This is a genomic window from Gracilimonas tropica DSM 19535, assembly GCF_000375425.1.
Classification (GTDB): Bacteria; Bacteroidota; Rhodothermia; order Balneolales; family Balneolaceae; genus Gracilimonas; species Gracilimonas tropica.
On the sequence record NZ_AQXG01000011.1, the window covers coordinates 1 to 57,671 of the forward strand.

Consider the following 57,671-nt stretch of genomic DNA (forward strand, 5'->3'; position numbering starts at 1 on the left):
TTACAAGTAACTATACTGATTATAAGTTTTCTTTCTACTCTAAAATTTTAGACAATTCACCAGCTATCGTTTCTCCTGATCTTGTTTTTAAAAAATTTGGAGGAATAAAAAACTTTGTTGTAGCACATCGAGAGTGTAAAGGTTATTTTGGGGAAGATGATTTTAAATTCTGAGGCCTTGGCCCGAACGCTGCGAGGTCTTGAGGACGCTCGCAGGTTCTACATCTTTACTTAATTCCGCAAGCAACCTCGCAGCGTCCGAAGGTCCTGCGAGCGTTGCGAAATGATGGTTGAAATGGACTGCCCTCCATTCTACTTTGCTAAAAATTCAAACATTTAAGCACTATGGATTTAAAACTTACCGATCAGCGATTTGTAGTATGCGGAGCTTCAAGCGGTTTTGGGGAAGCTATTGCCCGGCAGCTTTTACAGGAAGGCGCTCATGTTGTTTTAGTGGCAAGGCGCGGAGATCTGCTTCGGGATAAATTTTCCCATTTCGAAAATAAAACCGAGATCATTGAAGGAAGCCTAATCTACGGTGAAACGCTGGACAAAATCGAAGAATCAGTTCTAGCCAAAGAAACGCATGGAATTGTTTTTAATGCCGGAGGGCCTCCAACGGGAACGCCTCTCGAAACAAATATGGATGACTGGGATGCAGCCTGGAAATTGGTGATGCGCTGGAAAGTGGACCTTGCAATACGTTTGGCTCCCTATTTCAGAGATAAAGCGTATGGCAGGATGTTATTTATCGAAAGTCAGTCGGTGAAGCAGCCGCTGCCTTCACTCTCACTAAGCAATAGCTTTCGGGCCGGTGTAGTTGGCTTTGCAAAATCGCTGGCACTGGAAGTTGCCAAATCCGGAGTAACGGTAAACGTACTTGCCCCCGGTTCACATGAAACTCCAGCCATTGAAAGGGTGATCGAAAAGAACAAAGCTTCGCTCAAAATCAGCTTTGAGGAAACAAAGAAAAAAATGGAAGAGAATATTCCTGTGGGCAGAATGGGCAAAGCAGAGGAGATCGCCTCACTCTCAGCTTGGTTACTTTCGCCCCATGCCGGTTATGTAACAGGACAAACCATAAGTCACGATGGAGGGAGCATCAAAGGATTGTTTGGATAAAAAAAGAGGGAGCCTCAGACTCCCCCTTTTTATTTTTTGCTACTTACTTAGCCTTTTTCATTTTTAACTCTCACTCCAGGAAAGTCACCTTTCCGGTGTCTAAATCGTAGAAAGCACCCGCAATCACAACTTCTCCGTTACGCTCTAATTCAGCGATGATCGGGCTGTTTTTACGCATTTCTGCAATTGTATTGACCACGTTGTTATTAACCACTTCGGTTACATAGTCATTATTTGCAGTTGAACGATCGCCCTGGTAACCGGCTGTCATCTCGATTGCCGGCTCAATTTTATCGAGCATGGCCGTGATGTTCCCCATTTCAACACCATCGATCGCTGCTTTTACAGCACCGCAAGCTTCGTGGCCCATAATCACTACTACTTTTGAGCCCGCTACAGCCGTTGCAAACTCAGAACTACCGAGGATATCTTCGTTCACAAAATTGCCGGCTACCCGGGCTACAAAAATATCTCCGACACCTTTGTCGAAGACATTCTCAACAGGAACGCGACTATCCACACAGGAAATGATGATCGCTTCAGGATACTGTCCTTTGGCCGTGGCCTTTACCTGTGCCTGATAATCCCGAGGAGTAAGATTGTTATTTACATATCGCTCATTACCTTCTTTTAATCCCTGAATGATTGCTTGGGGAGTTAGTGCTGCTTGATCATCCTGAGTAATAACATCAGAGGATAGATCCGTTTTATTTTGTTGTGCATCTTGTGCCACGCATGCGGTAAAGATTGCTACAGAAAAAACTAAGGTGAATAAATTTTTAATTGCTTTCATTTGTTTACATGATCTAAGATTAATTTGGTTAGATTAATGCCATCAAAAGGTCATGTGCCCTTACCTTTTTTCGATAGAAGATTAGCTTTAGGATGTAATTCGGTCTCAACAAGACGTACTTATTCCACAGACTTATTTCTTACAAAGATGACATGAATTACAGGCGGGCTTAGATCATGTCGGGCGGTGGCGTAGCTACTGACGGAACATATAGGTTCCGGGAGATCATGCAGGAATTCTTCACATTCATTGTAGGTGGTAAAAAGACAGGTTCAGAATCATCGTGCTCAATCTCGTCTTCACTGCCATGTTCTTCTATAGCATCCGGTACAGGCACCGAAGTAGTTGACGCAACGGTTTGAACCGGAGAGGGCGGAATGAGCCAATCAAATTCATGCATCACAGAAAAAGCCAAGAACAATAAAATTGCTCCTGAAACTGTGGCGATATTTTTAGGTGTTTTTTTCATGATCTCAATGATTGCCGAATTAACGGAACTTTAAGTTCGGGAGTTCCGAGTTTTTGAAAATTTTTTCTTCTTATAACCCATTGCCTTGGAACGCCTTTCCAACCTATTACTGTTGTTCTCTGCTGAATAAACAAAATTAAAATCCAATTCCGGATCATGAAGCTTCATTGGCTATTCATCTCTTTTTTATTGTTAGGAATTCAATCTTCCATTTTCGCGCAATCAACCGGAACCATTACCGGAAAAGTAACGGACGCCAAGACAGGCGAGCCGCTGATCGGTGCTACTGTCATTCTCGAAGGGACGAATCTTGGTGCTGCTACAAATAGTGAAGGCCGTTACGTCATTAACAACATTCCTACAAAAACCTATAACGTGAAAGCTTCTTTTATAGGATTTGTAGAGCAAACCAAATTCAACGTGGTTGTTCGTTCCGAAGGGAATATTGATCTAAATTTTGAACTTCAGGAGCAAATTAGCGAGTTGGACGAGATCAACATCACCCCAAACCCGTTTGCCAAAGAAGAGGTTACGCCGCTTTCCATTCAAAAATTCAGCCAGGAGGAAATCGCTGCATATCCCGGTGGAAATAACGACATCGCAAAAGTGGTACAATCGCTACCGGGGGTTTCCGGATCGGTAGGCGGGTTCAGGAATGATGTGATCATCCGCGGCGGAGCTCCTAATGAGAATGTCTACTATCTGGATGGCATACCGATCCCAAACATCAATCACTTTTCAACCCAGGGGAGTGCAGGTGGCCCCGTTGGCTTGCTCAATGTTTCCTTTTTTGAGGGCGTATCTCTCACCGCCAGCTCTTTTGACGCAGAATATGAGAATGTACTTTCCGGTGTGCTCCAATTCAATCAGCGAAACGGAAACGACCGGGAATTTACAGGAAATTTGAGAGTAAGCTCCAGCGAAGCTGCTTTAACGGTGGAAGGGCCGCTTTTTAAAGGAAATAATGAGGAATCCAATACCACTTATATCGCTTCTGTTCGTCGCTCCTATCTTCAGCTTTTGTTCCAGGTAATCGGCTTGCCTTTTTTGCCGGATTACTGGGATTATCAGTATAAAGTAAATCACCGGATCGACGATAATAATCGCATTTATATAACCGGAGTGGGTTCCATAGACGATCTTGCTATCAATGATCTAGACGAATTTGATCCCGAACAGGAAGCCATTCAAAATCAGATTCCCGTGATCCGTCAAAACAGTAACACAGTGGGTATTGGCTGGCGCCGTCAGTTCAATGATAATTCCGGATTTATGGAAACGGTTCTCAGTAATAACACGCTTGGGAATTCTTTTTACCGCTACGATGATAATGTGAATGAAACCGGGCTATTCTTCAAAAATGAATCCCGCGAAACCGAAACGCATCTGCGTTATCACGCCACAAAATTCCTTGGAAATTGGACTCTTTCCGGAGGCATGAATCTGATCAATGCAGATTATTCAAATTCAACGGAAGATCTCGTAAACAACCGAAATTTTGATACCGACTTGAATTTTTTCCGATATGGGATCTTTGCTCAATCTTCGGCGAATTTTTATAATGACCGCATCGGTATCTCTTTCGGACTCCGGGCAGATGGAAATACCTTTACGGACAGCGGTAACGAGATCTACCGAACTTTGAGTCCTCGGGCTTCCTTCTCCTACGCTTTAACTGAAAATCAAAAATGGACTTTTAACGCCTCTTTGGGGCGGTATTACAAGATATTACCCTATACAACACTTGGTTTTCAGAACAGCTCGGGAGATTTTCCCAATTCAGCTTCCGCATATATTCAAAGCGATCATGCCGTAGCCGGCATCGAATATTTGTTAAACGATCGCGCCCGAATATCTGCCGAAGGTTTTTACAAGTGGTATGATGATTACCCCATTTCTAAAACCGATAGTGTTTCATTAGCTAACAAAGGCGGCGGGTTTGAGGTTTTCGGGAGCGAGCCGATCGTGAGTTCCGGAAATGGCAGAACCTACGGTTTAGAATTGCTCTATCAACAAAAATTTACCGGAAAGTTTTATGGAGTAGCTGCTTTTACGTTCTATAAAAGTGAATTCACCAATCTTTTTGGGAACGACTACAAACCGGCTGTTTGGGATAATGGCGTATTGATCTCATTACTTGGCGGGTATAAATTCGGTGATAACTGGGAAGTAAGTTCCCGCTATCGGTTCCTTGGAAAAGCTCCTTACCCGCCGGTAGACCAAGACAAAACGCTCGAAAATTATCCGGCTGTATTTTTTGATTATGAAGAATTGGGATCAGTTCGTCTTGATCCCTTAAGCCAACTGGATATTCGCATTGATAAAAAATTTAATTTTGAAAACCTGAGCCTGGATGTGTACCTGGAAATCCAAAATGTGTTGGCACAATCTAATCCTTCCGAACCACGGTATGGTTTAGATAGAAATGAAAACGGAGAAATCGTCACCCCAAGAAGTTTGGTACGGGTAAATGCAACCGACAGTGGAGAAGTGCTGCCATCTATCGGACTTGTGCTGAATTTTTGATTAGCCAATACCACCTAATTTCTTTTTGGGATCTTGGTGCAGCCACAGGGCTTCAAGTACGTTTGATGAACTAAGGCGTCCACATTTTCAAATAAATCTATCAGACGGGATATCCCTCAGATGGATCTTTGACAAGATTTTGTATCGAAATCACATCAATTAAGCACCGTGAAATAAGCCACGGCTTTGGGTTGAAAGCTGCGAAGCTTCAGCTCATACTCATTGGCAATCAGCTCAATATCCGGTGTTACAAATCCTGTTTCATCTTCCACGATCTTGGAGTAAGGAACATAGACATCATAAGGTTGAATTTTCTCAACATTGGCATATTGCTCGATGGGAACATCAAATTTAATGGTAACTGAAGATGGGTTGTAATTCACGTTTTGTCCGCGTGGCAATCCTCTTGTTCTGATGTAAACCGTGGTCTCGCCTTCCGTAAACTCCGAAACATTGGCTTCAAAACGGATCTGCTGTTCTGACAGTTCTATAACTCCCTCCGATCCTTCCAGTTCAAGAGTAGTACTGATATCGTTTCTTATATCTGATAAACGCAGCGTGTCTTTTACTTCCCACTGTTCTATACCTGCGATCTTGGATTCAGCTCCCGTCACAGTAATGCTATCCGGACTGTAGCTGGGTTCGCCTACCAGTCCATATCGGTTCTGAAACTGCAGGTTAGTATTGATCTTAACGGGTACTTTTTTTGAGATCTTCGGTTCCAGGTTTACCGAAAGGATAAGCGGCTGAACTTTCGCGATATCAACTTCCTGCAAATAACTTAACCGCTGTCTTACCTGATCGAACATATTCACCTCAGATTCTTCAATATTGATCACAACCGTGGGCGGATCATTATAAAGATTGAGCAATTGCCAGCCATCTCCCGATATGCTGACCTGCACAAATTCAGGGAGGTCTTCGGTAAGCGCCATATCCTCCGGAATATTTCCGGGTTCAACAGGAACGTTTAAAGTAAGGTTGAAGCTTCCGCCGAGGTTAACGATAAACCACAACGATATGGCCATAATATAAGCGCCTATAAAAACGATGATCTTTTCGCGGCGCAGAAAACGTGCGTCATCTTCATCCGCTCCGGGTTTGGTTCCGGGCCGGACAAAATTTTTTATGCGTGTTATAATTTCATGTTCTTTGATCTCAGCCATGGGCGAATATAGATGCAGGATTCTGGTTAATCAACTAAATGCGCACAATGATATCAGAAATTACATCGCCTTTTACTTTATCGTTCAGGCGCTTTGCTATACTGAATCTGTTGGCGTGAATTTCAGCCCGCCACGAAGGATGTTTTACTTTCATGGCCAATTTTGTTCCTTCAAAATGCAGATCCTCTACTTCCGAAGCCATCCGTTTGCCCACTACTTCCTCAAAAGCAGACAAGATCATTCCCTGCTTTAACTTTCGCTTTTGAGGAAATTTTTCAATGAATTCCTCTAAAACTGAACTCAGTGATTTTGGGGTATCAAATCTCATTTTTCTATTTCTGTGACATGGCCTTTTTCGACCCGGTAAAAACGATTGTCGCTGCCATCAAATTCTACATAATCCTCGAAAGGAACCGGGTTGGCGGAAGTTATGAATATTTGACCTTTATGTTGTTGAAGTGCTTCCAGTAAAATCTCTGTTTTGTGCAGATCCAAATCTCCAAACACATCATCCAGCATCAGGATCGGCAGGTCGTCCAGTTCATCGGAATAATAATGCAACTGGGCCATTTTCAATGAAAGGGCAAACAGGCGATGCTGACCTTGTGACCCATATTTTCGAAGCTCAAAATCATCAAGATAAAACACAACCTCATCCCGGTGCGGGCCAACTGTGGTTATCTCACGCTCAATTTCTTTTGCCTGAACTTTTTCAAGTTCTTCGTAATATACCTGCTCGATCTCTTTTTCATTACCTGAAGGCTCACAAAAAGTCTGATATTCAAGGTTCGTGGTGAGATCCATTCCCGAGATCATGGCATAATCCTTTTCCAAATAGAATTTTAACTTCTCCAATACTTCATATCGCTTTGCAATGATCCGGGAACCTGCCTCAACCAACTGCACATTCCACGGCTCGAGGTATGCTTCTAAAACAGAGGTTGGTCCCCTGAATTCCTGCAACAGTGCATTTCTCTGCTTCCGTACTTTACGATATTCAATCAGGTCCCGAAGATATGCCGGAGAAATTTGACTGATAAAAGAATCAATAAAACTTCGGCGTTCGGCGGGGCCCTCCAGTGTCAGTTTTTTGTCGTCTGGGGTAAGCGTAACCACCGGAACCATTCCGATAAGGTCCGAAAGCCGGTCGAGAGGAGAATCGTTGACAAAGATCTTCTTTCCGTCTCCACGCGAATAGGAACATGAAACATCAAATTCAGAACGAATCTGTCCCTCAAAATGGCCTTTTATCATGAAATAACTTTCATCCTGATTCACCACATACATATCGCTGTTGGAAATAAAACTCCGGGACATGCACAAGTAATGAATCGCATCTATCAGGCTTGTTTTCCCGGAACCATTTGGCCCGGTGATCACATTTAAATGAGGCGCCCAGTCTATCTTGGTCTCAATATGGTTTCGAAAGTTAAGTAGTTCGGTGTGGGTATTTCGCATACGTTACATGGTACACATTCTGTGACTTTTAAGCAGATTCATTTCATAAAAAAGAGCCGGCTCCCCTTAAAAACCGGCTCTGAAAAAAGCTACTATGTGTAGAGTTAGAGCGTTCCCAAACCAATTCCTTACAAAATAATTTCAGAAAGTTTTTGGAAGCCTATAAAATCGCCTTTCATTCCGGGTTAGGTGACAACGCAGAGCGTATGTCACCAGGGTTGAGAGAATGATTTTTATTCTACTCTCGCTAAAAACGATCAGCGATGTTTTTACAACCCCTAAATATAACTCCTCGTTACGCACGCTCTGCGTCGAAGCGAATGAACTCACTCCAAAACCTTAACCAGCAAAAGTAAATCCCAATAAAAAAAAGCCCCTGAAAATTCAGAGGCTTTTTGAAACTTAATATGAAATTGAGCTCATACTTAGAGTCCAAAAGCATCGCGGCCCAGGAAGAGCGCAGAATCTCCCAGTTGTTCTTCAATACGAATCAATTGATTGTATTTAGCAATACGATCCGTTCGGCTCATGGAACCGGTTTTGATCTGTCCGGCATTGGTAGCCACAGCCAGGTCTGTAATGGTCACATCCTCGGTTTCACCTGAACGGTGAGAGATCACTGCGGTATACCCATTTTTGTGCGCCATTTCGATAGCATCCAGGGTTTCAGTGATCGTTCCGATCTGATTCACTTTAATGAGGATGGAATTGGCAATACCAAGCTCAATTCCGGTAGCTAAACGCTCGGTATTGGTCACAAACAAGTCGTCTCCTACCAACTGTACTTTATCGCCAATGGCACCGGTTAGTTTTTTCCAGGCATCCCAGTCGTCTTCAGCCAAGCCATCTTCAATAGATATGATCGGATATTTTTCTACCCAGTTGCTCCAGAATTCCACCATGGCATCGGTGTCTTTCCTGGAGCCATCACTCCACTTAAATTCATACAAACCTGACTCGGTATTGTAGAATTCTGACGCAGCAGGATCTAATGCGATCAACACATCTTCTTCAGGCGTATAACCTGCTTTTTCGATGGCTTTCAAAATAACTTCAACTGCTTCTTCATTGGACTTCAGGTTTGGAGCAAACCCACCCTCATCGCCTACGGCTGTACTGTATCCTTTATCAGAAAGTACTTTTTTCAGATTATGAAAAACTTCTGCCCCAATTTGAAGTGCTTTACTGAATGAATCTGCCCCTGCCGGCATGATCATAAATTCCTGAAGATCCACGCTGTTATCGGCATGAGAGCCACCATTGATGATGTTCATCATTGGAAGCGGCATTACTTTCGCATTCACACCTCCAACATATCTCCAAAGCGGCATGCCCAGCTCTTCAGCGGCAGCCTTGGCAACGGCCATTGAAACACCCAGAATTGCATTAGCACCCAATTTGGCTTTATTAGGAGTTCCGTCCAGTTCAATCAACAGGTCATCAAGATCAACCTGATTGAAGACAGATAATCCTCTTAATTCTTCCGCAATGGTCGTATTCACGTTCTCAACAGCTTTAAGTACGCTTTTACCGAGATAATAATTTTTATCACCGTCACGTAATTCAACAGCCTCATGCTCTCCGGTTGAAGCTCCGGATGGAACCGCTGCCCGGCCCATTGTACCCGTTTCCAAAGTTACGTCCACTTCTACTGTGGGATTTCCGCGCGAGTCAATAACCTGCCTTGCGTGAATATCTTCAATAAAACTCATTCTCATTTCTCCGATTAGTTAAGTGATTAAGAGCCTAAAGGTACCACGATTTAACATGTACTTAAAGCCATTTCGTTTGAAGTTTGTTAACTTGTTTGAAGATTTCATTAATACTTCTGAAACTTCAGATTTGTCAACTCAAAAACTCTATTCATCTTGCAACAAGAGCAACAGCACCCCTGGGTCATTCTTTTTGATATCGACGGAACACTTTTAACCGTAAACAGCAAATACAACCGCAGCCATCTTCGCCGGATACTTGATGAGCTTGGGATCAACTACCCGAATATGGAAACCGATTCCTTTTCGGGGCGAACCGATCACGATATTTTCACTTCTTTTTTGGTGAATCATAAGTTTGATGAGAGCTTGTACAAGGAATTCAAGACCCGGTACCTTGATTATTTGGGGAATGTACTGTTGACTAAAACAGAACAAGTAAAGCGCCACAAACATATTGATGAAGCATTGGATTACTTTTTTAGCGGGAATTTCATCTGTGGATTATTGACCGGAAATTATCCGCAAGCAGCCCACATCAAACTAAAAGCCGCAAACATTCATCGGGATTTTTCTTTTGGAGCATTTGGAGAATTTGAAAAGGATAGGAACAAATTACCCCGATTAGCCCTTCAGGAAGTTGAGCAGAAATATAATTTCTCCCCGACAGCTTCCCGTTTTCTTATTTTAGGAGATACTCCAAGAGACATTGAATGCGCCAAAAGCGCCGGCATGAAATGCGTTGCAGTTACCACCGGCAAATATGAAAGGGAAGAACTGGAAGCTCACGGGCCCGACCTTGTTATTGACGATCTTAGCGAACCTGAAAAGTGGTTCAACGAAATCACAAAGAATGGAAAAGCTTAGTCTTTCTTGAACCGGAACCCACAACACGAATCCCGGAACTTTTTCTTACCACATCCATCCAAAAATGAAGGAGATCTGTGCTGATCCGAAATATTTGCGTGGGTCGTTTGCTTTTTCGAGTGGAGCAAAAGCGTTTTCGCCAACCTGTACCACATCAGACGATCCTACCCCGCATGGATTTATGGGTGCCTGGTTGATGCGTGTCAGGTCAGGTGCACAGGGTTCAAGCACCTGGATACCTTTGCTGAAATAATTCATGGTATATCCAAACTGAACACTGGAGAGGTTATTGAATTTTTCTCCGAAATCAATACCTATCACAAACTCTCCTCCAAAACCCCAGTGACTGTCAGCTTGCTTCCATCCGGTAAAAACATCATTTACCTGTTCGGAAAATCCATAGATCAGCCGGTCATTTTCTCTAAAACCATTGTCATTCAGGTCATTGAAATAGGGATAAGAAAACGCATATGTCGGGCCTGCACTGAGTGAAGAATAAACCCTGAAGTTATCAGAAATGTCCTCAGCAAAGAAACGCTTCTTCAGTCCTACATAAAGAGGAAACGACAAGATTCGTTTGTATTTCTCCGGAACCGTTCTGAATCCGAAATAGTAGTCGATAAAAGTCTGTTCGGTAGGGTCTTTCAGGGCTGAAATTTTCAACGTTGCTATAGCCTCTGTGTATGGATTTAATCCAAAGCGAAATTGACCTCCGGCACCAACACCAAAATCATTCAGAGAGAAATTAAATCCAAAGCCAGTACGATATCCTTCATCAAAAAGGTTTCTGGGTTTTTCTTTTTCAAGCACTTCAGGCTCCCCAAATTGTGCATAAGCATTAAAACCCCCGGCAGTGAAAGCAAATAAAAGTGTAAAAAAGATAAGTTTTTTCATCAAAAAAGTGTGTTAAATGAGGTTCTGAGTGCTTTTATCATAATTGGAACGAAAAATTCAATAAAATCTTATTGTGTTAATACAATATCCTTTTATTTTCAGCACAAATTTTGATACTAAACAAAGCTATAAAATAATTAATTCAAGCTATAAAGCATGAATTCACATACAACTTATTTTGTATTTGGGCCAACTGCAACGCTTCGCAGAATGTCTTCTAAAATGTTTAAAGAACATCCGCCCAAATTTTTATATGAATATTCTCCTGAAGGCTCTAAAGAAACCATTTATGTAGCCGTTTACGAAGAATACGAGAAACAGATCAACTCCAGTGTTACACTTACCTGTATTGTGGAGAGCCTTGGAAAGCATAACAAGATCGTGCTCAAAAAAACCGGTGGACGCATGGGTTTTAGAGGCAGTTCTCTTTCCGAAGAACGAAATGTAGAATCAAATGTAATTGATTTCATTCTCGACTTCTCTAAACGTCATGGCCTTACCCTTCAGGAAGAGCAACCTCCGGCCCCAGCAGAGGAAGATTAATTCATGCCTGAAGTTCCTTCCGTTTGGACGGTGCTTGGGATGCTTGAATGGGCCACAGAATATTTTGAGGAAAGAGGCGTAAAATCTCCACGCTTTAGCATCGAATGGCTCCTTGCTGATGCACTGTCTATCAAGAGATTAGATTTGTACCTGGAATACGACCGCCCACTTTCTTCAGAGGAATTGGACATAATACGTCCAATGGTCAAACGTCGTGCCCGGCATGAACCTCTCCAATATATTACCGGCGAAACGGATTTTCACCGTGTTACTTTAAAAGTAAAACCCGGTGTACTAATTCCCAGGCAGGAAACCGAGGAACTGGTCGACTGGATCCTGAAATCCTATCCGAGTGATTCAAAATTAACCGTATTGGATATAGGTACCGGCTCTGGCTGCATTCCCATTGCTTTGAAAAATGAGCGACCAGACTGGGAGGTCTATGCTACCGATATCTCTCCGGAAGCCCTTGACATTGCCAAAGAGAATGCAGCGCTGAACAACGTAGAAATATATTTTGAGCAGGACGACCTGTTTACAAACACTGCTTTTCCTGACGTCTCTTTTGATCTAGTCATATCAAACCCGCCTTACATCCTGAGAGAGGAAGAGTCTGCCTTAGACAAAGAAGTGAAAGACTATGAACCTGCGCTCGCATTATTCTGTGAATCAACCGATAACATGTACCGGGCTATAGAACAACTTTGCAGCCAAAAACTAACAAAAGATGGCTCCCTTTTTTTAGAAATCCATGAGAATCATTCCGATGAAGTGCTTGAGCTTTTTCTGAACCGTAATTGGAACGGTTTCATAAAAAAAGACTATAGCGATAAGCCTCGTTTTTTTAAGGGTAAAAAAACTAAAAATTCAGGTTGAAATTCATTCTTTTTTTAAAGGACATTTACTTAACATTGAAATGTGGATAACTTGTGGAAAAAAATTTCCTGCTAATTTACCCCCCATTACAAAAAGGTTATTTCCGTGTTACGCCAATATTAAGGGCTGTCAAGAGCTATTTGATGATTTTTTATAAAAACTCTTATTCAACTGCAGCGCAATGACTTACGTGCTTAATTAAAATGTGGATAACTTTTCTGTAATCGTGAATCTTGCGTTTGACAAGTGCCCGATAAATCACCATTTTCTCAGCTGTACAAAGTCAGCTACACTTTTGCGGTCTGTGGATAACTGACTTTGGTTTGATCTAAGAAACATTAAGCTACACCTTGAAGGGGGATTAGGAAAATTGCACGAGCTATCGGTTGAATCGGCATGGGATAAATGCCTTGAGATTATAAAAGACAATATCAGCTACCAAAAGTATAAATCTTGGTTCGAACCCATTAAACCGGTAACCCTAAAAGACGGAACGCTCACCATTCAGGTTCCCAGTCAGTTTTGGTATGAATGGCTGGAAGAGCATTACTATAATATGTTGCGTTCCACGCTCGCAAAAGTTCTGGGCCCGGAAGGCAAACTGGAGTATTCCATCGTAATGGAAAAATCTGACCAATTCGAAAACAACCGCTCTGTTCGTATGCCTCAACGGCCCATGGGACCTGTTCAGCCTCAGGAGTCTAATGGCTTTCCGGAGTATCACCCTGAGCGCATTGAAAACCCATTTGTAATACCCGGTATTCGAAAAACCAAGATCGATTCCAATCTCAACAACAACTATGTCTTCGAACGCTTTATAGAGGGTGATTGCAACCGATTAGCCAGGTCTGCAGCCATGGCCATTGCAGATAATCCGGGAAGCAACTCCTTCAATCCGTTTTTTGTGTACGGCCCTACCGGTTTAGGAAAAACACATTTGGTGCAAAGCATCGGAAATAAGATCAAAGAAAAATACGGAGACGAAAAGTCGGTTCTTTATATTTCTTCTGAAGCCTTCACTAATGAATTTGTGCATGCCATCCGGAATAATCGTGCCAGTGAGTTTTCCATGTTCTACCGCAATATTGATGTATTAATGGTAGATGACATCCAGTTCTTTAGCGGTAAAGAGAAAACTCAGGAAGAATTCTTCCACATTTTCAACGCCCTTCACCAGGATGGAAAACAGATCATCCTAAGCAGTGACCGTGCACCAAAAGATGTCCCTGATATTGAAGAACGCCTGATTTCCCGCTTCAGCTGGGGTTTGAGTGCCGACCTTAAAATGCCGGAATACGAAACGCGCTATGCCATCCTGGAACGAAAAGCCCACGACAATGGAATTGAGATCGATCCTCAAATCATTGAATTCATAGCACACAACTTCAAATCGAATGTTCGGGATCTGGAAGGAGCCATCATCAAATTATTGGCCCATGCGTCGCTTCAGAATATTGATGATATCGATCTTGCGATGGCCAAGCGTGTCCTTAAAGACATGGTAAAAGAATCCAATACACAGATCTCCATTGAACAGATCCAAAATTATGTTTGTGATTACTTTGGTATCGACACCAATAAAGTGCGCGAGAAAACCCGTAAGCAGGAAATTGTAGAAGCCCGGCAGATCGCCATGTTTCTTTCCAAAAAGTTTACAAAATCCAGCTTGAAAACTATTGGACTTCATTTTGGCGGACGCGACCACTCCACGGTGATTCATGCTATTTCTACTGTTGAGGAACGTATTTCTACCAGTCCTAAGCACAAACGAATGGTTGAAGAACTTCATCAGCGCATTGAAGTAGCCAGCCTCTGACCGCATGGATACCCTCACCATCAAAGGGATGAAATTTCGCGGACTTCACGGAGTTCACGATTTTGAAAAAAAAGAGGGGAATGATTTTGAGGTAGACGTCATCTTTCAGGCAGATCTTTCCAGCGCCGGCAAATCAGATGCACTCTCCGATGCCATCGACTACACCAATGTTCATGCAATCGCCCAGAAAATAATGACCGGATCATCAAAAGATCTTATCGAGCACTTGTGTTTTGAGATCGGAACGGGTATTACAGAAGCCTTTCCGGGTCAACCCAATTTTACCGTTGCTGTGCGGAAATTAAATCCCCCGCTGGATTCTGAAACAGAGTACACCGAAGTAAGGATGTCATGGCCGAGGTAGTTATTGCGCTCGGCTCAAACTTGAACGATCCTTACCGTCAGCTGCAAACGGCAGCTACTTTTTTAGAGGAGATTTCTTCCGTAAGAATTATCAAATCTCCCATTTACAGATCTGAGCCGGTCGGCCCTTCCGAACAAGACTTTTTGAATGCCGTTGCCGTAATTCAAACCAACGATCAACCGGAACAACTTTTTCAGAAACTTAAAGAGCAGGAGCGGGCCCAAGGCCGACCTTCGCGCTATCCGAAATGGACCGCCCGCACATTAGACTTAGATATAATTGCCTGGGATGACTTGGTCATTGAAACAGATAGCCTTATCATACCTCATCAGGAATATTCCCGGCGTTTATTTGTTCTGTTGCCTTTAAAGGACCTTTTTCCTGATTGGAAAGACCCTGTTTCCGCTCAACCGATCGATGAGATGATTGAGCATGCGCCGGAACTAGATATTGACCAAACAATGCTGAACTGGTAGCTGATGCCAAACCCATATGATTTTATTGCGATAGAAGGTGTAATTGGAGCGGGTAAAACTTCGCTCGCCTCTCTTTTAGCCGAACGTCAAAATGCACGGCTCGTTTTAGAAGAATTTGAAGACAACCCTTTTCTTCCCAAATTTTATGAAGACCGGGAACGCTATGCTTTTCAAACGCAATTGGCTTTTTTAGCCAGTCGTTTTAAGCAGCAGCAAAACATGATGAGTCAGGATCTTTTTCATCAGCTTACAATCTCGGATTATATTTTTGATAAAGACCGCATTTTCGCACGGCTCAATTTAGATCAGGATGAACTGGCTTTGTATGATAATATTTTTAGCATTATGACCGGTATTGCGGCTCAACCCGATCTCATTATTTACATTCAATCATCCGTTGAGCGGCTGATGGAGAATATTGAAAATAGGGGACGTGATTATGAGCGAAATATTACCCCGGAATACCTTAAAGAATTGAATGATGCTTATAATCACTTTTTCCACCATTACAACCGGGCTCCGCTTATTATTCTGAATGCTACAGAGATAGATTTTGTGAATAATAAAGAGCACCTTGATTACATTGAACAACAAATATTCGATCAGCCGGTTCGAACCAATACCCACATTCACATTGCCCCATAAGCACCATGCTTAAGTTTATATTTTTTAGCATCGTATTTTTCTTTTTAGTACGATATATAAATCGATTGTTCTTACCTTCCAATAAGCGCCAGCAACAATTTGATCCGTTTAGAGGCGGATCTCGCTCCGGCTTCAGGCGCAAAAAGCATTTTGATGAAATTGAAGAAGCCGAATACGAAGACCTTTCTAACAAAGACAACTAAAGATCACTCATGAACTTCGAAGAGAAACTGAACAAAGGATATGAACTTCTGCAAGAAAAGGATATTGACTATGCCCTTGATGTAGCCCGTGAACTTCAAAAAGAATTTCCGGATTCACACGAGGCCTGGTACCTGGAAGCATTGGTGATGCAGCAACTGAATCAATGGGATCATAGCCAAAAAGCTATTGAGAAGGCGATTTCCCTTTCGGATGAGCATGCTGCTTACTTCAATCTGCGCGGGAATGTTCGTATGCAGCTCGAGAAGCTGGATGAAGCGGAAAAGGATTTTGACAAAGCGATTGAGATCAACGACAGTTCAGCGGCTCACCGAAATAAAGTAATGCTGATGCTGATGACCGACCGCGGTCAAGAAGCGATTCCCTATCTTATACAGCGCATCAAAAACGACCCGAAGGATGCCGAAAACTGGATCCTGATGGGCGACATGATCAACAAAGGCGGACAGCCTGACAAAGCACGTACGTATTACGAGCAGGCACTGAAGATCGATCCTGATAACGAGTATGCACAACGACAACTCGAAGAAGAATAGAACATCCAACAAGGAACATCGAAAGTTTTGAACGCTGAAGTATCATTGGCAAAACTATTCTACTGACTTACCTGTCTCGCTCCTACGCTCTGAGTTGGAGCGAATACCCCGATAGAACTATTGGCTTGGGCCATTCGTCTCATTATTGAAAAAGAGCAATTCGCCTAAGCCTGTGAGCTATCTGAACGGATATTCACAGCAAGAACCCATTCAATAAATTTGGATGGGTTTTTTTATTTAAACGAATTGAATTTTGGAAGGTAAAAGTGCTATCTTTGTCGCCCTTCCCAAATCTACTTTTGCTCACGTGGCGGAACTGGTAGACGCGTGCGCTTGAGGGGCGTATGGCCTAACGGCCGTGGAGGTTCGATTCCTCTCGTGAGCACTTTTAAAAGCCTGTTTCTATTTTTAGAGACAGGCTTTTTTTGTTTCCCTTACCTGTTTGACTTTCAAGTATTTATATAGTAATTACTACTTAATTAGTATTTACAAGCACTATCATAATGGCTTCAATAAAAACTGTATCGTTACTCATCCTTCTTTCAGGAATTTTCGGGTGTACAAAGACAGAAAAGTCAGAGATCACCAAAACGCAGGAGGTTTATATTGACTCTCTCTATACTTTTGCAGATTTCGAAAGTCATGATATAGCCAACCCCACCGAAATAGAAATTACCGCTGATGATCTGATTGCTATTGCAGATTACGGAACACAAGAAATCACTTTGTTAACTCCCGATGGAAAGATCGTTTCTACTTTTGGAAGGCAAGGAAGGGGACCTGGGGATTTCCTAAACATTCGCCATATGTATGATCTGGGAGATAAATTAGCTGTTTTTGATAGTCATGCCAACCGGGTTACTCATTTCGATTATGAAGGGAATCTTTTAACCACTTATGACCTCCCTTCCGAAGCAATGAACAAGGACTTCACACTGGTCAATGATTCTTTGTATGTAGTTAACAGAGAAGGAATTGAAGGATATTTGTTTAAACTTCAAAGTTTAAACAATAATACTTTACAAACATTTGGAAAACCAAATGTAAGATGGGAAGATCGGGGCACCTTAGCAGATAGTTACTACGAACTGACATCTGGAAATACACCAGAGCGACAAAAGAACAGAGCCAAACTACAATCAGATGGAAAGTACTTATATGTCTTCTTCGAGGCCCTAAGTGCAATGCAAAAGTATGATCTGGAGGGAAACTTACTTTGGCACTCGAATATTAATCTGCCCCACAATAAGGAGATCTTTGAAAGTAAAGTTCAAAGTGCTAAAAAGTATAGCTCAACAAAAAGTGTAGCTATTTTAGATTATGCTACAGAATTTCAAGTGATTCAAGATCATATCTATATTCTAACGAGAAGACCTCCCGGTGGAAAACAGGTTTTAGTAAAACTGAACGAAAGACAAGGAATAGAAACCATTTATCATTTTCCTGAAGGACATGAATTTTGTTTTGATTTCGACATTCAACCCAGAACAAATATGCTGTACTTAACTAACTGCCTTTCTTCAACTGTAAAACGAGCTGTTTTACCAACATTAGATCACTAAACCTCTTTCAATAAACAAAGCTACCTTTATGAGATTTCGATCTGTTTCAATTGTTCTGTTACTAACTTCTTGTTTACTGAACGCCTGCAAAACCGAAGATGAGAGGAATCAAAATTCCACTGAAACCATCTCGAGAGTCAGTATCGACACCCTCCAAACCTTCACCGATTTCGAAACACATGACATTGCCCAGCCGGTTACTTTGCTCATGCTTCATAACGGAAATATTGCCATCACCGACTTCGCCCAAAAGCGAATTAATATTGTTTCCCCTGAAGGAGAACTCACCGCTACTTTTGGGAGAGAAGGCCGTGGTCCTGGTGAATTTCTTCGGCCCGATAAAATCATAGAAACGGATGTTATTAGTGTCATTGATTCAGATCTGCATATGATCTCTCAATTTGATCATGAAGGTAATCTACTTGATGCTTATCCTTTTGCATCAGACGGTATATTTTCTGAAGCTGTCCTTTTAGCAGACAGCATTATCGTTACAAGCACCGGAGGAAAAGAAGACGCTCTTCTTTCCATCACAAACATCGAAGAAGATTCTACCTTATGGTTTGGTGAACCTAAAGGAAAAAGCTTTGAAGTAGTAGATTTTCAGGAAAGTATAAGTCAATTAAAGAGTGGAGAAATTCCTGATCTGTATAAGAATCAGGTTAAGTTACAATCTACTGAAAATCACATCTATGCATACTTGAATCCGTACAGTGAGCTTCATAAATATGATGCCTCAGGTAATTTAATGTGGAAAAAGAAACTTGAGTTTCCCTATAACGAAGACCTTTTTGAAAAAGTAGTAGAACTTACCAAGAAATCTCCCGGTGGGCTTCCGGCTATTAACTACATCAGCGAATTCAAGGTCATAGATAATGAAATTTACTTTTTAACCATACGAAGGAATAAAGAGGACCCACAACTCTTGGTTCAGGTTTCTGATCAAGGTGATATTACCCGCATCTGTACCCTTCCCACTGGCTTTGGTTATTTCTCTGATTTTGAGCTCTCCCCTGAAACAAATAAGCTCTACATCGCTTCTTCCAATGATGGAATCGTGTATAAAACGGAACCTCCTTTTTAAAGGGCTGACTCAAAACAACCGCGCCAAGCTCACCCCAAAATAAAAGCCGGGATTGTCGACACGAAAGGCTACATCAGCACGGAACAGGTTGAAGATATTGCTTAGGGAAAGTCCAGCTTCGATGTGAAGATCTTCGGTAATAGAGGGATCAAAACCATAGCGGGTGTTGAATTCGTCAATTTGTGCTTGCTTCACCCAGGTTTTCCCAATCCCCCCAAAAGCAATGATACTTAAACCGGTTTTGGAAGCATCTCGCCAGCCCAGCATTTCCAAGGGGACACTTTTAAAATTATGCTCGGCGTTCAAAGCAAAATAGCTTGCACCCTCGTACGGAATAAACCGCTTGGCACGGAAGGCCCCAAAAGGGGTAAATAGTCCGGGAGCCACATCCAGTACTTCATTTTTTTGGATAGGAAGGTCACCCAGGTACGTTCCGGCATTCAGTCGCATATTCAAGGTATTCGGGAAAAAACGGCGTTGGTAGAATGTCTGAAATTCGCGATAGAGATCTATTTTAAACCGTGTGTAGTTCCAGCTGCTCCCCATGAACGTGGCAGACTGCTCCACCGTAAATTGGAAATCATTGGCACCCACGGCTCCAAAGGCCTTTTTATTCTCACCGTCTTCCCAAGTAAAACGAAGGGCGCTTAAATTTCCTTCATCCACATAGCTGTTGGGGCGCTGAACCTCATCCCTGCCTAAAATATCATAGTCGGTTTTATAGGATATGCTTTGGTGATCTTCATAAAGATAGCTTAACCGAAGAGTCCCAGGAAGTTCTCTCAGCATATAAGCACCGCCAACTTCAATTCCTTCGTTCCGGAAATAGTCAAAATAATCCGGATAGCCCAATAAGGAAACAACCGATGTAAGGTATGGATTGAACATATCGGAATTATACCGGGTGTCATTTTTTGCTCGGTATTCCGTAAAAACAGCAAACCTTCGGCTTTCTTTTAATGGCCACCAGGCTACCCGGGCTCCGTATGAAAATGATTCCATCCCTTCCCCATATCCAGTACTGTACCCTGCAAAAACCCTCGACATCAAACGGTTATCCACATAACGGCGCTCATGCTTAAGTCCGCCATAGAACGCATCTACCCGATTGAATTTTACCTGAGGAGTCAGGTTTTGAGTCAGCTTAGAAAAGAAACCATTTCCCGAACCGCCTCCGGATGAATTAGCCGAACCGCCACCCTGAGATGAGCCGGAATCTCCCTCTTCATCCCAATCAATAAAACGAGTAAGGAAACCTTCCGGACGAAACGCTTTTTCGAGGGAAGCCGTACTATCCACAGTTTCATATGCGATTTCCTCTTCCGTATCTAAGGGAATGATCTCAATTTCATTCACAAAGAGAGAATCGCCGGAATTTATAGTGGTAGAATCTACCATAAGCTGATCCCGGCTTTTAAAGATCGTATCCGGAAGGGAGATATTTACTTCATAATCGCTGATTCGTGCAACCTGTTTAAAACCAATGGGCGGAAACCGAAGTCCTACCAGACCTACTTCCACTAATCCTTCGATTCGTACATCTACCGGCAGCCAGAAGTCCCCTCCAAAATTACTGAACTGCTGCTTATAGGAAAGGTCAAAATCCTGAACAGGAGGAGGAAACTGCACCACCGAATTCGGCTTTAAATCCATTTCAAGTACCGCATATTCCTCTCCCAATACAAATATGGTTCCCTCGAAAAGAGGCTGAAGCTTTCGCTTGGAATCAACCTTTAGCTCGTACACCACCTGTCCGTCCAGCGACTGAATGTCTTCCAGGCTGAAGTCATAAAACTTCAACGCATCCGGATGGGTAACCCCTACCACATCAAAGCCGGCGATATCCAGGTTGTCATCGTAGAAATTCGGGAGATAACTGACCCCTGCAAAGTTATCGGCAGCATCAATATTAGCGGTTTGCCGTTTTGATTTCAGGATCTCACGCGAGCCTTTTTCTTTATCCCAATATGCTTCGGAAATACTTTCGGTAATGGAGATGATAGTGGTATCATTTCTAAGCTGCTGACGGGTGTAGGCTTCTGCTTTATACGTCTCAAGGTTAGCCCTCCATTGCTGCTTACGCCGGATCACCTCCCGCATAATTGCTATAGCCGGATCTTCGCCCGTTACTACGATCTCCCCCATTTCAGCTACGGATGGCTTCAATAAAAAATCTATGGGCCCGGTGTTTTCTGTAACCGTTTGCTCCTGACTTTCAAACCCGATAAAACGAACCATGATCGTCACCGGAAGTTCTGAGACCAAGAGGCTGAACTCCCCATCCTGATTTGAGATCGTTCCCTTGTAGGTATCCTTGATGATCACATGTGCGGCAGGAAGAGGTTCTCCGGTTTCTGCATCCACAATTTTACCGGTGACTCTATGCTGATGCTGAGCAAATACTAAAAAACTGCTCATCATGAGCGATGGAAAGAGAATTAAAAAAAAGACCCATTTTTGCATTTGGAAACGCAGGTTAAATTAAAACATAAGAACAACAGACCGCTTTTACTCATAAACAGCTGATTAGTTACATGAACCTACGTATCTTTTACAAGAACATTGCCTTTAACATTGACCCTGTAGTTCAATCGGATAGAATAGGGACCTCCTAAGTCCTAGATCTGGGTTCGATTCCCGGCGGGGTCACATAGTTATTTTACTAAAAAAATTAATATCAGTTACTTAACACGTATTATTTACTTTATTAGTACAGTAATTGGTACAGGTACAGGCTTATAAATGCCGGATTAGCCGGGTTTTAATGTACAGAAAAATTTTTGCCGGTTACTCTCTTTTTGTGCGTAAATCATGGGCAGGGGGGAATATGGGAAATATGCCAAAAAACGGCCTTCATATTTTAATTGTGAGGCCTCACCTCTTCCATCTTAATGATGTAACATTCAGAATAAACCCACTCATATGAAGAATATTCAATCTCTGGACTTACCTAAACAAGAGCTTTTAAAACTTAACAAAGCTTGTGGGCTTTATGCTGCCAATTCCAATATCACTTTCAAAGTTCTCAATCAATCTAAAAACGAATTGATTATTGCAGTACGCCAAAGCAAAAACGTGAAAGGCAAATATCTGGAAGCAAAAGAACTCATCAATCGCACAAAGGATCTATTTAAAGAATTTTTCCCTAATCACTCTATTCACGTACGACCGATACCATATACCAACTAACTAAGAAAACGCTTCTTTTCCCTCATCCACTCTCAAAATCAGGCAAAATTCGCAAAAATATTTTTTTGGCCTGATTTACCGGCTTCCTATTTGGAAATAATTGTAGCCCTCCAGCCCTTGAAATTACCTGGTAGGAAATCGCGCCTCTTTTTCTTACTAACTTTTGCTCAAAAATTCCTAATAGGAAAGTTTTTAGCTATAAAATGGGCAATTTATGAATAATAGGTAATCACTTAATTATATTGCATTTACTTGTTTTTAATTTTCAGCATATATAAACTGAAAAGAGTTAAACAAAAAAATGAAAGCAGGCCAGTTTTTGAGGACATGACCTGCTTTCTGTAAACATAACGAGGTATAAAAATGACTAAATCAGAAGATGGAAACAAGCGGTTCAAAATAGAAGCCCAGAAAATGCGAATGGAAGAAGAACAGAGGGTAAAGAATAACGCGCTTCAAGCTGTCATCAATCGCACCAACCGCCAAATTGAGAAGGAGTGTTTCAGTGATAATGGGCAGAACTCTTCAACCCTAATTCCTGCATAAAATGGAAACTGAAAAATCTATCGACATAGAAAAAGCCGCCAAAGCTCTCGAAACCCTTGGTGCAGAACTAAAAAAGGCCATCAAAAAACATTCTTATGATGATGTTGCTGGAGCCTTTAGAAAAAAATACCCTTTCAAGCTTCACCAACTGGAAGAGTTTGAAATTATTGATACCATTTTTGCCATCACTAAGCCAAGCGTTGATACCCACACGCTCAGCACAGATGGAGCCATGTATTATATGAAATCGGATGCCCTTATTGAGTTGCTGGAGTTAGGAGACTGCGCAACCTCCCTCAGGTCAAAACTTCCAGAGCAATCCCTAAAAAATGAAGCCCTAAACGCTGTTATCGTTGATTGCGAATCTATCGGTAATGATGCCAGAACTCATTTATTGGAACGCCTGAGTGAGTATGAATTTGATATAAAGGATTTAACCCAAACACTTAACCAAAGGAATAATGGACAAAATTAAACTGAATCCAGGTATAAAGAAAAAAGCAGATGAATTATTTGAGCTTATTGAGAAGGAAGTCAAAGAGAAGCATGAAGATGATGTTGCTGAAGCTATGGCAGCAGAATGGGGCGACTACCTCAAAAACTCGAAAGGATTTGACATGCTCAATTATGGAATGATCTTAACTCTTACAGAGTCAGAACACGCAAAATATAGCCTTGAAGAATCATTCCGCTATATGAGTGATGAAGCCGCTTATACAGTGAGCTATCTTGCTCATTATGCATTGAGGGCTGCAAAAAAATGGAGTGATGTTTTAGCAGATATCAAAGAGGCAAAAAGCTTTCAAATTGATAGCTTGCATACGCTGGATATTTTTATTCGAGAACTCAAAAGCCTTGCCCATGAAGTAGAAAAAGAAACAGCTACTCTGTGGATTTATAGAGCTAAAGGATACCGGGAAGAACTCGAAAAGATAAAGAATGCCAGTTAAGCAGATCACCAATAACCGGCACTTATTTTAGCGGCCGTTATCCGGTAAAAAAATTAAAGTCCGTTCATCCCCTGGAGAGCGTTCAATCTTTGGGGGATGTTCCGGGTCGTAAATTATCACTTGGGCGGTTTGCTGATCCACTTTTTTCTTTTCGGCTTGATAGTCAGTTATCAGCTTTTCAATTCGCATAGCTTCGGGATTGAAGGTTAAATTTATGCATTAGATAGGCTTCAAAGATGAACGGCGTTTTATAGCGCTGCAATTCTTTAGGCCATGCCGGTTCCTGATTGTGGGAAATAATTACTTCCCGGATTGGCTTCCTGATATTGTTTTCATTCTCAAAGGCTTGCAACCTGTGGAACAGATCCAGATAGCGCCGGGCTTGGGCTTCTGTGAGTGTTTCCAGATCGGAAAAATCCCATCCCGATTGTTCCCGGTACTCTATCAAAAAAACCTTTTGGGCTTTGAGTGTGCTGTATTTCTCCGGGGTGATCTCATTGGTTTGGGATAGCAGTTCATCTATTCGCATGGTCGGAAATTTTGAAGGATTGGAGTTTTGAAATAATGGTTTCGGCTTCAGCTTGGCCAATGTGGTTGATTAGAAGAGCTTCCATCCAGTCCAGGAATAGCTTCAAATCTTCGGCCGGGATAAGCCTTTCCTGTTCTAACAGGATCTTTTGGCTCCGCTGTTTACAGTGTACCAAGCGTTCAATGATCCGGGAAATAGTGTCCAGATCGTGAAGATCGGAAAGGTTGTTCTCCAGCGCTTTGGCTGAAATAATTAGCGCCTGCATCAATTTGATTTCATTATCCGGGTTGATAAGTTCCTCACTGGATGTCTCTTCCAATTCATCCAGCACGGATTTTAAAGAGCTGCCTGCGTGTTTGCTGTATAGGCCGTGTTTGTATCGCTTGCTTTGGGTGCCCTTCAAACTTTTTCCACCATGTAAATGGCACTTTGTGGAACCGGGCACCGGCGCTTTTTGGCACGGCTTACCGGTTGCTTTGGTTCGGGCACCACAAATATTGTTTTCCTGCTTTTCCATAGGGTATCCAGTTAAAAAGGGGTGTTCATGGGGTATTCAAAAAAAGTGCTGTTAAGCTACTTCTTTCGCTTTGTGTTCTTTTTCCCTGGAGCGTTTCAAATCTGCTTTTTCTGCCAGTGAAGCAATCGGGGTTTTTAAGTCCAGTTTATACTTAGTTCCTGAAGGGGATGTATCCCGGTAAAACCGATAAGATAGAAAGAAGTCCGTTCGGGCGGCTTCAGTGGAAATACCGGCTTCAGCTTCCACTTGCTGAATGAAAGTTTTCCTTTCGGCTTCGGCCTCACTGTCATTGTCTGTTTTGGTAGTGGTCTTAAAGCCGGGTGCTACCTTATCGGCGGTTTGCATAAAGGTTTCGGCGGCCTGCTTCCATTTCATTTTTTCATCGAAAACAGCCAGCAGTTTTTCGTAAAGTTCGTTATCCAGTTCTTTCACTTTCTCCAGATAGTTGCATTTAGCATCTTCGGCCTGCTTTGCCAGTTCTACACACGTTTGAAAATGGTTTTTCCGGGCGGCTTTAGCTTCAGCCTGGATAAGCTGCTGCTGCAACTCTTCCAAATGTTCCCGGCGCTCTTCGAGGGCTTCGGTTACTATTTGCCTGTGGGAAATAAGGTTCTGTATTTCCTTTTCCCCTTCATTGGAAAGAATGGCCTTAGCATCCTTTTTCTTTTGGAACAGCTTTTCTTCCAGTTCGGAATATTTGGCTTCCAGATCCTTTATTTCGGTTTCAACTTGGGTGATGTTCTTTTTAATTTTTTCGGGTGTGTTCATCAGTCTGTTTTTTGTCTGTTGGTGATTTGTTTAATTCGTTTTTAAACCGGCTGCTTTTCGGTTTTTTTCGAGAGCTTTCTTCAAATAATCGCCGGAATTGGCTTCTTTCTTTTGGGCTTCCTGGAGCTGAATTTGGAGTGATTCAAGTTTTTCTCGCTTCTCTTCAATCGCTTCTTTAATGATTTCACGGGATGATTTTATCTTTTTGATTTTCTCTTGCCCTTCATCACTGATAAGATCTTCATGGTCGTTTTTAATCTCATACAGTTCCCGCTCCAGCTTAGTGTTACGCTTTTCCAGTTCACCAACTTCCTTTTCGGTTCGGTTAATCTGATTAGTTATCTTTTCTGAGTTCATTTTTTCGTGGTTTTATTGGTTTGGTAAAAATTAAAATTCTTGGGGTTTATCTGTAGTATTTCCTGTACTACTATTTTAATTCATTATTAAATAACAGCTACTTAAAGCCTGTATTTGCAATCCTGACAGGAATAATGCTGCTATTTTTGGCTATCATTATCAGTTGTTTAGAACGGCGTTTCATCTTCGACCGGATATCCTTCCAGTCTTGCCATTTCTTTGTTAAAAAGTTGCTGTTCTATTGCTTCAGTTGCTTCAGTTCCTTCAGTATTGCCATTTACAGGCGTTAAAGCTTGTTTTTGTCCTGAAGCTTTACTGAATGTTGCTTCATATTCCTTCAGTGTTCCTTCAGTATCTAAACCGTTGTTTTTATACGTTTCTGAATCTTCTGAAGCTTCTGAAGCTTTCAACGGGCTTTTTTTAATGAAATATTCGTTTCCGTTTTCAGTGTGTACTCTATCCCAAGTAATACCGATCTGTCTAAGTGCTGGAGATAGTCGAGTTAGACGGCTTTTTAGTGTCCGGGTGGTGGGCAAATACCGTTCATTTGTTTCGGGTGAAACTTCTTTGATCTTCTCAATTAAATGTGTGGCTGTGTTTCTGTATTCAGAAGTGTTAGCAACTATTTTCCGGATGGCACTTGCTAAGATGTCGCTATCCAGTCCGGTTTCAACGGCATTGTTTCTGTTATTGAAATAAAGGCTTACAACATCATTCCAATCATACGCTTTCGTGGCTGCCTGTACCCATCGGGCAAAATCTGCCATGCGTGGCAATCGGTTTAATTTAATTTCGTCCTGATATTTCAGGCCGTGGCAAAGTCCAACTAAAAGCGCTCCAAAAATTCCGGGCTTAGCTTGTTCAAATTCATTCCAGAACGTGCTTTCATCCTTCCTTTTATCCTGTGGTATGGCTGGAAGGCTTAAGACGATGGCACGGTCTAATAGGTCGCCCCTGGTTGCAATGTCATCAATACCATTCAAGATAATCGGTCGCCTGATCTGAAATATTTTTTCCTCACTATCAGTGTATAGTTTCCGTGCAGAAAAGCCGCCGCCGGTGCAAATTCTACAAAGTGCATCTGAAAGCCATGATTTCACCCCGGATAAGTTGTCTAAACAAATAACCCGTGCATTTTCACCCTGAATAATAAGTTCCCGTTCATCCCTTGGGGCTGTTCTTATTGGCGCTGTATTTGGGTCTGTAAGCGCTCGAATGATTTTTGATGTAGTTGACTTAGCAGAACCCTGTTCGCCTTGCAGAATCAAGATAGGGCATGCAATATCGGGATTAAGTGCAGCTAACATCCAAGCTATCAAAAGTTTGAAGTCGCCTTCACTTTCATAATTTAAAAAACGCTTTAGATCTTCAATTTCCCCTTGTTCGGGAATGGGTAGGGCTTCGAGTCCTGAAGGTCTGTGAAAATAAGTAGCTTCAGTGGTTAGATTGTTATATCCGCCCTTTGTTACTTCAGCAATGGTTTTATCTTCATCCCCTAAATCAATAAAGATTTTTCCGTCCTGAAAGGCGTTTCTTACATGAACCTTTTTTGTAAATCTACCTTCAAAAAGTGCTTTGCCTTCAGCTTGCTCAATAGCTTCCTGTACGGCTTGTGTATGTGGTGCTTTTCCTTCGAGATGATAAAATTTACGTTGAATATGCCGCCTAAATGTTGTACTTCTTACCGGGTGGCATTCCCCATTTATACGTGCCCAAGCTAATCCGGCCGGGTCTCGAAATAAAACGGCGGAATAGTCGATAATATCCAGTAGTATTTCGCCGGTTGTAAGTTTTTCTTTCTTACTCACGCTTACCCTCTGTTATTGTCCAAAACCCTATCTAAGTCAGTGCGGGTGTATCGGATGGATCCGTTAATTTTCCGAAAAGGAACAGTTCCATCATTCCGCCAGCGCTGCAAGGTTGAACGCGAAACACCCAAATATTTCATTGCCTCACTGGTATTTAATACTTCTTTTTCCGGCGCGGGCTTGGTGGGCTTTGATGCTGCCAGCGCTTTAGTGATTTCATCCGCTACAATCCGGCGGAGTTCCGTTTGCGGTGTTACTACTATCTCATTACTCATAGCCATTTAATTTGCGTTAAAATTGTTGAAATCAAATAACGCAAATTAAATTAGTGTGGTTAATTTAAAACCCACACAATCAAGTCTATAAACTAAAGGCAGGCAATGGTTTAGGGGTGTGGTATTTTATAAAAACCACACAATTCAGAATGAACCTGTATGGGTTGTGCTATTTTGGTTTATTCCAATCCAGTGATTGGCGAATTTGGCCTTCTGAAAGGCACTGTTTTTTACTAATTCCTAACTTGTTAATGATATGGGGAATTATTTTATCTACTACAAACGGCTTTTGGCTGCCATTATATTCCTTCTTCCAAACACCCCGGTTTTTTGATAGATACTTTTGGGCAATTTCCTTTTGTTCATCTGACTTATGCTTCTTTCTTTTGTCTTTTTTTGATGCTTCATCTTCCAGAAGATATTCAATTCTTTTTTGCTCTTTTAAAATGGCTTCCTCAAAGGCCTTATCCCATTCTGTTAATTCATCACCTGCCAATAATTTACTATTTCTTTGTGTGGTAGCTTTAGAAAGGCAATCATTAATAATAGCCCGCTGTTCTTTTAATGGCATAGCAGAAATGGAATGAATAAAGCTTTTAAAATGATAGGACTGCATTTTCTTCAAGTGCTGCCTATGTTTATTGATATAAGCCTGTAGTTTTGGAACTGAAGGAAAATCCAGTAACTCAAATAAAGGATTGTTTCGATTAGGTTCTAAAATATCAGCATGAACAGGTATTTTATATTCACCAATATTAACAGCCTCTTTGTGGGTGGGGTTTTTGCTCCCCTTCGGCGGTAATTGAGAAAGTTTCATTCTTTCCTTTAGATCTTTGAAATTTGCCTTTATATCCTCTTTATCCAGTTTTTGGAAATACCGGCTTTGTTTCTTTTTTGAATCCATGAATATGATGCTTTGGTGCAATTTGTATAATTAAAATTCTTCATATACGCTTTGCACTTTCTTATCGGTTGTTTCATTATCTAAAGCTTTCAGATAACTTTCGGTTGTCTTTAGGGATGCATGTCCTAAACTGTTTGAAATGGCATGTAAATCAGTGCCCTTTTTCCGGGCAATATCCGCGTAACTATGCCGGGCTGTATGGAATGAAACGCGCTTATTAATTGCGGCTTTCTTTCTAAGGTTATTCAGCTCTTTATTTACATAGGCGTTTTTACTGCCTAACTCATTAACTAAGGTTTCCCGGTTGTCTAAATTCCGCTTGGTATTCAGCAAAGGAAAGACATAATCATTAGGGGATGGATTGTCTTTATACTTATCCAGTATTGCCCGCGCCGGTGGAAATACTTTAACGCTATGGGCTTCACTTGTCTTTCGCATTTCGTACCGGATGAAGTCGCCTTCAATGTTTTTCCATTTGAGCTGTGAAACATCACTGTATCTCATTCCATAGGTAAAGAATGAAAACAGAAACATGTCTAAGGCTATTTGCTGTACCGGATTATCATTCGTTTCTACACTTGCCAGCGCTTTAATTTCATCCGCCGATAACTTAACCCGGCTAACCTTGGGCTGTGTTAATTTGAACTTAAAAAACGGATTCTTTTCCTGTGGAAACTGGCTTTCCCTAATGGCTTCATAAAGTATTGCCCGGATGCACTTTAAATTGGAGTGTATCGTATTTGGTGAATTATCCTTTTCATCTGCCAGCCATGCGGAAAACTCTTTTAGCCATGTTACCGTAACATCTTTAAACTGCAATTTGCCGCCGGTGTATTCCTCTATTTTGGATAAAACAGCATCGTATCTTTTCCCGGTTCGCACATTAACCCGGCGCTTTTGTTTGGCAAAGGTCTTTCCATACTCAATGAATGAACCCCGGTATTCCTTAGATTTTGCCTTTTTCTTTAGAATATCCGCGTTAACATTTTGGTTATCCGCCTGCAATTGATAGGCTTCATCCCTAATGGCTTTCACCTTATCGGAAATAATCTTATTCAAGTGTGCAGCATCAATAAAATCATTTTCCCGCACTTCTCTTTTGTTTTCATTCCATAACCCCGGTTTCACCTTAAGCCCGGTTGATACATAGCGGGTTTTACCGGCATCTGCTATGCGAATATAAATAGGCTTTTGCCCTTCCTTATCTTTAGGCGGTCTTAATACGGCTTTGATTGTTGGCATAACCTCAAACTTTGAACCTGTACCAAGTACAGTATTTAGTACAGGTAAATTGCGATTTATTTAAAGTTACGTTGTTTCAATGTGATTCAAAAATGCTTATAATGGTTCGTGAAGGGCTTTATTTGAACCTATTTCGATTCACCAAGTTTTATATTTGCAATCCCGGCGGGGTCACTCAAATATCGAATATTGAACATTCAATATTAAACACTGAATGTTCTTAGTTTTCTTTTATCGCCAAAAGATCTTCCAGCTGTCCCACCGACAAGCCTTCGAAATCATCTATTACCAAGGCGCAGGTACTCATTTCTTTGTGTGAATGCGTGGTAGCAACGCCAACAACAACCGCTCCGGCATTCTTTCCCGATTGCACCCCTGAGATGGAATCCTCAAATACGATACAGTTTTCAGGATTCACCCCAACCGCCCGGGCTGCTTTCAGGTAGGGCTCCGGATCGGGTTTACTTTTGGTTACATGAGATGAATTCAATACCGCATCAAACCGGTCGGTGATACCAAGCTCCTCCAGAATGAGATCGGCATTTTCGGCAGGTGCGGAGGTAGCCACCACTTTCTTGATCCCGGCTGCGTCCAACCGGTCCAGAAACTCAATGAAGCCCGGTACGATATGCTCTTTCGGCTTAAAAACATCCCGAAACATTTGCTCCTTTTCATCAGTGTAGGCGTTGATGGTTTCTTGAGAAACTTTACCAAAAACATTGGGAATCCAGTCTTGATTGGTGCGTCCGTATACTTTTTCCCGGAGTTTTTTCTCGGTAAGGGTGACTCCCTTCTGCTCACAAAATTTGATCAGGATCTCTTTATGAATGGGATTGCTGTGAACAATTACCCCATCCATATCAAAAAGTATGGCTTCAATTTCCTGCATAGTTATTTATTCCTTGATGAATGTATGTTTAGATCAACAGAAGAGATCACTTTGGCCTCTGAATTTAATGACTCGTTCCCAGCTCTTTATTCACCCACTTCAAAGCCCAGCATCATCCCTGCATCCAGATGTTCGCCAATGTGACAGTGCATCATCCACTTACCTGGGTTCGACATATCTATCAGCAGATCTACCGTAGCCCCCACCGGGATGATGGACGTATCTTTCCAAACCATATTGGGGTTTTCGGCTCCGTCAATGTTTAATACCAGATGACGCTGCCCGTGAATATGAAAAGGGTGGTTCATAGGATGAAAGGTATCCGGATCATTGAATATTCTGAGTTTTACGACATCTCCTTTCTTAAAATCCCAGTTGATATCCATGTTATTCTTGCCGGTAGCCGGATCGTGCAGTATCCACTCTACCTGTTTGCCGGTAGACAGCCAGTTCATCATTGGCATGGTATCGTTCCATTCCAGGTGTGGCACATAGGCCGTATCCAACTCCATGGATTGCATGATGGGAATCGGCAGGTTCTGAACCTCAACCTTCAGCTCTAATTTTTTATCGACAGGCTTATCAAAGTAGGGCTCATATTCCGCTATGTCTTTTTTTACATCCTCGTTGACCCTAAGTGAGTTAAAAGCCTCGGTGTAAGATTCCTCAACTTCATGCTCAGATACAGTAACCATTCCAAGGGTATCCTGATGCGGATAGAATTCTCCCCTAAAATGATTAATGGCTTGTATAGAATTCAATATCGGGTAGGTGCCCGGCTCTTCATATAAGACCTCTACGATATATCGCTCCGCTACAGCAATAGGAATGTTTTCAGTATATACTTCCTCTTCGAACTTGCTGATATCAGAGCCTACTACTTTTACTTTGGCTCCTTCAAAAACCATGTTAAAAGTTCGTGTGTTGGCCACGTTGGTTATGTAGAACCGAAGCACTTCATTTTTGTCTACATTCAACTGATAATCTGTTTTACCATTTACCAGCATCACATTTCCAAACCGTCCCATAAGGGCATGCGTTGGGTTTGATTTCCCCCATGGAATCAGACCTTGCTCATCAATTAAAATATCATCCAGAATTACTATCTCCTCTCTGTTCACAGGATTGTAATAATCATCTTCTGGTGGCTCTACCAACATATTCCCGTACAGTCCAAGATCCTGTTGAATATATTCCAGCACATGGGGATGATACCAATACACCCCTGCATCTCTGAAATAAAGCTCATAGGTAAATGATTCGCCTATTAGTACGGGGTCCTGGGCAAATAACGTCCCGTCAAAACGATAATCGTGGCGGAGGCCGTGCCAATGAACGGTCGTTGGAAATTCGATCTGATTATTGAATTCTACCACAACAGTACTGTTCTGCGGAGCCTTAAGCAGTGGCCCCGGATATTGACCGTTATAGCCATACATCACATAATCCTTACCCTCTAAACTTCTCCGGACAATAGAAGCTTGTAGCTCAACCGTATCACCGTCTGCCAGTTCCAGGATTTCACGGGGTTTTGCAAAAGGTATATCTTCTTTTTGCAGTCCCATTCCGGCAAGAAATGGCTCCACAGGTGGAAGCTCATTATGCATTCCGGGTAGCATGGGCATTTCCATATTCATGGGCGGCATGCGCCATACCGCCTGGGTTGTATCCATGTCCATACCATGACCGGACATGTTATGATGTTCATGCTGCGCTTGAAGAGATTGGGAACATCCTGCTATAATGAGTAGCAGGAAAAAAGTATTCGGGTAAAACTTCTGCATTAATAATATCCGTATTTAGCACATGGTTCCTGGGCAAAAGGACCATGACCAGCCATGGTATGCATGAGTCCGCTTCTGGACAATCCCCGGAAAGCAATAGGGCCGGACCACATGCGAGCATTTTCATCCGGGACTTCCTTTTCAAGTGTGATAACTACAATGTATTTATTCCACTCTACCGTGCCACTAACCTCGAATTCTTTATTCAATGAACCGATCATTTTCACTTTGTCCAATTCAGGAGTGGTTACCCAGGCAACGAATTTTCCCTCCCCAGGTTTTTTAGCTTTGCTAATTTGAATTTCTAATCGATGGAGATACGATCCATCTTTCGATATTGATATACCAAAGGGATTGGGGTTGAATTTCATTACAGCTTTGCCTGAAGCCATACCTGTTCCGGGTATGTTTTTGGTTGTCACCAGGTCAATAGTGTAATACTCAGAGCCTTTTTCGGCACATTGCAACGAAGCGGGTAAATCAGGACTTGCCATGGCTTTCGGTAATACACCAAAAGCCATAACAAATAATCCCAGTATTAATGATAATGTCGTTTTCTTAAGCATCATCAATAGACCTGCTTGTTAAATAGTTTAGTTTCCCGTTGGACCTTCATCCCAGTTTTGAGCACTGGAAATATTCGGGAAACCCCAGCCGCGGCCATTCCATCCCTGAAAATCTTCCAAACGGAATGCCCAGAAACCGGTTCCCATGTCACTGACCACAATAAGGCCGTCTTCATTTCTTACATCTACACCAAAAGCACCATTGCAGGTATTATCTCCACACATGCCGGACTGATGTTTACCTAAAAAAGTATCGTAGTAAGCAATAGTCTTTGGCTCGTCAGGGCTAAATAAATCGACTACCAACAAGCCATCTTCATAACCGGATACGAACAAATATGGCCACCGTACCTCATGGTTATGGACCAGATTCTCATAATCAAAATTCCAGGAGCTTATCGGTTCACGAATATTTTGAACTTCGCCATCCAGTGCAGGCTGCAGATCAAAAATACGTAATGGGGCATGCATGTATTCTGTTTCACCCACGATGTAGCGACCATCCGGAGAAGGTGTTACGGTATGTCCCCATACAACGCCGCTAACTCCTGTTACAGAAGCAAGCAAGCTAACTGAATCCATCTCTGTCACATCAAATACAAAATATCCTCCGGCTCCACCGCCATAAAACCGATCTTGCTGGCTATCCGGGTGATAACCAACATAGAAGTCATGATAACCTAATGAAGCACCGGCTAACCGGGCAGGTGTATCAGGGTTTGGAATAGTACCGGCAAGAATATCTTCTTCTCCTTCAACAAACTTGCCCAAATCATACACGTAGGCATCATCTCCGGAAGTAGTGGCAAATAATAACGGCCGGCCATCGGAGTGTTTGTACATAAATATGTTGTGGAAGCCACCGGGGTGATCAGCATTTCGAACATACCCAACCGTTTTCACTTTGCTCACATCCGGTAATCCGGTCACGTCTACCACTACCGCGCCGGCATCTGTATTAGGTCCGCCCTGGAAAAATTGCAACGACTGAACCACATAATACCGATCGTTATGTTTGAAGTATTTAGGGTCCATACCACCGAGTCCCACATGTAATTCCTCATTTGGCATTCTCCATCGATAGATCACTTCCGCATGTTCCGGATCAGAAAGATCAATGATGTCAAAACCTTTTTCCGCCTGCATCCTTCCTACATAAGCGTATGGTCGACTCAATTCCTGTTCAACAACTATATCTGTTACACTCAACGGAGCACCCAAAGGCACATGAGAAAGGACCTCTAAATTGTCACTTCGTTTTGGCAGCTCGTCATTTTGCTGAGCCATGACAGTAATACTGCCCACATTTAGAAAAAGAATGATCAGATAAATAAACAACTTATACATATATCCCGATTTAAGTATTAATATGAGGGCTTTAGTTACGAAATACCTGCGGAAAATGGAAGTCGTTTAACCAATCTTATTATTCTAAAAGCCGGGAAATTTTATTTCAGCTGTTTTTTGCCGCGCAGGAGAGCTCCCAAAATTGCCGTAAACAATGCGGCTCCTATTATTGACCAAACCACCGGAAAAGGACTGCCGCTTACCTCAATGGTCCAAAGTTCGGGCAGGCCCAGCTCGGTTGCTATCCATTTACCGATGATGGCTCCAATAAATCCTACTCCTGACGATACCAGGCATCCGCCAAAACTGTACCCGCTTATACTTTGACCGATTCCGCCACAAATAGCAGCGATGAGCAATAGCAATAGAAATCCAAAAAATGACATAATGATCTATTTAAGATTAGAAGATGCTTTCTGTTCTAATACTACGGCAGGCTCCAGAGGTTTCACAATAACCGGTTCGTTTACATCAAAAATAAGTCGGTTATCGGTGTGGACTATGTATTTATCGCCTTTAAAAAGGACGTGATAAGTAATGTCATGCCCGCGAAATTCGCGGCCCGTAATAATGCCGCTTTCCGCTCCATTAGGTTTGCACCGCTCTATGGTCAAATGTTCCGGACGTAAAGAACACAGAATAAAACCTTCAGCTTCCCGGTTAATTTTGACAGGCCCTAAGCGAGTTTCTACATTATCTGAGCCATCAGCATGTGCCCGAAATAAATTTGTGCGCCCTAAAAACTGCGCTACAAACTGTGTTTTGGGATGATAGTAGACTTCTTCAGGCGTTCCGATTTGTTCGATCTGCCCATTGTTCATCACCGCAATGCGATCGGCAAAAGACAGTGCTTCTTCCTGGTCGTGCGTAACAAGAATGGCACTCATTCCTGATTTTTTTAGGATAGTGCGCACTTCTTTTCGGGTGGCATCGCGAAGCATGGCATCGAGGCCGGAAAAAGGCTCGTCCATCAACACCAATTTTGGCTTGGGCGCAATAGCCCGGGCAAGTGCCACACGCTGCTGCTGCCCGCCCGAAAGTTCATCCGGCATTCGGTGTTTGTACTTTTCCATACCGGTACGACACAAAACTTCTTCAGCAAGTACCGGGCGTTTCTTACGCTCAACATCTTTCAATCCAAAAGCTACATTTTCGAGTGCATTCATGTGGGGAAAAAGCGCATAATCCTGAAAGACAAAACCTACTTTTCGCTTCTGGGGAGAAAGATGGGTATCAGGGGCTTCCACCAACTCCCCTTCAATGAAAATTTTGCCATCATCGCAATGCTCAAACCCCGCGATCAGACGCAGTGTGGTGGTCTTTCCGCATCCACTGGGGCCAAGCAGTGCAAATATTTCATCTTTTTCTATGTCAAAACTGACCTTATTTACGACCGGGCCGCTTTGATCAAAAGATTTTGTTAAGCCGGATATGTTGAGTAATGATTCTTTCATGGGGGTTCCTGAACCAAAAAATCTTCATTTAGATTCAGTCTACATAAGATACGTACTATTTACTTACATACGAAAGTTTTGATACGTGAATATTTGTGAAACAGGAAGGGATAATGTAAGTTTAATTCATTGTGAGAGATACAGCTTACAGACAACATTCACACAACTAATACTCTTATGAAAAATTCAGGTATCTATTCTTTGTTGCTCGTAATGCTACTTATGGCGGTACAAGCATGTGGCCCAAGTGAAGAGGAACGCAGAGCTGCGGAACAAGCACGTTTAGACTCACTACGCCAGGTTGAAGAACAACGTATAGCCGAAATGATGCAGGCACGGCAAGACAGTATTGACCGCGCTGAAGAGCAAAAAAGGCTTGAAGAAGAAGCAAAACCTCAATTCGCTGAAGATGGTACTTATGCGGTTCAGGTAGGAGCGTTTCGGTCTGAAGAATCAGCTATGAAATATAAAAATCAGATCGCTGATCGCGAGTACCCGCATACTTATGTTGTGAAAGTAGGCGAGGAAGCGACCGGTGATATCTGGTTCCGCCTTAGAGTTGGTTTTTTTGCTGAAAAAGCAGAAGCAGAGCAGTTAGGTAAAGAACTTGGTGCGGAATTGAATACCGGATACTGGGTTTCTAAAGTAGAGCGTACCGCCGGGTCATAGGTCTTACAACATTAAATAATTTATAGTTGTATCTCTCCCAAGCATTTGCTTAATTACGTACGCGCTCAAGTAGCGTCTCTCTTGATGAATAGTCAGCCCCTCGCATTAGATAAATGTGAGGGGCTATTTTTTTGTATCTTTTTCAAATACTACCCGTAACGTTCCACCCTTAAACACTTTCCTAATTCTAAGGTTTACGTTATTATGCAGTTTCAACATCCCCAACAAACTTCAATTGAATTGGAATGAAAAATTTCAGTATTGCTACACGCCAAAAACAAAACGTAAGTATACTGGATATCAAAGGAGAGCTTGACGCGCATACCGCCTCGCAATTAGAAAATGCACTTAAGTCATTAATTGATGAACAAAACTACGCCATTGTAGTAAACTGTTCTGGGCTGGATTATATAGCCAGTGCCGGTTTGGGTGTTTTTATGGCTTATATAGAAGATGTAAGAAGTTTAGGCGGTGATATTAAGCTCACCAATATGAATGAGCGCGTATATAACGTATTCGACCTGCTGGGCTTCCCATCCCTTTATGATATCCTTGAAGATGAAAGAGAAGCACTTGAAAGCTTTGAGAACTAAATAAAAGAGAACGCGCGTGGCCGGAACAAAAGAAATACAAACCTTAACCGTGGACGCTTCTACAAAGCACTTGGCCAAAGTACGTGATTTTGTTGCCGCCCATGCTGAGCAAATTGGGCTCGACCCTAAAGATATTTCTGAGATCAGACTGGCCGTTGATGAGGCTTACACCAATATCATCAAACACGCCTACAAGAATAATCCGAACAAGAAAGTAAACATTGAGATAGGATCTGACGGGGAGCAGTTGTGGATCTCTCTGATGGATGAAGGATCCAGTTTTGACCCAAGCACCTACAACGAACCGGACCTGATGCAGCGCATAAAAGAAAAGAAACGTGGCGGGATGGGCGTATATCTTATTCGCAAGCTCATGGATCAGGTTCAATACAACCGCAAAGGCCAAACGAACGAAATACGAATGGTCAAAAACCTTTGAACCATCGTGAAAACAAGTAACTCAGCTCTTCAAAATTCTGACGACCGGCAAAGCCGCTTTGAGCTTCGTACACTCCTCGAAACAAGCCGGATGCTCATCGAATCGCAGGAACCTGATTTTGTATTAAACAACCTGCTGCTGATCACTATGGGAAAACTACTGGTTCCCAAAGGTATGATCCTGATCAACCAGGATTCAGACCACATGTATCAGATCAGCAAGATCAAAGGCCGCAATGCCCTGGAAGAGGGAGAAGTGATCAAGGTTGAGTTCCCGGTCGATCAGCTCGATTGTTCAGTGCTTCATGGGAATGAACTTCCTGAGATCACTAAGAAATTGGGATTGGGAGAAGATAGCGTCTTTTTTAATCTGAGAACCACCAATCATCACCTTGGTTTTTTATGCCTCGGCCCCAAAGGCACCAAAAAACCCTTAACAGATGGGGAACTTGAATTCATCGAAAGCCTGACCATTATTTCGTCAGTAGCTATTGCCAACTCCCGAATGTTCCAGGAATTGCGGCTCATCAACCGAAAACTGGACCGCAAAGTGCATGACCTGAATACACTGCTGGAACTCAGTAAAGATTTTAATATGATGGTTGACCGGGATGAAATAGCCCGAACGTTCAAGTTCGCCATGTTGGGCCAGATGCTCATCCGTACCTTCTTTTTTGTGCTTGATGAGAACGGAGAAAAATCGATGGTAGCCGATAGCGGCTTGAAAGCAAAGCCCTCGCAAAAAGAACTTCAACAGATGTTTGAGCTTGATGATGTATTTTTTTGTGAAGATGATCACGACTGCTCATTTTTAGAAAAAAATGACATCAAGCTATTGATAGGGCTTCGCTTTCAAAATGAAAAAATTGCGGTTGTAGGGGTGGGAGCCCCCGCTAATAAACAACCATACAATAACGAGCAGGTTAATTTTCTACAGTCTTTGGGCAACCTCGCTTTACTTACCATTCAGAAAACTTACTTACTGGAAGAGCGCATTGAGAAGCAACGCATGGAAGAAGATCTCAACCTTGCCAAAACTATACAGCAAGGCTTACTTCCCTCTCCCATTCCCACCATCGAAGGATTTGATCTGGCTGCAACCAATGTATCATCGTACCAGGTTGGAGGGGATTATTTTGACATCGTGAACACCCCCGATGGCGGTCATTTACTGGCTATTGCAGATGTAACCGGCAAAGGCGTTTCAGCCTCCCTTCTCATGGCCAATCTTCAGTCTATGTTACATGCGCTGGCTCCTATTGATATTTCACTCTCCGGGGCAACCGACAGTATCAATGATATCATCCATGAAAATACCCCACCTGATAAATTCATTACCTTCTTTTGGGGTAAACTCTCATCAGATGGCAAACGATTCGAATACGTTAATGCCGGCCACAACAATCCTCTTTTATTCAGAAAAGGCACAGAAGAACCACAAGAACTGGAGGAAGGCGGACTTATTTTGGGCGCCATGTCTACTATAATGCCTTACGAATCATCTACACTGGAAGTACAACAAGGAGATATCCTTGTATTTTATACTGACGGAGTTACAGAGGCCATGAATCCCGAACAAACCGAAGAATATGAAACCGAAAGACTGACCCGATGCCTTAAAGAAAATCTCCACAGGTCATCAGAAGAGATTATGAATGCCGTGATCGATGATATCATGGAATTTTCGGATGGAGTTCAATACGATGACATCACGCTGATGGTGCTGAAAGTTAATTAAGTGTCTGTAAACCCAATACTCCCGGCGCTGATCTTGATTTACTCTCGTTATAAGCTAAAATAGTTTGATAGGTATTATACCGGTTCATAATCTCGTTTACATAACGCACCGTTTCAATTCCCCTTGTAAATCCGTAACGCGCGTGCTGGTAATATTTACGCTGCATTAATTTCAGTAAAGACTCAGAAACATTTTCCCACTTGTTGGGATTTTTATTTTGATCTATAACCAAACGCCTTGCATCCGCAACATGCCCCATCCCGGCATTATATGTCGCTAAAGCAAAAGCCCACTGATTGGTTGAATCCATATAGGAGTAGTGCTCAAGGTGAGAAGATAAGATCTTGGCCCCCTCCCTGATATTTACTTCCGGGATATAGAGCGAATCAGAAGAGATCTCGGAAAAACGAGGCATCACCTGCATAATCCCCACAGCTCCCGCCCAGCTCACAGAAGTAGGGTTGAACTTCGATTCCTGTGCAGCTATAGCCGTCAACATAACCCAATCCAGATCATACTCATCGGCAACTTGTTTGATCATTTCATCATATGGCGAAATGACCCCAAATTGCTCACCCCTTAGATTGGGACTGAAATATTCCGCAATTTGATCACCGGACCTGAAATACTTCTTTCGCAAAACGTTTAGAAAAGCAGAGCGCTTGGGGATCCCATTTTCATCGAACCTGAAATGCTTATAAAGAAACTGATTTAATTTATGTTCCAGATCAGGGGCGTTTTTACGGACAGCCCAGGCAATGGTATCATTTTCAGCAATTAAAGGACCTTTAACCAATCCATTCATGTATTTATCGGCTGCGTTGAAGATATTGTCATCCGCCACGGTAGCCTCGTATGTTCCATCGGCAACCTGAAAAAGAACACTTTCGGTATCCATATCGTCCGGAATGATCTGAATACTGACCGGAAACCCTTCGTTTTGCAGTTCTTTAAGACGAACGTAATATGAACTATTTCTTCTCACACTGATCGTAATACCTTCCATTTCAGAGATACTTTCAGGTGTTCTACCGAGCTCCTCCGACACTATAACAAGCTGATCCACCAAATTATAGGGACGGGTGAAATTGACCACCTGCTTTCGTTCCGGCGTGATGGTATAGTTGGCAGCAATAATGTCACCCCGGCCGCTATTCAGCAAATCATACGGACTTTCATCGGTGCCCGTAATCACTACTTCCAGTGCAAGGTCATTTTCTTCCGTAAATGCTTTCAAAAGCTCGTACTCGAACCCTACCTGCACTCCTTTGTATAGAAAATAAGAGCCGGAACTGTAGCTGGTAATCATACGCAGTACGCCATTCCGTTTTATTTCTGCAAAATCCTTTTTAACGGGCTTTGTTACAGAGACAGACAAGTCTTCAGGGTGGGCATCTTTTTGTGTTGATTCAGTATTGCAGCTTGTAAACATCATGAGGCTGCAGCCACTCAACAACAAATATTTGGATACCCCTGTAATATTATCAGTTTGAAAAAGCATGAATTGGTGTTATTTGCATTATTATTGAAATAATAATTCTACAATTCCTTCTTCCGGATGCATAATACGCTAATTAGTTGGAAATTTCCGCTTCTTTAGTAATGTCTAATTTATTCGCACTCTTTAACGCATCAATGATGAATAAGGTTCATACCTTACCTATCAAACTGTTTAATAAGCATATAAATACCCTAAAACCATTGCTCAAACCTTTTTCATCGCCCCTCATATTTTTTATCTGTGCTGATATAGAAAGGCTTTTTTGACCGTTAATTATTTTTTTAATGCTTCCCCGGGTTTCTTTTTCCATGTTAAAGTCACCCCAACTAATGTGATGGCGATTGCCAGAAATGACAGAGCATGGGGTAACTCTCCCAATATAAAAAAGGCAAGTACGGTAGCAAACACAGGTTCCGTTAAGATCAATGTGGATAGCAAGGTGGGTGAGACAAACTTAACAGCATAGTTCAGTGACCCGTGTCCCATTAGTTGAGGGCCAAGAGCAAGACCAATTCCCACCCAAATCAAAACCGGATCAATGGATGAAGAAGGGATTCCTTCCACTGCCAACAGGATCACAACACAAGTAGCCGCAGCATATCCATATACAGGAAATACATATCCCAACCAAGACCTGTTTTGACGTACTTTTTGTCCGATCAAAAAATAAACGGCAAAGATAGCTGCTGCTGCAAAAGCCATTCCGTTCCCCAGAACAGGATTCAAAAATGCACTTTCGTTATTATAGTCTGATATGCCCAAAAGTACCGACCCGCCAAAGGCTACAAAAACACCGATCCAAACGGTTACGGGAAACTTCATCTTATACAAGGCACGTTCAGCTACAATAAGCATAATAGGATGTATTGTAACCAAAACAGATGCGGAGGCGACCGATGTGTAATATAATGAGCTTATCCAGAGTGTAAAATGCAGCCCCAACGCAATTCCGGCCAAAGCCATCCACTTTGTCTCATTTCCGACCGGTTTCAGATCATATTTATTGCTTTTCTTTTGGTAGATGTAAAATGGAATGAGCATCAAAAAAGCTCCAACCGTACGAATAGCAACTAAAAGCAAGGCTGAATGCGCTGTTGCAAACTTCACCAATATTGGGGCAAAACCAAAGGTAGTCAACCCAATGGCCAACACTATAAATATCTTAAATCTGGAATACGCCTGACTCAAAACTACCTACCGAATTCTGTCCATAGACCGGACGAGTTCTTCATCTTTTCGGATGAAGCGGAGGGCAAGTATCTGAAATATCAGCCCAATAAACACCAGTCCGGTACCGAGAGCTTCATCCCATAAATACGTCCCAATTCCGCCTAAAGAGAATAATACCCCTACGCAAAAGCCGAAAGCCACAACCTGCAGCAAAGCAGATCTTTTTACCCAAATAATTTGGTTTTTGCGGTTTTTATAAAGAAACACACAAACCACATTAAGTATCATGGGAATTACCAAAGAAATAGCCAATCCATAACCGATCCATAACTGAGGGTCGGCCATAGCCTTTTCATAGATAGGGGTGAAATAAGCTCCCAGATTCAATAAAGAAGCGAGTACTAAAAAAACAGTTTGAAGACGTTGTATCACGGAGATTTTCTTTTGCTTTAATTTTGGTCAAAGATAAAAGTTTTAATCAATAAAAAGCCGGATATATCTTCCGGAAATCTGACATCGTGCAGATCATTTAAAAGGCGTTCCCAAGGATGATTTCTATCAATAAGCGGTTCGGTTTAAAGTCAAAATCACCGTACCTTTGGCCTCACTAAAAATCTGAGACGGTGATCCGCAAATATCTAATTGACCTCAGCCTTATTCTTGTTGCCATCATTTGGGCGCTCAATTTCAGCATCGTAAAGGTCTCCCTTCGCGAGATGGATCCCTACAGTTTTAATGCGCTCCGGTTCATTTTTGCTACCATTTTGCTCACATATGCAGCGTACAAGCGTGGATTTTCCCTCAAAGTTAAAAGAGAACATTTTTGGAGACTGGTGGCCATCGGTATTTTGGGGAATGTATTTTATCAACTCTTTTTCATCATTGGCGTGAATTATACCTATGCTGCCAATGCGGCCGTCATGCTTGGTACCATTCCTATCTGGGTCGCCCTTCTGTCTCAATTTTTCACGGACGAAAAATTAACTTTTTTAACGGCAAGCGGAGTCTTTTTTGCATTCCTCGGTGTTACCCTTATCATCATGGGCGGAGAAGGAACCCTTTCTTTTGAATCAGAAACCTTTACGGGGAATTTAATCACTTTACTGGCTGCACTTTGCTGGGCCACATTCACTATTCTCTCCAGAAAATATCTACGGGTTTACAGTCCGCTGCAATATTCTGCATTTATGTCGGTTGTGGGACTGGCAGGACTGCTGCTAATTGGTATTCCCTTTTTGATCAAATTAGACTGGACACAGATAAGCGCCATAGGATATGGAGGAATATTTTACAGTGGAGCCCTTTCGGTGGGTTTGGCCTATATTATCTGGAATAATGGGATCAAGAAGATAGGGGCTGTTCGCACCGCAGCCTACCAAAATCTGGTACCCGTATTAGGATTGGTATTTGGACTCGTTTTATTAGGTGAAGAACTCTCGGTTCTTCAATATATTGGAGCGGCTTTGGTGATTGCCGGTATTGTACTTGCACGCCTTAAATTAAATCGAATTTTAAAGAACAAAGAATGAAGCTTATTAAATTACTCACTCTTGCTGCAACATTTGTTTTATTTGTTGGAACACAATTACATGCACAAAGCAATGGAGAAGAAGCAACCGCCCAAAGCCCATTCGATTTTGACCTAAACTCTTCTTTTGGGGGATTATTTTTTCAAGACCAAATTGGGCTTCAGATTGCACGTAGTGGTGTTAATATAGAAGGAGTCATTGATAAAGATAAATACCGCCTTGGATCAAATGACCTAATTTCCATAGATATAAAAGGTTCTCAACCGGTTCAAATGCGAGGTATTGTAGTTAACCCTCAAGGTGAAATTGTTATTCCAGTAGGTGGAATTATAAATGTAAGTGGCAAAACCATCACCGAAGCTCAGAACGAAATTAAAAAACGGATATCTGAAACATTTAAAGACCCCAAAGTTGAAATTTCTCTGGATAAACCCAAGCCGGTAACAGTTCACATAAATGGTGAGGTTCCACATCCGGGTAAATATATTTTACCCGCGCAGTCCCGTGTTGATTTTGCCATTTATCAGTCAATTACTGACGGTCAGCGCTCCCCGAATGCTGAAGCAGTTTATTCAGCATCAGACCTTTTAAACCAAAGCTATAGCTTTAGGAATATTGTAATTTCACATAAAGACGGAACCAAAGATACAGCCGATCTAATTTCCTACTACAATACTGGTCAATTTGATAAAAATCCATTTGTAAGAGATGGCGATGCAATTACAATTTACCAAGCACAAACTAATGATGATCGTGTAAGTGTATCCGGAGCGGTAAGAAGCCCTTTTGAAGTCCACTTTTTGAAAACCGACACTCCCTACTCATTATTACAAATTGCCGGTGGCTTTAATAATGATGCTGATACATCTGCGCTTATTATTTTAAGAAGGTCGAATGGATCCATTAACCAAATTAAGCTGTCACCAAATAAATGGAAGAATTTCAAGCTTGAACCGAATGATCGAATAATCGTTCAAAAAAAGGAGCGTACAAAAGAGGCTGCTTCAGCTTGGATTTCGGGTGAAGTAACAATGCCCGGTAATTTTCCAATTATAAATGGCTCAACCACAGCCTATGAATTGCTAAAATGGGCCGGCAACTTCACCAATCAAGCATTACCTCATGCTGGATATCTGATTCGTTCCGGCTCTATTGAAAACGAATTGCCTAACAAATTCAATGCTGATCTAATGAAACGTACATCTGATCAGCTTGTACAGGGATTAGAATATTTAGAAGTTGAAAATCAATTAAGCCAAAACCGTGTCCATGTGGATTTAACGGATAATGAACAGCTTCAACAAGTTAAACTTTTTGATGGTGACCGGCTTTTTGTTCCAAGAGATGAAAATACCGTTTTTGTTTTCGGCCAGGTTAACAACCCCGGGTATTTTCCTTATGATGATGGAAGAAATTCAGTAACAAACTACATCTTACGCGCCGGTGGATTTTCTTTGGCAGCCGACCAGAAGCGTGTTTATATCATTAAAGCTGGAAATAAAGCATGGTATAAACCTGCAAATACAACTCTGCAATCAGGAGATATGATATTTGTTGACAGAGAACCTTATGATGAATTAAACGCGAAACGTTCATATCAGGTACAAAGAGAACAGTTAAAAAATACCCGAATTCAACTCATTATGACAGCCTTAACTACTATAACCAGCATTGTTACAACACTGGTTGCAATAGATGTAATTAGAAAATAATGACAAATCCTGAATACAAATCGCCATCCTGGCCCGACATATTTCGATATCTCTATAAACATAAAATTGCCATTTTAGGCATTTCATTTACTGTTGCTGTAATTGTTGCAATCATAACCTTATTTATACCAAATAGGTATACATCAACAGCCAACCTGTTGCCCAGTCAACGTCCGTCTTTAGGATTTGATTTATTCTCAGAAGAAGGAGGGCTTTCAAGTATTGCAAGCTCAGTGTTAGGGAATGGAGTTAGTGAAGAATCTAACCGATATATTGTTTTATTAAGCAGTTACACCACAAGTAAAAGGGTGGTTGAAAAATTTAATCTCATAGAAAAATATGAGTTATCTGAAAGCCAAGCCCCAATGAAGTATGCCATTGACATCCTGAGTGATAGAACCACTTTTGAAAGTCAAGAGGAAGGTAATTTCATAATTTCTGTAGAAGATGAAGACCCAGAGTTAGCAAAAGATATGGCTGAATTCTACATAACCGTTCTTAATGAAATCAATACTCGAATAGTCACCAAAGATGCCCGTCAGTATAGGGAATTCATCGAAAAAAGATATCAGAAAGCCCTAACAGATGCTGATAGCTTGAAACAAGAAATTATCCGATTTCAAAATAAATATGGAGTCATAGAACTGCCCGAACAGGTTAAAGCTTACTTTAGTCTCATTGGCGGATTAACAGCACGACAAATTGAATCCGAGCTAAAATTAAAAGTACTTTCTGAAACTGTAAAAGAGAATAGCGATAGTTATAGAAATGCCCAAATTGAGTATAAATCTATATCAAGAGCTTTAAATGAAGCATACTCAGATTCAAATAGGTTTAATATTTTATTAAATTTTAATGAGTTGCCCTACATTTCTACAACTTATTATGAGCTTACCCTGCAGGCGGAAATTCAAGGTGAGATTCAAAAATTCCTACTTCCCGTTTATGAACAAGCAAAGATGGAAGAAGCCAAATCACTTCCAATAGTAAGTGTTGTTGACGAGCCAATTGTTCCAAAGTTAAAAAGTTACCCAAAACGCTCTCTTATCGTAATTGCAGCAGGCTTTTCAGCCTTTATTCTTATTCTTTTATATTTCATTTTGAAATTAAGTATTACGAAAAACAAAGAATACTTCGCGTATTTCAAAAATTGATATGACCTATTCGGAAAGTTTGTCTAAATATCTTGAGTATGCGGTGATTATATCTGCTACTTCTTTGATATTTGCTGTTATAAGCTTCAAAGGAGGTACTTACTCTCCTATAATCATTTTTTCTACAGGAGCAATTCTGTTGTCAATCTATTTACTCAGTAAAATAGAAGGTGCTTTTTTTCTATCTTCCCTTCTATTTGCTATTCCGATATTAGAAGGAACCGAAGGTATCAGTACTTTGGAAGCGCCATTTTATATTTTCTCTCTTATTATAGCTGCTTATATCGGCTTAGAGATGATAAGAGGAAATATAATCACGGAAACTACTCACGATAAACTTTACCTATTCCTGCTGCTTCTTTTACCAGTAGCTTCACTTTTGGGTATTTTTAGTGGTGCATCGAAAATTTCAGCCATTGGTGAAATTACTTATTTTTTAGGTTTATTGTTTTATTTCCCTGTTAGAAGACATTTAGGAAATAAAACTTTCCAACACATATTGATGGGCATTGTTCTCATTTTTCTTGGGTATGTATTAATTCGGAATATAATCAATTACCGGGCTATTATTGTTCAAGCAGTTTTACCCTGGCAAGCTGAAAAAGCACGGGTAGCTGCCAACGAGTTTATTTTGTTAATGGGTTGTTGTTTGTTTATGAGTGCAGCAGCGGTCACAAAGTCATTTATTCGGCAAATAATTTTCACCCTTTTGTTTTGTAGTTTTTTGGGAGGGCTTATTTTGACTCAGAGCCGAGGATATTGGGGAGCATTTTTCTTCGGGGCGATATTTATTTTTTACATCATCAATCGTCAAGGTAAGCGTCGCATACTGTCCACATTAGTAGTATTAGGAGTGGGATTATTTTTATTCGCTTCAGTTTTTTTTGGAGGACTTTTGGATACAGTTATGGAAGGACTGGTTACAAGGTTACAAAGCATCGGTTCAGGAGGATTAGATGTTTCTCTAAAAGACAGACTATATGAATCCCAAACCGTTTTAGGATTGATCCTGCAAAACCCGATAACCGGTTATGGATTAGGTTATATGTTTACAAGGCATGCCCTGTTTTTGGACGTTTTTATACAAACAAGCTTTGTCCATAATGGATATTTAGCTACTTGGTTTAAACTTGGACTTCCGGGACTCATTACTATTATTACTATTTGGATTCTAAATATCCGCTATAGTATTGAACTCTATAATCAAACCGACCAATTTATCCACAAAACATTAGCATTAGGCATTTCCGGAACTATGTTTGGTCTTTTGTTCGTAAACAATACAAGTGCTCAGGTTTTACTATTTGAAAGTGTACTCTTTGTTTCTTTATTCAGTGCGTATTTAAATCATTTTTTGAATAGGGAAAAAACATGAGGCCACTGGTAAGTATAATAACCGTAAACTATTATTCTGAAAAGGAAATTCTGGCATGCTTTAGCTCTATTGAAAAATTTAATTCAGTAAATTATGAGTTTATAGTTGTATCTAATTCTACTTTAAAGCCTGAGTTTAAACAACAGTTTGACTCTGCTAAGAACTTAGTTTTTCATCAAAATGATTCCAACCTTGGTTTTGCTAAAGCCTGTAATACCGGCGCTAAATTAGCGAAAGGAGAATATCTCTTTTTTCTAAATCCAGATACCCGATTTTTAAATGATGTAATTCATCAGCTGATTTCATGCTATCAATCATTTAAGAAACCCGGCTTAATTGGACCAGCAACAGTAAATATCAAAAAAAAAGCTGTACCAACCGCAAAAAACCACATTTCTAAAAAATACTTCCTTTCGCTACTCTTTCCTTTTCTTAATTTTCTGCTTCCCTCAACAGCTAAATCAGGACACTTTTCTCCTCCTTCTACCCAAAAAGTACCTGTAATAAATGGCCACGCTTTGTTTATACGGCATGAAAATTTTAAAAACTTAGGAGGCATGGAAGAAGATTTTTTTATGTACTGGGAGGAAAATGATCTTTGCCTCCGCTTACAACAGTCCGGCCAGAAGGTTATTTATTGTTCAGAAGCTAAGATTCTACACAAATCAGGTACTTCCACGAGTCCTTACTTCACTTTGATGGAAATTGAAAAACACCGCTCCCAGAAAAAATTTGTTCTAAAGCATTATCCCCATTGGAATATTTATAACAGAGTTACAGGAGTTCTGGCTTATTTTTGGCGCACTCTTGCCAGCATATTAATTTTCAGAAGAAGAAAAGCAAAACAGTTTTGGAATATCTTTGTTTGGTATTGCTTTAAGTATAATTGATACTGATTTTGATGAACATTTTACAGATTACACCGCGGTTACCTTTCCCTCCAAATGATGGAGGTGCCGTATATATTTATTACACCACCAAATATTTATCCCGACTTGGCCACAACGTCACCTTAGCCTCTTTAATTTCAAATAAACATGAACAAGAGGCCAAAGCATTAAAAAAATGGGCTACTGTCCATGCCGTTGATGGTCAGTTTAAGCCTTACTCTTTCTTTTCCGCTGCTAAATCATTGTTGAGTCGCTCTCCCATAACTATCCAACACAGGATGAAGCCAGAGCTTATGAGAACTGCTCTGCATGCGGTAAATGATACTCCTGATGTCGTTTTACTTGAAGGGCTACATACCGCAGCTTTCATTGATGATATTGAGAATATCTTCCCAGACTCTCCGGTTGTACTGCGCCAATCCAATGTGGAATATTTATTGCTTAAAAGAAATGCAGCTACTACCGGTAACCCTTTCCTTAAGGCATTTTATTACGACCAGTATAAGCTAATGAAAAAATATGAGGTCAAAGCTATGAGTAGTGTAGATGCAGTTACAGCTATCACAAGATTCGACAAAGAGCTATACCTTGAACACCTTCCTGACCTTACATGTCATGTTAGCCCGGCGGGGGCTGAAATTCCCAAACCACTTGGCATTAAGAGAGAAAAAAATAAGATTCTTGCCATTTCTAACTGGAGATGGAAACCTAACTATGATGGCTTAAAGTGGTTTTTAGAAAAAATATGGCCAGACCTTATAGCTCTAAAACCAGACCTGAAGTTATTTGTAGCCGGTGAAGGACTGAACAATAGATTTCAAAGAAAATTCGCCCATTCCAGCATTCAATTCCTCGGGTTTGTAGATAACCTCGAACCACTGAGACAATCATCCTCATTATTTATCGCCCCATTATTTAGCGGGTCTGGAATGAAACTGAAAGTTATTGAAGGTATGGCAAGTGGATTACCTATTATCACAACAAAAATAGGCGCAGAAGGCATTGAAATAAAAAATGGAACGCATTATGTAGAGGCTAATTCAAAAAAAGACTTTCTAAATGCAATTTTATTTTTGTTGGATAATCCTGAAAAAAGGGAACAGATTTCAAGATCAGCTAAACAAATCGTCAAAGAAAAATATAGCTGGGAATCAATTACAGGTGATCTCGTTGATTTTCTAAAAACGGTTCGTAAAAGTTAAACCCATTATCAAGAATCCAATAAAGCTTTTTTAAGCTTTCCTGTTATCTTAAAAAGATATTTGTGATACGTAATAAGATATATAGTTAATGCTATTGCTGATGTCATGTAGAACATTACTAATTCCAGAAAAGGAAGGCTTAATAAAATCAATGCCCCAAAAATCATTGGCCATACAATCTTTTTCAACATTTCTGATTTTTGCTCTAATAGATTGAAAGCAGCAAACAATAACAAAAGAGTATCCAGAGCTGTAATCCCTAAACTAACAAATGCCACTATATTAATATCTCCGGTTCTGGCAGCAAAATACAAACCAGTCACGAATACTATAATTTCAAATAAATGAAATTTGGCGGGTAAATCCGGTCTATTCAAACCAGGTAAATAGGTTGCTGGGATATATGCAATACCTCTCAGGAAGAATACGACACAAAAAATTTGAGCCACAAATGTGCTTTTCTCTACAAATTCGGCGCCTACCCAAACTTTGAGTCCATAATCAGCAAAAGTTGAGATGATTAAAATAGTAGGGAACAGTAATAACATCACTCCCTTTGATGACTCTAAATAGAGTTTTTCTCTTCGTTCATGAGATTTCGAAGCAAGTGTTGAAAAGGCTGGAAATAACACCGTTATAAAAGCCATTGGAACCATCATTAGCTTAGTCAGCACTTCTAGCGGAGTGGTATAAAAAGTAACCGCTGAAACCGATATTACAGCTGCTATAAAATAGCGGTCAAGTTGGCTGATTAGCGGACCAACTACATTGGATATGGTAACCCATTTTCCGAAGTGGAACATCTTACTCAAATAGACTTTGTTGAAATGAGTTCCTGACCTTAAAGAAGGTTCTGAAATGAGGCCCGAAACTGCAAAAGCAAAAAAAGCGACTATTTTTAGAATGAGAAGTGCAATTACAATTTCAATAAATTCAAATCCAAAAAAATAGAGCAGTAGCAAAGGAAGCAGGTAATTCAATATAGAATTAATGCTTTGAATAACACTTATCGCAAAGAAATTCTGCTCAGCCATAAGCACAGCTCTAAACCCTGTTGTGGCAACTATAAAGGGGACCGCAAAAGATGTGTATAAAAGAGCATCTACGGCAACTTGATTCGTTGTATCAAAAGCCCGGTTCAGAATCAATTCCCCTGTCACGTATAGAATCAACCCGCCTAAAATACCCATTAAAAAAATAGAAATAATCCCTGTCCAGGCTGCTACAGGAATTTCTTCGTACTCATTCGCCCCTATTAGATCAGATACTTCTTTCACTACAGCTCTCCCTATACCTAAATCAAACATGGAAAAATAGCTTATGATCAACCAGATAATAGCCAGCATGCCAAACTTTTCCTCTCCCAGTTCTGAAATAAGATAGGGTAGCGCAAATATACCGACCACTAATGGAAATACCTTGGCCAAAATAGTTATCAAGGTGTTTTGAGCCAGTACTTTATTGCTGGTAAGTCCTGAATATTTAGATCTTTCTTTTTCCTTCACTTGATCAAATTTGAAACCAGGTGCCTGAGATTTGTACTCCAATTATCAATCAGAGAAGTAGTACTCATGCTTTTTCTTCGAACATGTTCTTTTTTTGTAAGAACCAAGAGACCTTTCTTGGTTTTATATCTTTTACATTCAAAACTGTTCGGGTAAAGGCTAAGCCAATTTTTAACTATTTTCATTTCGTCTAGACGGGAAGCATCATCCAAAAAAAATTTCCCTCCTTTCCTTACTTTATCATAAACCTGATACATACAAAACTCTCTGCCTCTTCTCGTCCAATAAGGCGGGCCATCGATAAGTACCGCATCTAAATCATCAGGTAATTCAACTTTTGAGTATGACTTGTACAACCTGCCATCAAGTTTTTGCCATTGCAGAGGTGCATGAATAATCTTCAGATTATCAGTGGCAAGATAATTCTCTTTAAGCTCTCTGGTTTTTCCAGCATATTCTTCATCATGTTCAACTGAATAAATATCTGCATTTTCAAATGCTTGACTTAACCGAACGGAAGAACTTCCCGAGCCGAACTCAACAAATCTTTTTACTTCTTTCTCTTTCAGTTCATCTATTACAACTTCAAAAACTTCTTCACCAAGAGCCCAGGGACCGTCCAGATTTAAAGTATCCTTATTTTTCATGTTATTTATTTACCTGCTACTTCTTGTACAACTTTCTTGATTTCATTTCCCCAAACCTGCCAGTTAAATTTTTCTTCATACGATTGACGTGCATTTAAGCTAAGTTCCTGATAATGACCCGGGTCATGTATGATTCGCTCAATTCTATCCGCGTAGTTTTCACCACTGTCAGAGAGTTCAAAAAGATACCCATTTTTACCTTGTTCAATGATGGTTGATACACCTCCTGTGTTTGTGCCGAGGCATGGCAAGCCAGCGGCAAATGCTTCCACGAATGAAACTCCAAAATTTTCATACCGGGTTGGTAAGATAAAAAAACTAGCCTTGCTGTATAACCATTTAAGTTTTTGAGCTTCTTCCGGTTTTCTTTTATCCAAAAACCCATGAATATGAATCCCATCTTCTTGCACTGGTTCAGGTGGTTGGCAACCACAAATATCAATCGTTGCATTGTACCCGCGTTTCCGAAGCTCCCGAACCGCTTCAATAGCTATTGGAACGCCTTTCCCTTCCCATCGAATACCCACTAAAAGTAATCTGATTTCTTTTGAATCAAGACGTTTAGGCTCCGAAATCTCAAAGTCAACATTTGCTCCATAGGGAATCACATGTACTTTACCCTTTTTGGCTCCATAATCTTTTTTTGCGGAATTGGCGGCCCAAAATGTTGGATATATTAAAGCCGAGGACTTTTCAATAGCAGCCTGCTCTATACAGTTGGCATTTTTAATTGAAAATAAAAGAACATTAGAGAAAGACTCGTAGTAATCTTCAAGCAATGTAACCGTTCCACCTGATAGATAAATAATGGGAATTTTGATATCATCTAAAAAAGCAATTTCTGTGGAAGCATTCGCAGCGAAAATCACATCCGGTTGAATGGTTTTCAAACTTTTCCCAAAAACCTGCCCGTACTTTTTTGAGAGTATTAGAGAATGTTCCGGTAAATAACGTTTCCTTAAAAAAACTCTGCTTATAAGTCCAAATATCCGCAAAAACCAGGTCATATTCAGATGAACAGGCCCCAACGCCACAACCTCAAAGCCCTGCTTCTTTAAACCCTGATACATATTGTAGTGAATACCCGACCAGGATTTTTTATCCTTTGGATCCTGATGGGTCAAATATGCAATCTTAATACTCACTACTTTTTGTTATTTTGAGATTTAAAAATAAATCAAGCTGCATTCGCGCCTGTTCCATTTGTAACAACAGTGAAGGTAATAGTCTTTTTACTGCTAAAGAAATGATGGCTTTAGATAATTTTTATTCAACCTATCAACACTACTCTATTTATCCTTAATGAGCAAATACGCTGAATTTCACGGACATTTTGTTTTTGGTAAANCCCCGCCAGTCCAACCTGAAGGCTGGGAAAAAGAAGCTATAAATGGATCTACACTCACCTTTCATTTTTCGTCAGAGTTTATACCTGTTTACTATAAGAAAACCCGGGTCGGGTTTGTGCTCGGTTACATTTTAGATATCGATGAAATCCTGGAAGACAGAATCTTAATTTTAAGCTCTGATGAATTTTCAACTTTTGAAAATGCCCTCTTTTCCCTTGCCGGGCGTTTTGTTGGATACATCAAACTCCAGAATCAGGAGCGGTTTTATCAAGACCCTTCCGGAGGCATGCCGGCCATTTATTCTAAACAACTTCAACTAATAGCCTCTGTTCCAACTTTATTGTTTGACGATGAAATAGGAAATATCCCACCCCCATTATTTAATGAATTAGACCTACTGAGACGTTACCTATGGTTTCCGGGCCAACTCACCCCATTCAAAAATATACTAAGACTTCTTCCTAATCATTTTTTAGAATTGAATACCTGGGAAACACAAAGGCATTGGCCAACTAATGAAAATTTAAACAAAAGCTCCTCCCCGAAAGAACTTGTTAAGGACATTGGAGTGAAAGTCGCACAGATAATACATTATGCAGCAAAACAAAACGATTTATGGTTAAGCCTTACAGCTGGAAGAGATTCACGGATGTTATTAGCTTGCGCAAGAAATCACCTTGACTCTATTCGATTTTTTACTTTTTCAGGAAAACAAGAAACTATCGATGCTTATACTGCCCGTCAAATTTCAAAAGAGCTTAAGCTTGATTGGGAATTATTACTCACTGAAAGTGCAACGGATGAACAGCTAAATAACTGGCTGAATAAAACAGGATATGCTCTCGCCGATTCTATCACTAAAATACACCCCACACTTAGAAAACTAAATCATTCAGGGATCATAGCACCAGGAATGGCGGGAGAGGTAGGACGTGCATTTTACTGGAAAAGGAATGACACGATGAAAACCCAATTAACTCCAAAATCTCTTTTAACACGATTACAGTTGCCACATCATCCTGCTTTTATTAATTCTGTGGAACACTGGTTGTCTTCAGTAAAAGACTTTGATACATTCACAAAGCTTGATTTGGCTTATATCGAATTACGGCTTGGCTGCTGGGGCATGCCACAAACTTACGGACACCTGCATTTAGCCCAGCATTTGTATCCATTTTCACATCGGGATGTTTTTTTGAATATGCTTAATCTTCCAAATGGTTTCAGAAAGAAACAGCTATTATTTAAGGAATTAATCAACCAACAATGGCCCAAATTACTGGATTATCCCATCAACTCTTATTCAGGATTAAGAAGAATTTGGGGATTTTATCAAAAAACAACTCGGATTCCTGCCTACCTTAAAAAAAAATATAAGCTCTGATGACTTCTCTATTTTACGTCATTTCCATAGCCTAAAATATCTATTAACTTTCTAAGCGTCAGGCTTATAACCAATCAGTTTTGAATTCCTTAATCTCTTTACCAACCTTTAATTCTAAATAATATCTTACGAAGTATCTGATATAGAAACCCACTAAAATGCCCCACTTGCATCACTAAAACACTAAAAAGAGTATTACACCAAAGTAATAGGAATCCCGGACTTTTTTGGTTGCTCGTCCAATTCTCCTTTTGAAAAGATTTCCTGTTTTTTAATACTGTTCGAAAGCTTTCTAATACCACAACAGCTCCGAGGAAAATAGCTACATGGGTAAAGAATAGATTTTGGGGAATCAACAAATCTACTGTCAAATAGATCAACAAAGAACACATAAACAAAAACGGCGTCAACCCACGAATAGGTGAACTCTTAGGGTGCAGCACCTTAGTCAAAAATCGGCCGCGACCGTACCTGAAGTATTGCTTGAACAGTTTTACATAAGAATCCCGCGGATAGTACCAGCTTTTGATCTTGGGGCTTACAAATACACTTTCACCAAAATTCTCTATCAATCGAAGGTTCAACTCCGAATCCTGATTGGTGATATTCTTGGTGTTGAAGCCCCCGATCTCTCGAAGATCTTTGGTCCAGAAACATCCTAAGAAAACAGTATCTGCATATCCTTCGTAGGTTTCATCCATGTACTTGGCGCCACCGTTTCCGAGGAAGCTTTTAACTGCCAGTGCAGTTCCTGCCTGAACCGAGTTGGCTGCTACATAACGTTGGGCTCCTCCCACATTTTTGGCGCCGGTTTCCAGGAATACTTCCACATTCTTTTTCAGATAATCTTCCTGGTAGAGACAATGTCCGTCGGCTCGCAGAAAAATTTCTCCCTTTGCCTGATCAATCATTCGGTTCAACGCAAACGACTGAAATTTGTCGGGGTTATCAATCAGTTTGATCCTGTCGTCCTTTTCAGAAAGCGTATTTACGATTTCCCGGGTTCGGTCGGTACTGCCCCCGTCAGCAACCAGGATCTCCACCAAATTTGGGTATTCAGTATTCAAAAAACCTGATATAACTCTCTCAATATGATCTTCTTCATTTAATGTGGGTATACCGACTGTTACCCCCGGGAAATGCTCAATATCTGGAGACTGGCTTGTAATAAGTGTAGGTGATTTTTCTTGTTTAACTGAAATCAAAACTACGGATTTATCTGCTTAATATAATGTACCTGTCTAAAAAAATACTATACACGATTTCCACCGCTTAGTAAATACAATATAGCCATTCTAACGGCTACCCCGTTTGTCACCTGATCTAAAATGACGGCCCGGTCGCTGTCTGCAACTTCGCTTTCCATTTCTACCCCCCGATTTATTGGGCCGGGATGCATGATCCTGAAATCCGGATATTTGTCGAGGTGATGGAGTTTTATTCCAAATCGTTCGTGATATTCTCTGAGGGAAGGAAAAAACTCGGTGCCGGATTCTTGTCGCTCGAGCTGAATACGCAAAGCCATAGCAATATCACACCAAGCCAGCGTTTCTTCCAAATTGTAAGAAACCTCAACACCCATTTCATGCACAAACACAGGCATCAGTGTTTTTGGACCACATAAGATCACTTCAGCTCCCAGTTTTTTCAACCCAATGATATTCGAGCGAACCACACGGCTGTGGGCAATATCTCCAATGATGGCAATTTTTTTACCGGTAAGATCCGCATGTAGCGTTTGCATGGTGAACATATCCAGCAGGGCTTGGGTGGGGTGTTCGTGCGCGCCATCGCCGGCATTAAGGATCGCCGCATCCACACACTTGGTCAAAAAATGGGGTACTCCCGGACTTTCGTGCCGCACCACTACCATATCAATTTTCATGGAGCTGATATTGCGGATAGTATCCTTGAGTGATTCTCCTTTTTTGGTACTGGATGAACTGGTGGAGAAATTGACTACATCGGCTCCCATGCGTTTTTGAGCCAATTCAAAGGAAAGCCGTGTTCGGGTACTGTTTTCGTAAAAAAGATTGACAATGGTCTTATCCCGAAGGGTAGGCACTTTGGGAACCGGCCGGTCTAAAATCTCCCGGAAATATTTAGCTTGTTCCAACACATAAAGGATGTCTTCACGAGAGTAGTCGGCAAGCCCAAGCAGATGCTTTTGGCTGAAGGGATATTCACCGGATGATTGCTTGTTACTCATCATTGCCCTCCTCTATTTCAACAACATAAACGGCATCTTCACCATCTAGTTCTTTCACTTTCAAACGGACTTCCTCATTTTCGTAGGTTGGAATATATTGACCCATATAATCTGCTGATACCGGCAATTCCCGGTGCCCACGGTCTACCATACAGCAAAACCTGATGCTTCTTGGCCTTCCGTACGACATCAACGCTTCCATAGCAGAGCGTACCGTTCGGCCGGTGTACAATACGTCATCAACCAGCACGATGTCCCGGTCATATAAATCAAAGGGTATTTCGGTGACTTTAACTTCGGGCATTTTGAACTTGGAACGGTAATCATCACGATAAAAAGCGACATCTAGCA

The 57,671-nt window shown here is 41.2% G+C and carries 58 protein-coding genes and 2 tRNA genes (1 of these 60 running past the window's edge); 29 read left to right on the top strand and 31 right to left on the bottom strand.

The window, feature by feature from the left end; translation table 11 throughout:
- Positions 1 to 344: 344 nt before the first annotated feature.
- A complete protein-coding gene (locus B151_RS0114065; RefSeq protein WP_020404292.1) occupies positions 345 to 1,121 on the top strand; it encodes an SDR family oxidoreductase in 777 nt (258 codons plus the stop codon).
- A gap of 70 nt (positions 1,122 to 1,191) precedes the next feature.
- Here B151_RS0114065 and B151_RS0114070 read toward each other — a convergent pair whose 3' ends face one another.
- Together B151_RS0114070 and B151_RS0114075 are read right to left on the bottom strand one after the other, a co-directional pair.
- Positions 1,192 to 1,914: a carbonic anhydrase family protein gene (locus tag B151_RS0114070; protein WP_020404293.1), complete on the bottom strand. Its 723-nt coding sequence runs from the start codon at positions 1,912 to 1,914 to the stop codon at positions 1,192 to 1,194.
- Positions 1,915 to 2,083: 169 nt separating this feature from the next.
- Complete coding sequence (locus B151_RS0114075; RefSeq protein WP_020404294.1) at positions 2,084 to 2,383, bottom strand: hypothetical protein; 300 nt, start codon at positions 2,381 to 2,383, stop codon at positions 2,084 to 2,086.
- A 156-nt stretch (positions 2,384 to 2,539) separates the two neighbouring features.
- Between B151_RS0114075 and B151_RS0114085 the strand changes: the two genes are divergently transcribed.
- On the top strand, positions 2,540 to 4,909 hold the full coding sequence (locus B151_RS0114085) for a TonB-dependent receptor (RefSeq protein ID WP_020404296.1): 2,370 nt from the start codon (positions 2,540 to 2,542) through the stop codon (positions 4,907 to 4,909).
- A gap of 155 nt (positions 4,910 to 5,064) precedes the next feature.
- On the opposite strand, the gene B151_RS0114090 is transcribed toward B151_RS0114085, so the two are convergent.
- The 4 genes from B151_RS0114090 to eno all read right to left on the bottom strand — a co-directional run bounded on the left by B151_RS0114090 (position 5,065) and on the right by eno (position 9,245).
- Positions 5,065 to 6,075, bottom strand: a complete 1,011-nt coding sequence (locus tag B151_RS0114090; RefSeq protein ID WP_020404297.1) for a CdaR family protein — start codon at positions 6,073 to 6,075, stop codon at positions 5,065 to 5,067.
- 34 nt (positions 6,076 to 6,109) lie between these two features.
- The gene (locus tag B151_RS0114095) at positions 6,110 to 6,403 is read right to left on the bottom strand and encodes a DciA family protein (RefSeq protein WP_020404298.1); all 294 of its coding nucleotides are present in this window, start codon (positions 6,401 to 6,403) and stop codon (positions 6,110 to 6,112) included.
- Positions 6,400 to 7,533, bottom strand: coding sequence for a DNA replication/repair protein RecF (gene recF, locus B151_RS0114100; protein ID WP_020404299.1), 1,134 nt, complete (start codon positions 7,531 to 7,533; stop codon positions 6,400 to 6,402). The genes B151_RS0114095 and recF overlap by 4 nt, the downstream gene beginning before the upstream one ends.
- 425 nt (positions 7,534 to 7,958) lie before the next feature.
- Complete coding sequence (gene eno / locus B151_RS0114105; RefSeq protein ID WP_020404300.1) at positions 7,959 to 9,245, bottom strand: phosphopyruvate hydratase; 1,287 nt, start codon at positions 9,243 to 9,245, stop codon at positions 7,959 to 7,961.
- Positions 9,246 to 9,401: 156 nt separating this feature from the next.
- On the opposite strand from eno, the gene B151_RS0114110 reads away from it, so the two are divergent.
- Positions 9,402 to 10,112 (top strand): HAD family hydrolase, encoded by a 711-nt coding sequence (locus tag B151_RS0114110; protein WP_020404301.1) that lies wholly within the window; start codon positions 9,402 to 9,404, stop codon positions 10,110 to 10,112.
- A 45-nt stretch (positions 10,113 to 10,157) separates the two neighbouring features.
- Here the strand turns inward: B151_RS0114110 and B151_RS0114115 are convergent, their stop codons facing one another.
- Positions 10,158 to 11,006 (bottom strand): hypothetical protein, encoded by an 849-nt coding sequence (locus tag B151_RS0114115; protein ID WP_020404302.1) that lies wholly within the window; start codon positions 11,004 to 11,006, stop codon positions 10,158 to 10,160.
- Between the two features lie 156 nt (positions 11,007 to 11,162).
- Between B151_RS0114115 and B151_RS0114120 the strand changes: the two genes are divergently transcribed.
- From B151_RS0114120 to B151_RS0114170, 11 genes are all read left to right on the top strand, one after another.
- Positions 11,163 to 11,549 (top strand): hypothetical protein, encoded by a 387-nt coding sequence (locus B151_RS0114120; RefSeq protein WP_020404303.1) that lies wholly within the window; start codon positions 11,163 to 11,165, stop codon positions 11,547 to 11,549.
- A gap of 3 nt (positions 11,550 to 11,552) precedes the next feature.
- The gene (prmC, locus tag B151_RS0114125) at positions 11,553 to 12,425 is read left to right on the top strand and encodes a peptide chain release factor N(5)-glutamine methyltransferase (RefSeq protein WP_020404304.1); all 873 of its coding nucleotides are present in this window, start codon (positions 11,553 to 11,555) and stop codon (positions 12,423 to 12,425) included.
- Positions 12,426 to 12,795: 370 nt separating this feature from the next.
- Positions 12,796 to 14,241, top strand: a complete 1,446-nt coding sequence (gene dnaA, locus B151_RS0114130; protein ID WP_020404305.1) for a chromosomal replication initiator protein DnaA — start codon at positions 12,796 to 12,798, stop codon at positions 14,239 to 14,241.
- Positions 14,242 to 14,245: 4 nt separating this feature from the next.
- Positions 14,246 to 14,605: a dihydroneopterin aldolase gene (gene folB / locus B151_RS19695; RefSeq protein WP_020404306.1), complete on the top strand. Its 360-nt coding sequence runs from the start codon at positions 14,246 to 14,248 to the stop codon at positions 14,603 to 14,605.
- On the top strand, positions 14,593 to 15,081 hold the full coding sequence (gene folK / locus B151_RS18875; RefSeq protein WP_020404307.1) for a 2-amino-4-hydroxy-6-hydroxymethyldihydropteridine diphosphokinase: 489 nt from the start codon (positions 14,593 to 14,595) through the stop codon (positions 15,079 to 15,081). The genes folB and folK overlap by 13 nt, the downstream gene beginning before the upstream one ends.
- A 3-nt stretch (positions 15,082 to 15,084) precedes the next feature.
- On the top strand, positions 15,085 to 15,726 hold the full coding sequence (locus B151_RS0114145) for a deoxynucleoside kinase (protein WP_020404308.1): 642 nt from the start codon (positions 15,085 to 15,087) through the stop codon (positions 15,724 to 15,726).
- A 5-nt stretch (positions 15,727 to 15,731) separates the two neighbouring features.
- Positions 15,732 to 15,929, top strand: coding sequence for a hypothetical protein (locus tag B151_RS0114150; protein ID WP_020404309.1), 198 nt, complete (start codon positions 15,732 to 15,734; stop codon positions 15,927 to 15,929).
- Positions 15,930 to 15,938: 9 nt separating this feature from the next.
- The gene (locus B151_RS0114155; protein WP_020404310.1) at positions 15,939 to 16,484 is read left to right on the top strand and encodes a tetratricopeptide repeat protein; all 546 of its coding nucleotides are present in this window, start codon (positions 15,939 to 15,941) and stop codon (positions 16,482 to 16,484) included.
- 301 nt (positions 16,485 to 16,785) lie between these two features.
- Positions 16,786 to 16,869, top strand: a tRNA-Leu gene (locus B151_RS0114160).
- A gap of 118 nt (positions 16,870 to 16,987) precedes the next feature.
- Complete coding sequence (locus B151_RS0114165; RefSeq protein ID WP_020404311.1) at positions 16,988 to 18,046, top strand: 6-bladed beta-propeller; 1,059 nt, start codon at positions 16,988 to 16,990, stop codon at positions 18,044 to 18,046.
- Between the two features lie 28 nt (positions 18,047 to 18,074).
- Complete coding sequence (locus tag B151_RS0114170) at positions 18,075 to 19,130, top strand: 6-bladed beta-propeller (protein WP_020404312.1); 1,056 nt, start codon at positions 18,075 to 18,077, stop codon at positions 19,128 to 19,130.
- A 9-nt stretch (positions 19,131 to 19,139) separates the two neighbouring features.
- Here B151_RS0114170 and B151_RS0114175 read toward each other — a convergent pair whose 3' ends face one another.
- On the bottom strand, positions 19,140 to 21,551 hold the full coding sequence (locus tag B151_RS0114175; protein WP_020404313.1) for a DUF5686 and carboxypeptidase-like regulatory domain-containing protein: 2,412 nt from the start codon (positions 21,549 to 21,551) through the stop codon (positions 19,140 to 19,142).
- 155 nt (positions 21,552 to 21,706) lie between these two features.
- On the opposite strand from B151_RS0114175, the gene B151_RS0114180 reads away from it, so the two are divergent.
- The 5 genes from B151_RS0114180 to B151_RS0114200 all read left to right on the top strand — a co-directional run bounded on the left by B151_RS0114180 (position 21,707) and on the right by B151_RS0114200 (position 23,815).
- Positions 21,707 to 21,779 (top strand) — tRNA-Arg (locus B151_RS0114180).
- Between the two features lie 273 nt (positions 21,780 to 22,052).
- The gene (locus tag B151_RS0114185) at positions 22,053 to 22,319 is read left to right on the top strand and encodes a hypothetical protein (protein WP_020404314.1); all 267 of its coding nucleotides are present in this window, start codon (positions 22,053 to 22,055) and stop codon (positions 22,317 to 22,319) included.
- A gap of 363 nt (positions 22,320 to 22,682) precedes the next feature.
- On the top strand, positions 22,683 to 22,865 hold the full coding sequence (locus B151_RS0114190; RefSeq protein WP_020404315.1) for a hypothetical protein: 183 nt from the start codon (positions 22,683 to 22,685) through the stop codon (positions 22,863 to 22,865).
- Position 22,866: 1 nt separating this feature from the next.
- Entirely contained in the window at positions 22,867 to 23,340 is a 474-nt protein-coding gene (locus B151_RS0114195) for a hypothetical protein (RefSeq protein WP_020404316.1), read from the top strand.
- The gene (locus B151_RS0114200; protein ID WP_020404317.1) at positions 23,327 to 23,815 is read left to right on the top strand and encodes a hypothetical protein; all 489 of its coding nucleotides are present in this window, start codon (positions 23,327 to 23,329) and stop codon (positions 23,813 to 23,815) included. Before B151_RS0114195 ends, B151_RS0114200 begins: the two co-directional genes overlap by 14 nt.
- Positions 23,816 to 23,993: 178 nt before the next feature.
- Here the strand turns inward: B151_RS0114200 and B151_RS0114210 are convergent, their stop codons facing one another.
- The 14 genes from B151_RS0114210 to B151_RS0114275 form a co-directional block, all read right to left on the bottom strand.
- Positions 23,994 to 24,344, bottom strand: coding sequence for a hypothetical protein (locus B151_RS0114210; protein WP_020404319.1), 351 nt, complete (start codon positions 24,342 to 24,344; stop codon positions 23,994 to 23,996).
- On the bottom strand, positions 24,331 to 24,861 hold the full coding sequence (locus B151_RS0114215) for an HGGxSTG domain-containing protein (protein ID WP_020404320.1): 531 nt from the start codon (positions 24,859 to 24,861) through the stop codon (positions 24,331 to 24,333). Before B151_RS0114215 ends, B151_RS0114210 begins: the two co-directional genes overlap by 14 nt.
- A 51-nt stretch (positions 24,862 to 24,912) precedes the next feature.
- Positions 24,913 to 25,629, bottom strand: coding sequence for a hypothetical protein (locus B151_RS0114220; protein WP_020404321.1), 717 nt, complete (start codon positions 25,627 to 25,629; stop codon positions 24,913 to 24,915).
- 30 nt (positions 25,630 to 25,659) lie between these two features.
- On the bottom strand, positions 25,660 to 25,986 hold the full coding sequence (locus B151_RS0114225; protein WP_020404322.1) for a hypothetical protein: 327 nt from the start codon (positions 25,984 to 25,986) through the stop codon (positions 25,660 to 25,662).
- Positions 25,987 to 26,153: 167 nt separating this feature from the next.
- The gene (locus B151_RS18880) at positions 26,154 to 27,794 is read right to left on the bottom strand and encodes a hypothetical protein (protein ID WP_020404323.1); all 1,641 of its coding nucleotides are present in this window, start codon (positions 27,792 to 27,794) and stop codon (positions 26,154 to 26,156) included.
- 2 nt (positions 27,795 to 27,796) lie between these two features.
- Complete coding sequence (locus B151_RS18885; RefSeq protein WP_169332222.1) at positions 27,797 to 28,069, bottom strand: helix-turn-helix domain-containing protein; 273 nt, start codon at positions 28,067 to 28,069, stop codon at positions 27,797 to 27,799.
- Between the two features lie 169 nt (positions 28,070 to 28,238).
- Entirely contained in the window at positions 28,239 to 28,973 is a 735-nt protein-coding gene (locus B151_RS0114240; RefSeq protein WP_020404325.1) for a hypothetical protein, read from the bottom strand.
- Positions 28,974 to 29,003: 30 nt separating this feature from the next.
- Positions 29,004 to 30,215: a site-specific integrase gene (locus B151_RS0114245; protein WP_020404326.1), complete on the bottom strand. Its 1,212-nt coding sequence runs from the start codon at positions 30,213 to 30,215 to the stop codon at positions 29,004 to 29,006.
- A 220-nt stretch (positions 30,216 to 30,435) separates the two neighbouring features.
- Positions 30,436 to 31,104 carry an HAD family hydrolase gene (locus B151_RS0114250; protein WP_020404327.1) on the bottom strand — a complete coding sequence of 223 codons (669 nt, stop codon included), beginning with the start codon at positions 31,102 to 31,104 and terminating at the stop codon, positions 30,436 to 30,438.
- 86 nt (positions 31,105 to 31,190) lie between these two features.
- Positions 31,191 to 32,888, bottom strand: a complete 1,698-nt coding sequence (locus B151_RS18890) for a multicopper oxidase family protein (protein ID WP_020404328.1) — start codon at positions 32,886 to 32,888, stop codon at positions 31,191 to 31,193.
- The gene (locus tag B151_RS0114260; RefSeq protein ID WP_020404329.1) at positions 32,888 to 33,457 is read right to left on the bottom strand and encodes a hypothetical protein; all 570 of its coding nucleotides are present in this window, start codon (positions 33,455 to 33,457) and stop codon (positions 32,888 to 32,890) included. Before B151_RS0114260 ends, B151_RS18890 begins: the two co-directional genes overlap by 1 nt.
- 24 nt (positions 33,458 to 33,481) lie before the next feature.
- On the bottom strand, positions 33,482 to 34,801 hold the full coding sequence (locus B151_RS0114265; protein ID WP_020404330.1) for an LVIVD repeat-containing protein: 1,320 nt from the start codon (positions 34,799 to 34,801) through the stop codon (positions 33,482 to 33,484).
- Between the two features lie 101 nt (positions 34,802 to 34,902).
- Positions 34,903 to 35,187 (bottom strand): hypothetical protein, encoded by a 285-nt coding sequence (locus B151_RS0114270; protein ID WP_020404331.1) that lies wholly within the window; start codon positions 35,185 to 35,187, stop codon positions 34,903 to 34,905.
- 6 nt (positions 35,188 to 35,193) lie between these two features.
- Positions 35,194 to 36,255, bottom strand: coding sequence for an ABC transporter ATP-binding protein (locus tag B151_RS0114275; RefSeq protein WP_020404332.1), 1,062 nt, complete (start codon positions 36,253 to 36,255; stop codon positions 35,194 to 35,196).
- A gap of 177 nt (positions 36,256 to 36,432) precedes the next feature.
- Between B151_RS0114275 and B151_RS0114280 the strand changes: the two genes are divergently transcribed.
- From B151_RS0114280 to B151_RS0114295, 4 genes are all read left to right on the top strand, one after another.
- Complete coding sequence (locus B151_RS0114280; RefSeq protein ID WP_020404333.1) at positions 36,433 to 36,924, top strand: SPOR domain-containing protein; 492 nt, start codon at positions 36,433 to 36,435, stop codon at positions 36,922 to 36,924.
- A gap of 245 nt (positions 36,925 to 37,169) precedes the next feature.
- The gene (locus tag B151_RS0114285; RefSeq protein WP_020404334.1) at positions 37,170 to 37,517 is read left to right on the top strand and encodes an STAS domain-containing protein; all 348 of its coding nucleotides are present in this window, start codon (positions 37,170 to 37,172) and stop codon (positions 37,515 to 37,517) included.
- A 16-nt stretch (positions 37,518 to 37,533) separates the two neighbouring features.
- Positions 37,534 to 37,956 carry an ATP-binding protein gene (locus tag B151_RS0114290; protein WP_020404335.1) on the top strand — a complete coding sequence of 141 codons (423 nt, stop codon included), beginning with the start codon at positions 37,534 to 37,536 and terminating at the stop codon, positions 37,954 to 37,956.
- Between the two features lie 6 nt (positions 37,957 to 37,962).
- Entirely contained in the window at positions 37,963 to 39,693 is a 1,731-nt protein-coding gene (locus B151_RS0114295) for a PP2C family protein-serine/threonine phosphatase (protein WP_020404336.1), read from the top strand.
- On the opposite strand, the gene B151_RS0114300 is transcribed toward B151_RS0114295, so the two are convergent.
- From B151_RS0114300 to B151_RS0114310, 3 genes are all read right to left on the bottom strand, one after another.
- Positions 39,686 to 41,194 (bottom strand): MltF family protein, encoded by a 1,509-nt coding sequence (locus B151_RS0114300; RefSeq protein ID WP_020404337.1) that lies wholly within the window; start codon positions 41,192 to 41,194, stop codon positions 39,686 to 39,688. The genes B151_RS0114295 and B151_RS0114300 overlap by 8 nt on opposite strands.
- Positions 41,195 to 41,467: 273 nt before the next feature.
- A complete protein-coding gene (locus tag B151_RS0114305) occupies positions 41,468 to 42,382 on the bottom strand; it encodes a DMT family transporter (protein WP_157471035.1) in 915 nt (304 codons plus the stop codon).
- A 6-nt stretch (positions 42,383 to 42,388) separates the two neighbouring features.
- Positions 42,389 to 42,796: a DUF4293 domain-containing protein gene (locus tag B151_RS0114310; RefSeq protein WP_071594711.1), complete on the bottom strand. Its 408-nt coding sequence runs from the start codon at positions 42,794 to 42,796 to the stop codon at positions 42,389 to 42,391.
- Between the two features lie 191 nt (positions 42,797 to 42,987).
- Between B151_RS0114310 and B151_RS0114315 the strand changes: the two genes are divergently transcribed.
- The 6 genes from B151_RS0114315 to B151_RS0114340 are packed head-to-tail and all read left to right on the top strand — an operon-like array spanning position 42,988 to position 50,226.
- The gene (locus B151_RS0114315; RefSeq protein ID WP_020404340.1) at positions 42,988 to 43,893 is read left to right on the top strand and encodes a DMT family transporter; all 906 of its coding nucleotides are present in this window, start codon (positions 42,988 to 42,990) and stop codon (positions 43,891 to 43,893) included.
- A complete protein-coding gene (locus tag B151_RS0114320) occupies positions 43,890 to 45,605 on the top strand; it encodes a polysaccharide biosynthesis/export family protein (protein WP_020404341.1) in 1,716 nt (571 codons plus the stop codon). Before B151_RS0114315 ends, B151_RS0114320 begins: the two co-directional genes overlap by 4 nt.
- Positions 45,605 to 46,759 (top strand): GumC family protein, encoded by a 1,155-nt coding sequence (locus B151_RS0114325; RefSeq protein WP_020404342.1) that lies wholly within the window; start codon positions 45,605 to 45,607, stop codon positions 46,757 to 46,759. Before B151_RS0114320 ends, B151_RS0114325 begins: the two co-directional genes overlap by 1 nt.
- Before the next feature lies 1 nt (position 46,760).
- The gene (locus tag B151_RS0114330) at positions 46,761 to 48,134 is read left to right on the top strand and encodes an O-antigen ligase family protein (RefSeq protein ID WP_020404343.1); all 1,374 of its coding nucleotides are present in this window, start codon (positions 46,761 to 46,763) and stop codon (positions 48,132 to 48,134) included.
- A complete protein-coding gene (locus B151_RS19700; RefSeq protein WP_020404344.1) occupies positions 48,131 to 49,024 on the top strand; it encodes a glycosyltransferase family 2 protein in 894 nt (297 codons plus the stop codon). Before B151_RS0114330 ends, B151_RS19700 begins: the two co-directional genes overlap by 4 nt.
- Before the next feature lie 11 nt (positions 49,025 to 49,035).
- Positions 49,036 to 50,226 (top strand): glycosyltransferase family 4 protein, encoded by a 1,191-nt coding sequence (locus B151_RS0114340; protein ID WP_040517124.1) that lies wholly within the window; start codon positions 49,036 to 49,038, stop codon positions 50,224 to 50,226.
- Between the two features lie 8 nt (positions 50,227 to 50,234).
- Here B151_RS0114340 and B151_RS0114345 read toward each other — a convergent pair whose 3' ends face one another.
- From B151_RS0114345 to pyrR, 6 genes are all read right to left on the bottom strand, one after another.
- Positions 50,235 to 51,731: an oligosaccharide flippase family protein gene (locus B151_RS0114345; RefSeq protein WP_040517125.1), complete on the bottom strand. Its 1,497-nt coding sequence runs from the start codon at positions 51,729 to 51,731 to the stop codon at positions 50,235 to 50,237.
- Entirely contained in the window at positions 51,728 to 52,378 is a 651-nt protein-coding gene (locus B151_RS0114350) for an O-methyltransferase (protein ID WP_020404347.1), read from the bottom strand. The genes B151_RS0114345 and B151_RS0114350 overlap by 4 nt, the downstream gene beginning before the upstream one ends.
- Before the next feature lie 5 nt (positions 52,379 to 52,383).
- Positions 52,384 to 53,268 carry a glycosyltransferase gene (locus tag B151_RS0114355; RefSeq protein WP_169332223.1) on the bottom strand — a complete coding sequence of 295 codons (885 nt, stop codon included), beginning with the start codon at positions 53,266 to 53,268 and terminating at the stop codon, positions 52,384 to 52,386.
- 1,941 nt (positions 53,269 to 55,209) lie between these two features.
- A complete protein-coding gene (locus B151_RS0114365; RefSeq protein WP_020404350.1) occupies positions 55,210 to 56,316 on the bottom strand; it encodes a glycosyltransferase family 2 protein in 1,107 nt (368 codons plus the stop codon).
- 47 nt (positions 56,317 to 56,363) lie between these two features.
- Entirely contained in the window at positions 56,364 to 57,323 is a 960-nt protein-coding gene (locus tag B151_RS0114370; RefSeq protein WP_020404351.1) for an aspartate carbamoyltransferase catalytic subunit, read from the bottom strand.
- On the bottom strand, positions 57,313 to 57,671 hold the 3' portion of the coding sequence (gene pyrR / locus B151_RS0114375) for a bifunctional pyr operon transcriptional regulator/uracil phosphoribosyltransferase PyrR (protein WP_020404352.1). Its footprint extends 193 nt past the window's final position; the window shows 359 of its 552 coding nt (coding positions 194-552); its start codon lies beyond the right edge, outside the window — the gene reads right to left on this strand; the stop codon is at positions 57,313 to 57,315. The genes B151_RS0114370 and pyrR overlap by 11 nt, the downstream gene beginning before the upstream one ends.

What these genes read in the sequence shown, in the direction of transcription:
- folB (WP_020404306.1), top strand. Translation starts at nt 14,246, where the DNA reads ATGGATACCCTCACCATCAAAGGGATGAAATTTCGCGGACTTCACGGA.
- B151_RS0114245 (WP_020404326.1), bottom strand. Translation starts at nt 30,215, where the DNA reads ATGCCAACAATCAAAGCCGTATTAAGACCGCCTAAAGATAAGGAAGGG.
- B151_RS0114220 (WP_020404321.1), bottom strand. Translation starts at nt 25,629, where the DNA reads ATGAACACACCCGAAAAAATTAAAAAGAACATCACCCAAGTTGAAACC.
- B151_RS0114285 (WP_020404334.1), top strand. Translation starts at nt 37,170, where the DNA reads ATGAAAAATTTCAGTATTGCTACACGCCAAAAACAAAACGTAAGTATA.
- recF (WP_020404299.1), bottom strand. Translation starts at nt 7,533, where the DNA reads ATGCGAAATACCCACACCGAACTACTTAACTTTCGAAACCATATTGAG.
- B151_RS0114070 (WP_020404293.1), bottom strand. Translation starts at nt 1,914, where the DNA reads ATGAAAGCAATTAAAAATTTATTCACCTTAGTTTTTTCTGTAGCAATC.
- B151_RS0114090 (WP_020404297.1), bottom strand. Translation starts at nt 6,075, where the DNA reads ATGGCTGAGATCAAAGAACATGAAATTATAACACGCATAAAAAATTTT.
- folK (WP_020404307.1), top strand. Translation starts at nt 14,593, where the DNA reads ATGGCCGAGGTAGTTATTGCGCTCGGCTCAAACTTGAACGATCCTTAC.
- B151_RS0114075 (WP_020404294.1), bottom strand. Translation starts at nt 2,383, where the DNA reads ATGAAAAAAACACCTAAAAATATCGCCACAGTTTCAGGAGCAATTTTA.
- B151_RS0114320 (WP_020404341.1), top strand. Translation starts at nt 43,890, where the DNA reads ATGAAGCTTATTAAATTACTCACTCTTGCTGCAACATTTGTTTTATTT.
- B151_RS0114065 (WP_020404292.1), top strand. Translation starts at nt 345, where the DNA reads ATGGATTTAAAACTTACCGATCAGCGATTTGTAGTATGCGGAGCTTCA.
- B151_RS0114275 (WP_020404332.1), bottom strand. Translation starts at nt 36,255, where the DNA reads ATGAAAGAATCATTACTCAACATATCCGGCTTAACAAAATCTTTTGAT.
- B151_RS0114260 (WP_020404329.1), bottom strand. Translation starts at nt 33,457, where the DNA reads ATGATGCTTAAGAAAACGACATTATCATTAATACTGGGATTATTTGTT.
- B151_RS0114225 (WP_020404322.1), bottom strand. Translation starts at nt 25,986, where the DNA reads ATGAACTCAGAAAAGATAACTAATCAGATTAACCGAACCGAAAAGGAA.
- B151_RS0114370 (WP_020404351.1), bottom strand. Translation starts at nt 57,323, where the DNA reads ATGATGAGTAACAAGCAATCATCCGGTGAATATCCCTTCAGCCAAAAG.
- B151_RS0114185 (WP_020404314.1), top strand. Translation starts at nt 22,053, where the DNA reads ATGAAGAATATTCAATCTCTGGACTTACCTAAACAAGAGCTTTTAAAA.
- B151_RS0114270 (WP_020404331.1), bottom strand. Translation starts at nt 35,187, where the DNA reads ATGTCATTTTTTGGATTTCTATTGCTATTGCTCATCGCTGCTATTTGT.
- B151_RS0114170 (WP_020404312.1), top strand. Translation starts at nt 18,075, where the DNA reads ATGAGATTTCGATCTGTTTCAATTGTTCTGTTACTAACTTCTTGTTTA.
- B151_RS0114150 (WP_020404309.1), top strand. Translation starts at nt 15,732, where the DNA reads ATGCTTAAGTTTATATTTTTTAGCATCGTATTTTTCTTTTTAGTACGA.
- B151_RS0114210 (WP_020404319.1), bottom strand. Translation starts at nt 24,344, where the DNA reads ATGCGAATAGATGAACTGCTATCCCAAACCAATGAGATCACCCCGGAG.
- B151_RS18885 (WP_169332222.1), bottom strand. Translation starts at nt 28,069, where the DNA reads ATGAGTAATGAGATAGTAGTAACACCGCAAACGGAACTCCGCCGGATT.
- B151_RS0114300 (WP_020404337.1), bottom strand. Translation starts at nt 41,194, where the DNA reads ATGCTTTTTCAAACTGATAATATTACAGGGGTATCCAAATATTTGTTG.
- B151_RS0114095 (WP_020404298.1), bottom strand. Translation starts at nt 6,403, where the DNA reads ATGAGATTTGATACCCCAAAATCACTGAGTTCAGTTTTAGAGGAATTC.
- B151_RS0114215 (WP_020404320.1), bottom strand. Translation starts at nt 24,861, where the DNA reads ATGGAAAAGCAGGAAAACAATATTTGTGGTGCCCGAACCAAAGCAACC.
- B151_RS19700 (WP_020404344.1), top strand. Translation starts at nt 48,131, where the DNA reads ATGAGGCCACTGGTAAGTATAATAACCGTAAACTATTATTCTGAAAAG.
- B151_RS0114085 (WP_020404296.1), top strand. Translation starts at nt 2,540, where the DNA reads ATGAAGCTTCATTGGCTATTCATCTCTTTTTTATTGTTAGGAATTCAA.
- B151_RS0114145 (WP_020404308.1), top strand. Translation starts at nt 15,085, where the DNA reads ATGCCAAACCCATATGATTTTATTGCGATAGAAGGTGTAATTGGAGCG.
- B151_RS0114325 (WP_020404342.1), top strand. Translation starts at nt 45,605, where the DNA reads ATGACAAATCCTGAATACAAATCGCCATCCTGGCCCGACATATTTCGA.
- B151_RS0114240 (WP_020404325.1), bottom strand. Translation starts at nt 28,973, where the DNA reads ATGGATTCAAAAAAGAAACAAAGCCGGTATTTCCAAAAACTGGATAAA.
- B151_RS18890 (WP_020404328.1), bottom strand. Translation starts at nt 32,888, where the DNA reads ATGCAGAAGTTTTACCCGAATACTTTTTTCCTGCTACTCATTATAGCA.
- B151_RS0114265 (WP_020404330.1), bottom strand. Translation starts at nt 34,801, where the DNA reads ATGTATAAGTTGTTTATTTATCTGATCATTCTTTTTCTAAATGTGGGC.
- B151_RS0114200 (WP_020404317.1), top strand. Translation starts at nt 23,327, where the DNA reads ATGGACAAAATTAAACTGAATCCAGGTATAAAGAAAAAAGCAGATGAA.
- B151_RS0114190 (WP_020404315.1), top strand. Translation starts at nt 22,683, where the DNA reads ATGACTAAATCAGAAGATGGAAACAAGCGGTTCAAAATAGAAGCCCAG.
- B151_RS0114195 (WP_020404316.1), top strand. Translation starts at nt 22,867, where the DNA reads ATGGAAACTGAAAAATCTATCGACATAGAAAAAGCCGCCAAAGCTCTC.
- B151_RS0114250 (WP_020404327.1), bottom strand. Translation starts at nt 31,104, where the DNA reads ATGCAGGAAATTGAAGCCATACTTTTTGATATGGATGGGGTAATTGTT.
- prmC (WP_020404304.1), top strand. Translation starts at nt 11,553, where the DNA reads ATGCCTGAAGTTCCTTCCGTTTGGACGGTGCTTGGGATGCTTGAATGG.
- B151_RS0114280 (WP_020404333.1), top strand. Translation starts at nt 36,433, where the DNA reads ATGAAAAATTCAGGTATCTATTCTTTGTTGCTCGTAATGCTACTTATG.
- B151_RS0114175 (WP_020404313.1), bottom strand. Translation starts at nt 21,551, where the DNA reads ATGATGAGCAGTTTTTTAGTATTTGCTCAGCATCAGCATAGAGTCACC.
- B151_RS0114120 (WP_020404303.1), top strand. Translation starts at nt 11,163, where the DNA reads ATGAATTCACATACAACTTATTTTGTATTTGGGCCAACTGCAACGCTT.
- B151_RS0114165 (WP_020404311.1), top strand. Translation starts at nt 16,988, where the DNA reads ATGGCTTCAATAAAAACTGTATCGTTACTCATCCTTCTTTCAGGAATT.
- B151_RS0114115 (WP_020404302.1), bottom strand. Translation starts at nt 11,006, where the DNA reads ATGAAAAAACTTATCTTTTTTACACTTTTATTTGCTTTCACTGCCGGG.
- B151_RS0114350 (WP_020404347.1), bottom strand. Translation starts at nt 52,378, where the DNA reads ATGAAAAATAAGGATACTTTAAATCTGGACGGTCCCTGGGCTCTTGGT.
- B151_RS0114155 (WP_020404310.1), top strand. Translation starts at nt 15,939, where the DNA reads ATGAACTTCGAAGAGAAACTGAACAAAGGATATGAACTTCTGCAAGAA.
- B151_RS0114330 (WP_020404343.1), top strand. Translation starts at nt 46,761, where the DNA reads ATGACCTATTCGGAAAGTTTGTCTAAATATCTTGAGTATGCGGTGATT.
- eno (WP_020404300.1), bottom strand. Translation starts at nt 9,245, where the DNA reads ATGAGTTTTATTGAAGATATTCACGCAAGGCAGGTTATTGACTCGCGC.
- B151_RS0114340 (WP_040517124.1), top strand. Translation starts at nt 49,036, where the DNA reads ATGAACATTTTACAGATTACACCGCGGTTACCTTTCCCTCCAAATGAT.